Source organism: Dyadobacter sp. AC419 (genome assembly GCF_979253085.1).
Window position 1 is genome coordinate 115343 of sequence record NZ_CEEDCD010000025.1, and the last position, 57671, is coordinate 173013.

Here is a 57671-nt window from a genome sequence, read left to right on the forward strand (position 1 = left end):
GGAAAGCGTGAAAAAACTCATTATTAATGCCGGTGGAAAACTCGTCAGTAACATTCCGCTGATGGACCGGACGTCTAATCTGATCAGTGCATTCACGATTTTACATTGGATGTTAACCGGCCGGAAAGACAAGAAATGGGGATTTTTTCCGTTACCAGGAGTCAGTCAGCAAGACATTAACAGCGGATCGCGGTTTGGAGGAATTGTAAAGTCCGCCTGGGAAAAAAACAACTATTCAGGCCTCCAAAGTGAGATTCTTGCGACCGGATTGATTAAAATCCCGACAGACATTTTGTTTATTGAACAACGTGCAAAAAAGCTTTTCAGGATTTGGGCCAATTTGATCAAGACAAAAGGAACCACGCCGGCGAAGCGAAAAAGGTTGGTAACTTTATTTAAATATTATCTGCTGATCGCGCTTTTCATGGTGGCGCCGGTCATACTGTTCGTATATAATTTGCTGATCGTGCCGTTTACCGGAAATACGATTGAGAAGAAAAAACAATACTTTTGTGGTGTCGAAACCAAATAATAATGTCAGAAGCATATATTACCAGAATTGCCAAGTTCTTGCCCAATGAGCCCGTTCCTAATGAAGATATGGAAGCGTATTTAGGCTACATCAACGGAAAACCTTCCAAATCAAAAGCAATCGTTTTACGGAATAACGGAATAAAAAGCAGATATTATGCGCTGAAAAAGGACGGGACAGCCACACACACGAATGCCGAAATGGCATCGCTGGCAGTAACCAATCTTTTCAAAAATAACGCGTCAGAAATCAAGGAAGTGGACTTATCAAGCTGTGCCACTTCAAGTCCGGATCAGCTTATGCCGTCGCACGGTTCAATGGTTCACGGTTATCTGAAAAACACCGCCTCGATTGAAGTTGTATCTCCTTCGGGCGTATGCTGCGCGGGAATGCATGCATTCAAGTATGCGTATATGTCTGTAAAGTTGGGTGAAAAGGAAAAGGCTGTTGCCTGCGCTTCGGAGCGGCTTTCGCCGGTTTTGCGGGCAAATCAGTTTGAGGATGAGGTGCAGCAGTTGTTGAAATTGGAGCGCAATCCATATCTGGCATTTGAAAAGGACTTTTTAAGATGGATGTTGTCAGACGGCGCAGGCGCATTTCTGGTCGAATCCGAACCGAACAAAACAGGAATTTCTTTAAAGATAGATTGGGTTGAAGGCTGTTCCTATGCCAATGAGCAGGAAGCGTGCATGTACATGGGCGCCGACAAGCTGGAAGACGGCTCCCTGAAAAGCTATAAAGACTATACTAATGAAGAAGTTCAGGAGCATTCAGTTTTCAGTATTAAGCAGGATGTGAAGCTTTTAGGAGAAAAAATTGTTAAATTAGGTTTTGCCAAACTCAAAGACATTCTCATCAAAAAAGGCATGAGCATGGACGAGGTAACTTACTTCCTGCCGCATTTGTCCAGTTACTTTTTTGAAAACAAAATAGAAGATTTTTGCATCGAAAATGGCATGCCGATTTCCAAAGAAAAGTGGTATACCAATCTGGTAACCAAGGGAAACGTGGGTTCCGCTTCGATTTACATGATGCTTGAAGAGGTGTTTTACAGCGGCGTTTTGAAGAAAGGCGAGAAAATACTTTTAGCCGTTCCGGAAAGCTCCCGTTTCTCATATATGTTCTGTTTATTGACCGTTTGCTGATTCAAAAGCATTTGATCCAATGAAAAAAGAAGACTTACCACAAGATCCCGGCGCCCTGGACCAGTTCACCAGGGAAGTATGTTACGTCAAAAATGCGGACGGGAAATATGAAACGGCATTAAGCCGTGGCTGGGAAGTCAAAAAGCAAGCATTGGACAGTGCCTGGGACGATGTAAATGAACGTATAGCGGATGCACGGAAGGCGGTTTTGACCGGAGAAAAAAGTCCTATTCATTATTATATGGAGCTGCGGCTGATGGATTTGCCAGTGCTTTCGGGTTACACCGGATTTTTTCCGTTTTTTATCAAAAGACATTTAAAACCTGCTGTTTTCAAAGGTTTAAGTGACCGCAAGCTTCAAAAATATGCTGCCGCGTTTGACATTACGCTGAACGAATTAAAAAATTTTAAAGGTTGATCCAGTGAATATTGATAGCCATACGGATGAATTCCGACATGTTCAGACGGCGCATTGTGAGAATGGGGTTACGACCGCTTTATTACGTTATCACGGTCTGGACTTTATGACTGAGCCGCTTGCTTTTGGCATGGGTTCCGGACTTTTTTACATACAAATTCCATTTCTTACGGTTAACAATGGTCCCGCCATTTCATTCAGGACCATGCCGGGCGCCATTTTCAAGCGCACCTGCAGGTCTTTGGGCGTTGACGTTACACGCAAGAAATTCTCGAATCCCGCCGCTGCGGAGGCTTTTTTGGATCAAAAAGTGAAGCAGGGCGTTCCGGTTGGTTGCCAGGTCGGTGTTTTTCACCTGACTTATTTCCCGAAAGAATATCGCTTCCATTTCAATGCGCATAATCTCATCGTTTTTGGGCAGGAAAATGATAATTATCTGATCAGCGATCCGGTGATGGAAGATGTTACCAGCTTAACTAAGCCAGAATTGAGCCGCGTTCGCTTTGCGCAAGGGCCGCTCGCCCCGAAAGGTCACATTTATTTTCCTGAAAAAGTGAGGCCCATCACGGACGATGTCATCCGGCAGGGGATTGCAAGCGGGATTCGCCGCAATGTGCGAGATATGATCAAGATCCCTGGGAATTTTGCAGGCGTAAATGGAATCAGGCACACGGCCGGGCATATCCGGAAATGGCGTGACAAACTGGGTCTGAAAAAAGCAAGTCTTTATCTGGGCCAGATCGTGCGGATGCAGGAAGAGATCGGCACAGGCGGAGGTGGATTTCGATTTTTATACGGGGCTTTTTTGGAAGAAGCATCGGGTTACATGCAGGATGACCGCCTTTCGGTTATTTCTGAGGATTTTACCAAAGCCGGTGATATGTGGCGCGCGAGTGCTATAAAAATGGCAGGTGTTTACAAAGGCCGCCTGACTGAGCAAAAAGATTTTGAAGAAATAGCTGATATGCTGGTTGAGATTCGTGCTGTGGAAAAAGAAGCATTTGAAAAGCTTTCCAGACTTAGGCTTGGCAAATGACTGCAATATGATGACCGGACCGGCTTGCATTGAGATCCGAAACGTTTTTAAAAAATATAAGACAGCGCAGGAAAACAGTCTTTCGGATGTTTCGCTTACCATTGAAACGTCTGATGTTTTTGGTTTGCTTGGCCCTAACGGAGCAGGCAAAACCACGCTTATCTCCATTCTTTGCGGCATTATCCCGCCTTCGTCCGGAATCGTTAACTTTTATAACAACGGTCAGATCAGTTCAGAACAGGAGCGGAAAAGCCGCATTGGGTTTGTTCCGCAAGAATATGCTTTTTACCAGGAACTGACGCCGAGACAAAATCTGGATTACTTTGGCGCAATGTATAATCTTGGAAAAAAAGATTTGGAAACGCGCCGTGAACATTTACTCGACATTCTCGGACTGGCTAAATTCGCTGACAAGAAAGTAAGCACTTTTTCAGGTGGCATGAAGCGCAGGGTAAATTTGGCGATCGGCATTATTCATGAGCCTGACATTTTGTTTTTGGACGAGCCCACCGTCGGCGTCGATGTGCAAAGCAGAAATGCCATTATTCGTTATCTGCGACAGATTAATGAGACGGGAACGACCATTATCTACACTTCCCACCACATGAGCGAGGCCGAAGAATTCTGCAAACACATTGCGCTCATCGATCATGGCAGGGTTATTGCGAACGGAGCTTTGGACGATTTGAAAGTAAAGCACAATGTTTCCAGCCTGCAATCTCTATTTATCAATTTGACAGGAGAGGCGTACAGGGATTGATATGTTCAAGATTTTTTCATCATTACGCAAAGAATATTTGCTCCTCATCAATGATAAGGTCGGACTGGCGCTCATGTTTCTGATGCCGCTTTTGCTGGTTTTTATCATTACGATCATCCAGGACAGCGCTTATAAAATGGTGAATGAAAATCAGATCCCGCTGCTGGTTGTGAATCATGATGCTGGTAAAGAAGGGGATAAACTGGTTTCATTGCTGTCAAAATCAGGACTTTTCAAGATTGATTCGCAGAATGCGGTGCCGCAAAAATCGCTCAAAGCGGAGCTGCTTTCCAGAGGCAAGCTCATCGCCTTATATATTCCAAAAACGTTTTCTGCTGGCCTTGAAAGTAATGCAAGAGATGTCAGCAACATATTAATGGATGATCTGGGGCTGGATCGGGACACGGCTGCTTTGGAAAAAGTCTCAATGCCCACATTATCGTTTTACAATGATCCGGTTTTGCAGGAAAATTACAGCTATTCGGTCATGGGCATCATTCAGTCTTACATGAGCGTGATCGAAAATTCGCTGATGATCGACAGAATGTACGCCACCATGGACTTGGGCGGCGAATCGCAAAAGTTGAAGGATAAAATGATCACTAACCGCGTCAAAATTGACCAGATCGTCGCGAGCAGCAATAATTCGACTGCAATCCCTAATTCCACGCAGCATAATGTGCCTGCCTGGACCATTTTCGCCATGTTTTTTATGGTCGTATCATTGGGAAGCAACATTGTTAAGGAGCGTATCAATGGCAGTTTCTTGCGCTTAAAGACAATGCCGACCACATTCATGCTCGTCATGTTCAGCAAGATGGCGGTTTACGTGGTTGTTGCAGTTGTACAAGTTGCCGTCACATTTTCAATGGGCATCTGGATCCTGCCGGAACTGGGGTTGCCTAAGCTGACGATCCCTTCCAATTTATTCGCATTCGCAGCCGTTGTGCTCATCAGCAGCGTGGCGGCCGTGAGTTATGCCTTAATGATTGGCGCATATGCACGCACAGAGCAGCAGGCTAATGGTTTTGGAGCGATCTCTATTATTATTTTCGGAGCGATCGGCGGAATCCTGGTCCCGACATTTGTGATGCCGGGCTTCATGCTGTTTGCGAGTAATTTTTCACCTTTACATTGGTGTTTGGAAGGTTTTTACGTGCTTTTTTTGAAAGGAGGAAGCTGGGATGAACTCAAAAACGTGTTTGCCTTCCTCGGCATATTTATTCTGTTTTGTCAACTTGGCACTTATTTTAAGCTAAGGATGGAAAGAATTATTTAGTTTTGAATAACAAATCATCCGGCCGGATTAAAAAGGCGACCAAAAGAAAATCATGGATATAGAAAGTTTAAAACCCGTCATCAAAGGTCAGATCGTACAATATTTGAATTTATTGGATATAAATCCACAAGACATTAAGGACGACGAACCGCTTTTTGGTGGTGATCTGGGACTTGATTCCATCGATTCGCTTGAATTGGTTGTGCTACTTGAAAGAGAATACGGCATTAAGATCACTAATCCGGCAGAAGGAAGAAAAATCCTTGTTGATGTAAACCACATGGCTGCATATATTCTGGCCAATACAAAGACAGTTTGAGCATGAAAAGGGTGTTGGTGACTGGAATGGGCATTATTTCTGCCATTGGAGAGAATCTGTCGGAAAATCACAACAGCCTTCGCAATGCGAAGACGGGGATTTCGCAAGCTGCACATTTTGAGTCACGATATGCCTCAGAACTGCCTTTTGGAGAAGCGGCCGCGAGCAATGAAGCATTAAAGGAAATGCTCGGTTTGCGGGATAGCAAGGGTTACACGCGCACCAGTCTGCTCGCTAGCAAGGCATTTGCCGAAGCCATTGCGGATGCCAGCCTTACACCACAGCAACTTTCGGCATTTGACACTGCATTTATTTCAGCCAGCACAGTAGGCGGCATGTGTCTTACGGATCAGCTTTATGAAGATGCCAATTTAAAAACCCGCGGCTCCGAATATCTCGAAGCCTACAATTGTGCAGCGCATACAATCCAATTATCAGAAAAATACGGCCTGAGAGGTTTTTCGGACACCATTAACACGGCTTGTTCATCATCCGCAAATGCCATTATGCTAGGCGCAAGGCTGATCAGGTCGGGGAGGGCGAAGCGGGCCATTGTTGGCGGCGTGGATAGTCTGGCCAAATACACGGTTAATGGCTTCAATTCCCTCAAAATCCTTTCCAGCTTGCCTTGCAGGCCTTTCGATGAAAATCGGGATGGCTTGAATCTGGGTGAAGGCGCGGCCTATCTGGTGCTGGAAGAGGCGGATTTGGTTGGTGATAAAAGAATTTACGCCGAGGTTGCGGGCTATGGAAATGCAAATGACGCGCACCATCCATCGGCAATGTCTGAGGAAGCCACCGGCGCGATCCGTTCCATGCGCGAGGCAGTGGAAGTTGCTGGAATCGGTTATGACAAGATTGACTACATCAATGCGCACGGCACAGGAACTGCCAACAATGACGAAGTGGAACTGACCGGCATGGCTGCATTATTCGGGCAAATTCCTCTTTTCAACTCAACTAAATCTTACACCGGACATACATTAGGAGCCGCCGGGGCGGTGGAAGCGATTTTCAGTATTCTGAGCATTGTCCATTCAGAAGCGTATGCGAGTCTGCACGTTAAAACGCCCATGAATTCAGACAAAGGAAGGCCCGTAAGCGCATTTATGCCCAAAACGGACGTTCATTATGCGCTTTCGAACTCTTTTGGTTTTGGTGGGAACTGCACTTCACTCGTTTTTGGCCGGGTTGATTAAAATTAGGTCAAGACTGCATTAAATCCTTCAATATTTTCTGCGCAGCAACGGAAATGATTGTTCCGGGTCCGAAAATGCCTTTCACCCCTTTTTCATACAGAAACGCGTAATCCTGCGCTGGAATCACTCCGCCCGCAATAACCATAATGTCTTCACGACCAATGTCTTTAAGCGCTCCGATCAATTCAGGAATCAATGTTTTGTGGCCCGCAGCTAGGCTGGAAGCGCCAATGACGTGAACATCGTTTTCCGCAGCCTGCTTGGCAACTTCCTGTGGCGTTTGAAAAAGCGGACCAATGTCAACATCAAAACCGAGGTCAGCGAAGCTCGTAGCAATGACTTTCGCGCCGCGGTCATGGCCGTCCTGGCCCATTTTGGCTACTAATATTCTGGCTCGCCGTCCTTCCATTTCTGCAAACTGGTTGGACAATTCCAGCGCAATGCGGAAGTTCTCGTCATCCGAAGCCTCCGCCTGATATACGCCCGAAACGGAGCGGATCGTGGATTTGTAACGGCCAAATTCTTTTTCCATCGCATCTGAAATTTCACCTAATGTAGCCCTTTTGCGCGCCGCGTCAATCGCCAGTGCCAGCAAGTTTTGAGACATTTCTTTGCCACCTTTTTCTCTGCAAGCGATTGTGATTGCTTCCAATGCATTGGCAACTTCCACAGGATTTCTATCCCGTTTTATTTGTTGTAACGAAGCAATTTGTGCGTCCCGAACACTTTGGTTATCAATTTCAAGAATATCAAATGTGTCTTTCTCCTCGGTTTTAAAGCGGTTAACACCGACAATTACATCTTTTCCGGAATCAATGCGCGCTTGTTTTTTAGCAGCCGCTTCTTCAATCCGCATCTTGGGAAGGCCGGTTTCAATCGCCTTGGTCATGCCACCCAGATTTTCGACTTCCTCAATCAGCTGCCATGCTTTTTCAACCAGTTCTTTTGTCAAATATTCAACATAATAAGAGCCGCCCCAGGGGTCAATTGCTTTGCAGAGATCAGTTTCATATTGGATGAACAGCTGCGTATTCCTGGCAATGCGTGCGGAGAAATCAGTTGGTAACGCCATGGCCTCGTCGAGAGAATTGGTATGCAGGGATTGCGTGTGACCCATAACAGCAGCCATAGCCTCGATCGTTGTCCGGGCAACATTGTTATAAGGGTCCTGTTCCGTCAGACTGTAACCGCTTGTTTGACAATGTGTGCGCAATGCAAGCGATTTTTCGCTCTTCAGCCCAAATTGATTGACAATTTTTGCCCAGAGCAATCTTCCCGCGCGCATTTTTGCAATCTCCATAAAGTGGTTCATGCCAATTCCCCAGAAAAACGAAAGTCTCGGCGCAAAGTCATCAATGGCTATCCCCGCTGCCAAGCCCGTTCGAATGTATTCGAGTCCGTCTGCGAGTGTGTAAGCGAGCTCAATGTGTGCTGGCGCGCCCGCTTCGTGCATATGATAACCGCTGATGCTGATGGAATTGAACTTCGGCATAAAATGGGACGTGTAAGCGAAAATATCGCCTACAATCCGCATGGATGGAGCAGGTGGATAAATGTATGTGTTGCGCACCATGAATTCCTTCAAAATATCATTTTGAATGGTGCCTGAAAGCAGACCTGGCTGAATGCCCTGTTCGTCCGCAGCCACAATAAAGAATGCCATGATCGGAATAACGGCTCCGTTCATGGTCATGGAAACGGACATTTGATCGAGCGGAATCTGGCTGAAAAGCATCTTCATATCTTCAACCGTATCAATGGCGACGCCCGCTTTTCCTACATCTCCCGTAACCCTCGGATGGTCGGAGTCATATCCGCGGTGTGTCGCCAAATCGAAAGCGACGGAAAGTCCCTTTTGGCCCGCTGCCAAATTTCTTTTGTAAAAAGCATTCGAATCAGCAGCAGTTGAAAATCCCGCATATTGCCTGATTGTCCATGGCCGCTCTAAATACATGCTCGCATAAGGGCCGCGCAGAAATGGCGCAATGCCCGCCCCGAAGTTTAAATGTTCAGCGCCCTTAAGATCTTCCTTGGTTAATGTTGGTTTCAGCCTGATGCCTTCGGAAGTCTGCACGGGTTTAACAGGCTTAACTTCCGGCTGACCATTAGCGGTTTTCTGGTGTTCAATATTGCGAAAATCTGGCCTCATATCGTTTCAGTGATTATGCTGGAATGCTGATACAAGTTTGCCAAATTCAAATCCGAAAAGTTAAAAATATTTGTGTTAAGCGAATTCCGGCTCGTCAACGCGGGTTTTTCCTTTGCCTCGGTAAATTTATTTACGCCAACAATTATTCTATCAGTGTTAAGAGACAACAACTTTTTGTTGAGAGAAACTTTCATTGCTCTATCAATAAAACCGGTTTCAATACACTTCATAAGCCCTCCTTTATCTTCAATTTCGAGAAATAATGCCCAGGCTTGATCGGCAATTTGCAATGATATTTTCTCTAATAAATAAGATCCGCCGGCGGGATCTGCAACATGCCCCAATCCACTTTCATGGAATAACACAGATGATACATTTCGCGCAATTCGATCAGAAAATGCATTCGTTTCATTAAAAAGTTGATCGTAAGACAGCACTGTCAATGCATTGCATCCACCAATTACAGCGCTCATGGCTTCCGACGCTGAGCGGATCATGTTGGTGTGTGGTGCGGTGTCAGCGTCATGAAATGAGGAAGTCTGCGCGTGGATAAACGGCGTGCAAAGTTCGAAGGGCAGCTGATAACTGTCGGAAATCTTCTTCAGCAAAAAGCGCAATGCTCTGAGTTTTGCAATTTCAGTGAGAAACTCGGTTCCTATGGAAACTGAAAAAAGGATTCGGTTAAATGCGGTCAAAGGCGTGACTCCTGAATTAGTAAGCATATCCATGCATTCAACGGCCGCACCGAGCATATATGCCAGTTCCTGGACCACATCTGCACCATTGTTGTGATACAAATGTCCCTCAATCATATAGGGCCGAAACTCGCGCATATTTTTCGTCTGCGCCAGCACCGATCCGATTGCTGCAATATTTGGTGCCACCGGCTGTCCACTTCGCATCCATTGCGCAATGGGGTCAAGCGCTATGCCGCCTTTGAGATAGTATTTTGCGTTTTTGGATATTTCCTGGAAGAGATTTTCCACGTTTTCCGCTGACCTGAAATAAATTGCAGTGTCACTAAGTTTAATTCCGTTCAGTAATTTCGGAAATTCACAATGCTTAATGTCTGTGTCACCGAGCTCTAAAATGACGCCATCAGCACCATTATTTAGCACATGTTTTAGAGTCGCGTTGGTTGTGCGCGGATCTTGAAAAGTGACTTTTGGAACATTAAGCCAGCCGGGTGTTTTTTTCTGGCAAGCCTGCATTTGTAACATGCGCTCCGAATCCACATCGTCTTGCGTTGCATAAGGTTCGATGTGCAAGTTTTCGCCAATCGTCCAGTCCGACAGCGCTTTAAGCTTGCCTTTCAATTCTTTTTCAGCCTGTTGTTCCCAGTCGTCTTTGCCGGCAGCGCTGAAATCGGAGAATAAATGGGCGGACATCTCGAACGGATTATGTGAGTTACAGCGTAATTTGCTCGTTAACAAAGCTACAAATTTGAGCCCAATTTATCAGTAACTGCGTTGCATCAGCCGCTTGGCAATCTTTGCATTTTGCTGAATTCTTTTTGTTTACGCGTTTGCAGATCGTCCGCATTGATATTAAATTGAACCCTGGTTTTAACAAGCAGAGATCAGGTATTTTTATATCTTTGCCGTCCTTTTAAATTCTGACATCCTGAATTCCGTAAATTATACATTGGAAAGAGTTAGCACACATAGAGAAGTAGACCAGATCTGGAATGCCTGCCTGAGAGTTATTCAGCAGCACATTCCCGATGAAAGTTTCAAGACGTGGTTCGAACCGATCCGACCTTTGAAACTTTACGGTAAAGTGCTTACGATCCAGGTTCCGAGCCAGTTTTTCTACGAATGGCTGGAAGATAATTACGTGAATTTGCTTAGAAAAGCATTGGATTACGCGATCGGTCGCGACGGACTTTTGGAATATTCCATTATCGTGGACACGGGAAATGATAAGCATCAGCCGCTTACAATGAACGTTTCCACACCCAAATCACCCAATTATTCCAAGCCCGACAACTTTGTCACCGATCCGCGGCTTGGGTCCAATCACCGCGATAAGGACCACGATTCGATGAATCTGGACACTTACCTGAATCCGAATTACTCATTTGACAATTTTATTGAAGGCGATTGTAACCGCCTTGCGCGTTCTGCCGGGTTTGCAGTGGCCCAGCGCCCGGGATTGACGTCTTTCAACCCGTTAATGATGTACGGCGGGGTAGGACTGGGCAAAACGCACCTGGTGCAGGCCATTGGAAATTACATTATGAACCACTTTGAAAACAAGCTGGTGCTGTATGTCTCTTCCGAAAAGTTTACCAATCAATTTATCAATTCCATTAAAAATAACACGCTGCAGGATTTCACCGACTTTTATATGAAGGTGGACGTGCTGGCGATTGATGACGTTCAGTTCTTGTCTTGGAAAAAGAGAAAACGCAGGACACATTCTTTCATATTTTTAATCATCTGCACCAGCTTGGGAAGCAGATCATTATGACGAGTGACCGCCCGCCGCGTGAGCTGCAAGGCTTACAGGACAGGTTGTTATCTCGCTTTAAATGGGGTTTAACGGCTGATTTGCAAACTCCTGACTTCGAAACGCGGATCGCCATTATTCAGAAAAAGATCCAGTCAGAAGGGATTTCGATTGATTATGATGTGATTGAATACATTGCGCACAGCGTCAATTCAAATGTAAGGGAATTGGAAGGTGTGATCGTTTCGCTGATGGCGCAGGCATCTCTTACCCGTCGGGAAATTGATGTGGAGCTGGCCAAAAACACATTGCGGAACATCGTAATGAATGAGGATAAGGAAGTTACCATCGACACGATTCAGGAGACCATAGCGGATTATTTTCAGGTTACCATTGCAGATTTAAAAAGTAAAAGCCGGAAGAAAGAAGTCGTTTATCCAAGACAACTGGCGATGTTTCTGGCAAAAGAATACACGGATCTGCCGTTGAAATCGATTGGTTATCATTTTGGAGGCCGTGATCACAGCACTGTAATCCACTCGATTCAAAGCATTAACCTGCTGATGGGCGAAACGCCCGACGTGGAAGAAACTTTACAAAAGCTGCGCAGTTACTTTAAATAAAATTCGGCGTCTAATGGTTTGATCATCTTTCAAACCAAATCCCATGACTCCACTCCTGATCGAACGCGCACAAATCCGTGACGCAAATTGGAACGAACACATTAGAAAATCCCTTCAATGTGTCATTTACGCACAAACTTATTATCTGGACATTGTTTGCGAAAGTTGGAAAGCGCTTGTCTGGCCAGATTTAGAAAATGCTCAAATTGTGATGCCGCTGCCAATTCGGCGGAAAATGGGTTTCTCCATCATCTACCAACCGTTTTTTTGTCAATATCTTGGCATATTCTCAATCCGGCCGATATCAGATTTGCAACTGAGATCATTCATCGAATTCCTTTCAGGAAGCTTTTCCTACATCTCAGCTTATCACTTCAATCCCGAAAATTCAGTCCGGATTTCTCAATTCACCAACGTTTTTTCAGACCTGACATTTGTAAAACACCAAACGTATTGGTTGCAAGTGAATGGCGATTATCCCGCGTTGAAGGCACATTATTCGAAAGACAAGAAAGCGAATTTGAAGCGAAGCATCACATTGCAATGGCAAGTGCAGAAAAGTGCTGATCCTGAGTTCCTCATCAGATTATTCAAAGAAAACCAAACGGAACGTATCCCGGGAGGCGTGGATCCTAATGCCTATGAGCGATTAAAAGCAATCGTTGCAGCATCGCACGCCCGCGATCAGGCGGAGATTCTTTACGCTTCTTGCGATGGGCAAATCCATGCAGGAATTCTTTTGATCAAATTTTCAGGAAGGACAATTTATCTTTTCAATGCGGCTGATCGAAAGGGAAGAATTGGTAACGCCCGGACATTCTTGCTGGACAATTATTTCCGGAGGATTGACAGTGGAAATGCAGTCATTTTTGACTTCGAAAGTCCGCAGGTTGAATCAATTGCTCATTACTATAACGGTTTTGGAAGCAACCCAACCGCTTTTTACACCATTAGCAAGAACGAACTCTGGTTTCCGTTCAGGCAGATTCAAAACTGGCGGAAGCGTTTTTTCAAAACCAGACCAAATCCTTTTTGAGTCCCTTGTAAGATTTCAGATCCATTTCCAAAGAGCCGATCTTTAACTCAACTTCTGCTTTTACAGGAATTTTATTAGCGTCATCAGAAACCCATAAACGCATCGCACCTTCGCCTTTGAAAAATTTGTTGTCTGGAATTAATGGGTTGATCCTTAGAACCTTTGTCTTTCCGTATTTGGTTTTAATCACATCTTTTCCAACATAACGAACACGTAGTTTGTAAACCTCGCCATCAAAAAATGTCGGCACTTCTATGACTTCCCCTTCTGCGACTTTCTCAAAATTAATTGTCCGCAAGTAAAAATAGCCGCTGATGATGTCGTGAATGTTATTCGGGACATTGAATGTCTTCGTTTCATCTTTCACGCTCGAAACAGCCTGATCGCGGTTGTGGTTGAACATGACGCGCTCTTCCTTGCGATATTTGTTCTCTTGTATCTGACGCTCAAACATATGCGGCAGAATCGCGGTCGTGTCAATGTAAGAACGCCACGTATCGCGAACGCGGGAAATCAGGTCAAAAGCACCGACCGTGCGGCCAGATACGTTGACCCGGTAACAAGGCCTGTTGTTGATCATGGAAACCGACTTGCCAACTTCAACTTTGGCCTCAGCCGCATTTATAAAGCCATAATGCACCCGATATTCCACCCGCTCGCCCGGGCCGAAGCTTTTATTTGGAATGACCCTGTTTTGAGCAAGCTGTTCATATTGCCGAAACGAGAGTAAAATGCTGAAAATGAGTAAGCCTGCAATAACGATGTACGATCTCTTCATGCTAAAACTGTAATTATAGAGAGGGATATTTTTCTTTCAGCCAAGCCAGATATTTCTTAATATTTCCTCCAAATTTTTGCTCAAACTCGATTTTAAATGTGTCTTGCTTAGATCTGTAAGTCTCATAACTAATGAAATATGCGTTATTCGGCATCTTTCCATCCGGCCAGCGACTCGCCGTCTGCCGATTTTTGTTTGTTAACGTACGCTTTCCCGAAAGCAGTGTGTCCGCGTCATCAAGTATGTTCGTAATCAATGTGTTCTTCAACGAATCCCGGTGTGCATTAGCAACTGGGCTTGGCCCAAATGTCCCGTAAAGGCTGTCCAACCGCGCAATGCCCCGGAGCATGTGCCCCGAATAGGCGTCGTTGTACTTTTTTGAATATTCGTATGTACGTAATTCCGGTGAGTCCAGACCATACTTGTATTTCAAAAACCGGATTGCGCCCTGGTCGCCTATAAAACTCGCGAGGTTTTCATTCAGTTCGAGATTGCTTTTCACAAAAAGTGTTCCATGCGTCAGTTCGTGCAGGATCAGGTTGGCAAGGCTGCCCACCTTTCTTTTGAGCATGCTGGACAGGATCGGGTCTTTCAGGTAACCCAATGTTGACCACGCCGACACTTCGCCAATGTCCGTGTCCAGACCTTGTTTGATCAATGCCTGTTCTTCGCGAACGGCGCGCGTAGAATCAAAAAAGCCTTTGTAAGGGAAGCTGCCGATTATAGGAAAATGCCATTTGTAAGGCGCAATTTTATATCGGTCGGATGCTGTTATAAGCCAAATAAGCGGCTTTCCGTGCTGATTATAGAATGTTGTGTAGTTTTTGGAAGGTGTTAAGCCCAACGAATCGACGCCGAATTTTTTGATTTCCTCGATCAACGCGATCCTCGCCTTCAATGAATCCGGGAATGTCAGGTCTTTCATCACATCTTCCACGTCCTCCACATTCATCAGGATTTTGACTTGTCCGGATGCCTGCATCCAACCGTAACTCAGCAAATCGCGATATATAACGCCAAGAATGACACAAAGGACTAAAATGGCAAGCAGAATTTTTCTTAGCACAAAACAATGTAATTAGCGAGCATGCAACCAATCTGTAAAACAGATCTTTGCTGCAAAAATATGCAAATTGAACGGTATTTATTTACCGTTCGTCAATGCAAGCAACCGATAGTTAACTCACATGTGACGGTGAATAATCCGATCACGGAATTTGTAAAATCCTCTTGATATTATCTGCATTTATTAAGTTTGAAATTATATTTTTATAAGAAAAAGCCGTTGGAATTTTGAGTGAAATTCGGTATTTTTACACAACTAAAAAGACCAATTTTCAAGCGGTTTTTGTGAAGCAAAGGCCGCTTTTTTATGAACAAACTAAATAATTGTAACCTGTTTTATGGCACAACCAACCACAGATAAAGACAACAAACTAAAAGCTTTACAAACTACCCTGGAAAAGCTGGACAAGACCTACGGTAAGGGCACAGTAATGCGCTTGAGCGACAGCAAGGTTTTGGACATTCCTGTTATTTCTACGGGTTCTCTTGGGCTTGACCTGGCGCTTGGCGTAGGCGGCGTGCCGCGTGGTCGTGTTGTAGAAATCTACGGACCGGAATCTTCCGGTAAGACCACACTATCAATGCATTGCATTGCCGAGGCACAGAAAAAAGGCGGACTTGCGGCGTTCATTGACGCTGAGCATGCTTTCGACAGATCATATGCTGAGAAATTAGGCATTGATACAAGTAATTTGCTGATTTCGCAGCCGGACAGCGGTGAGCAGGCATTGGAAATTGCCGAGCATTTGATCAGCAGCGGTGCTGTTGATATCATTGTAATTGACTCCGTTGCAGCACTTGTTCCCCGCGCTGAACTAGAAGGCGAAATGGGAGACAGCAAAATGGGTTTACAGGCTCGTTTGATGTCGCAGGCATTGCGGAAATTGACAGGTGTAATTAACAAAACCGGATGCTGCTGTATATTCATCAACCAGCTGCGTGAAAAAATCGGTGTTATGTTCGGTAACCCTGAGACAACAACGGGTGGTAACGCTTTGAAATACTATGCTTCGGTGCGTTTGGACATTCGCCGCGTGGGTCAGATCAAAGAAAGCGCTGACCAGATTTTGGGTAACCGCACTCGTGTGAAGGTTGTTAAGAACAAAGTTGCACCGCCTTTCAAGGTTGTGGAATTTGATATCATGTACGGTGAAGGAATTTCCAAAGTAGGAGAGATCATCGACCTTGCCGTTGAATTGGAGATCGTTAAGAAGGCCGGTTCCTGGTTTAGCTATGATGGCAACCGTCTTGGACAAGGCCGTGACGCTGTGAAAGCGCTTATTAAGGATAATCCGGAATTAATGGATGAACTGGAATCGAAAGTTCGTGCCAAAGTGAACAATGAGCCAGATGCGCTGATCGACACTAGTGAGCCGAATGTTGTAGATGAAGGCGCTCCGCTTTAATCGCAAATTATATTCATAAAAAATGCCCGGTGTTTGCCGGGCATTTTTTGTTTTATATCAAAATGGTTTTCGATCATCATCTTCATCGAAGTCATAGTCGTCTTCTCCTGGTCCGGAAAACATGCTGCTCACCAGATCCTGGAACTTCATTCCCTGATCCAATGACATTTTCCCGATTAATGAGAATTCAGCCATGCCGTGTAATGCGAATTCCATCATGAAAAGCTTCTCCTCCGCGCTTGAATAAGCACTCAGCATATCCACGAAATCATCCAGTCCGTCGATGGTTTTAAGACGCGCCATGTATTCACGGTCGGTCATATCGCCCGGCATTTCCATTTCATTGCCTGAGCCAAACCATTCAATCACTTTCGCATATGGATTGATCTTGCTTTTTTTGCTCTTTTCCGGATCCGGAAAGAAGTTAAGGAATTGTGTACGAATGGCTTTTCCAATCAAATTTTGCGCAACGATAACGGGTCCTTCAACCTCGCCTTCATAAACGAGCTCCACTTTGCCGCAAATGGCCGAAACAACACCATACAAGTCAGAAATGCGGACGTAAGTGCTTTCCTCGCCGTTGATAAGTGCTCTTCTTTCGGCAGTGCTTAACAAACTTTCGTAAGCAGAAATCGTCAAACGTGCCGAAACACCGCTTTTGCTATCCACATATTCGCTTTCACGTGCTTCAAATGCAATTTGCTCAATGAGCGTTTTCGCAAGCTCATTTACCCTGATCAGGCCAACTTGCTCTGTCTTAACAACTGCTTCTTGCTCAGTGATTTTCTTGCCGGTTTCTATTGTTTTCGGATAATGCGTCACAATCTGACTTTCTATCCGGTCTTTCAATGGTGTTACAATGCTTCCGCGGTTTGTGTAATCCTCCGGGTTGGCAGTGAAAACAAACTGAATGTCAAGCGGCAAAACGCAGCTTGAACCCACGGATCTGAATGTCGCCTTCTTGCAAAATATTAAATAATGCAACCTGAATCCTCGCCTGTAAATCGGGAAGCTCGTTGATCACGAAAATCCCGCGGTGCGAACGTGGAATAAGGCCGAAATGGATTACCCGCTCATCGGAATAAGGCAATTTCAGTGTAGCCGCTTTGATAGGATCCACGTCGCCGATAAGGTCAGCAACGGAAACGTCAGGCGTAGCCAGTTTCTCTGTATAGCGCTCATCGCGATGCAACCAAGCAATTTCAGTTTGGTCACCATATTCTTCAACCGCATCTTTCGAGAAACGTGACAATGGCGCCAAAGGATCATCGTGCAACTCCGAATCCTTGATGTAAGGAATATATTCATCCAGCAATCCGATCATCATTCTGGCAATACGCGTTTTTGCTTGCCCGCGCAGCCCCAGAAAGTTAATGTTGTGCATGGAAAGTATCGCACGCTCCACATCAGGAATTACCGTCTCCTCATAACCCCAGATGCCGGGGAAGATGTTTTCTTTGTTTTTTATCTTAACGATCAGATTATCACGTAGTTCCTGTTTAATAGAACGTGACTGGTAACCTGCATTTTTCAGTTCACCGAGCGTCTGGATATCCAGCAGCTCTGAACTCGTGAGAAGTGAGTAATTCATGTATTTTAAACTGATTAACGCGCATACGCCACAGAACGCATTTCACGGATTACGGTAATTTTTATTTGTCCCGGATATTGCATTTCCTTTTCGATTTTCTGAGAAATGTCAAAAGAAAGCATTCCTGCTTTTTCATCCGAAACATTGTCTGCGTCAATGATCACGCGCAACTCGCGGCCAGCCTGGATCGCGTAGCATTTTTCAACACCGTCGAATGATAATGCCATGTTTTCAAGATCACGAAGTCTTTGAATGTAAGACTCCATCATTTCGCGGCGGGCACCTGGGCGTGAGCCTGATATCGCGTCGCAAACCTGGATAATCGGAGAAAGAATGCTCGTCATTTCGATCTCGTCATGGTGAGCACCGATGGCGTTGCAAACTTCCGGGTTCTCCTTGTATTTCTTAGCAAGTTCCATTCCTAATATTGCGTGCGGAAGGTCTGATTCCTCAGGCCAAACTTTACCAATATCATGCAGCAGACCTGCTCTTTTTGCCAATTTCGTATTCAATCCCAACTCCGATGCCATAGTCGCACAAAGCTTAGCAACCTCGCGTGAATGCTGCCAGCAGGTTTTGACCGTAAGATGAACGGAAACGCATGCGACCGATCATTTTCACCAGTTCCGGATGAAGTCCGTGAATGCCCATGTCAATCACAGTTCGTTCACCAATTTCCACGATTTCATCGTCAATGTTCTTGCGTGTTTTGGCAACAACTTCTTCAATTCTCGCTGGGTGGATCCTTCCGTCCTGAACCAGACGGTGCAGAGAAAGTCTTGCGATTTCACGTCTTACCGGATCAAATCCAGAGATTACAATGGCTTCCGGGGTGTCATCAACAATAATCTCTACGCCTGTTGCAGCTTCCAATGCACGAATGTTCCGTCCTTCGCGGCCGATGATTTTTCCTTTAATATCATCGTTTTCAATGTTGAAAACAGAAACACAGTTCTCAATCGCATGTTCCGCAGCGGTGCGTTGAATGGTTTCGATAACGATTTTCTTAGCTTCTTTTGTGGCGGTAAGGCGGGCTTCTTCCATCGCACTTTTCACATAAGAGCCGGCTCTTGTATCAGCCTCTGCTTTCAATGCGTCAACCAGTTGCTCACGAGCCTGGTCTGCGGTGAGGTTAGCAATTTTTTCAAGCTGGGTCACTTGCTGCTGCAATGATTTTTCAGCTTCCTCGCGGCGTTTTGCAGCGATTTCAAGTTGCTGATTCAAGTTGGTTTTCAGTGCTTCCAACTCATTTTCGCGGCGCTTGTTGTTCTCAATCGTTTGATTCAGGCTCTGCTCGCGTTGTTTTAATTTCTGCTCGTTGGTCTGAAGAATGACGCGTTTTTTGTTGGCATCTTCTTCAAATTCAGTTTTAAGCCTCAAATATTTTTCTTTGGCTTCGAGAATACGGTCTTTCTTTATGTTTTCAGCGGCACTTTCAGCATTTCGGAGAATTTCGGCTGCGCGTTCCTGCGCTTCTTTTTCTTTCTGATCAAAAGATCGCTGAAAGATGTACTTTCCTGCGAAAATCCCCACACCTACGGCGATGATGTCCGACAGGAGGACAATGAAAACTAATGAGTTTGACATTTCAGTAATGGTTATATATAGTTGGTTTTACCTACTACACCAGCGTGAAAATGCCGAAATTGGAAGGATTGAAAGATTATAAAGAGGAATCCGTATAAAATAAAGGTTATGTGGTGTTGCGCTTTTAGCCTTCTATAGCACTGGTAATTGTTTCATCAAGCTTTTCAACTCTGCTTTTTAAATGACGCTACCAGATTATCCATTTGCTCCTGATTCCTTTGCAATGCAACAAGGCATTCGATGGAGGTGAGGGCAATTGCTTCAATGTCACCGTATACTTTTCCCTTTAATTTATGCTGCTGCACGCGTTGCAAGAACACCTCATACCCATCCCTGTAGAATTTCTCCTGATCTGCTGGAACACTCAGTTTGAAACCCCTGTCCAGCAGTTTTATAAAGACAGAAACGTCCGGATTGGGTATGCTATTTTTTTTTCATAAGGTATCTTCAAGCAATTCAATGCACTTATCGATCTCTTGTATATATCGTTCAACTGAGTCTTTCAGTTCGGCTATTCCGCTTGTTGGTGTCAGTTTACTAGTGACAATTTTAGCGAAACTTTTAGACTTATTAAAGTCTTTTTCCAAACTAGTGTATTTTTTCTTCTATTTCTTTTGCTTCTTCCTTGAGTTGGATATTCGATGCGCGCAGCTCAGCATTTTCACGCTGCAGCTCTGATATTGACCAGCTTAGTTTCTCTTTTGTGTTGATCAGAAACTTTGAGTTTTCTCAGGTCAGACAACTTGTGTTCAATAATGCGCTCGATGCTCCTTTCCATTTCCAGACCTTAATATTCAGTCAAAGCAAAATTCATTTATTTCATTTTCTGATCACGGCTTCAAATTCTCTTTCATACGCACCTGATCAGGCGCTGCATTGTTTTATCAATGACTTTGTCTGTCAGCGTTTGCTGGTCATCCTGCAAAATAAAGCTTACCGAATAAGATTTTTTGCCTTCCAGATTCGCTCCTTCGTAAACGTCGAAGACATTAACCGAACGCAGCAATTGTCTTTCTGTTTTATATGCAGTCTGCCGAAGTTCTTCAAATGTAATTTTCTTGTTTACAACAAGCGACAAATCCCTGCGCACTTCTGGAAATTTGGACACTTCTTTATATTGGACAAATGCATCGTATTGTTTCAAAATGTAATCCCAGTCGAAATCAGCATATAAAACGGCTGCTTTAATGTCCAGCTTTTTGGTAATTGCTGTTGTCAATTGGCCAAATGAAACGACCGGCTTGCGATTAAGCGTCAGCGTTGTGCCGTATTTGAAAATGACCGGATCGGCATCTTGTTTTTCCAGATCCTTGATTTTTACAGACGTTAAAACCTGCATTACGAAGCCCGCCATATCATGGAAAACGGCTTCTCTTGATTTCTCAAACCAGCTTTCCTGCTGAATGTTGCCTGTTACAAAAACTGAAAGACGTTCTTTCTCAACATATTTTCCGTTGACCTCATTATAAGTTTTGCCAAATTCAAACAGTTTCAAATCCTTCTGACGGCGATTGCTATTGTAAGAAACCACTTCCAATCCCGAGAAAATCAATGTTTGGCGCATTACTGACAAGTCTTCACTCAAATAGTTGAGGATTTTCACAGGATTGCCTCCAACGCTGCTTTCCAAAGACACGTGATATTCCGGTTTGGTAAGCGAATTGTTGATCATCTCGTTGAAGCCATTTGCAACCAGCAGCTCTGCAACGCGCAATGTCAGTTTCTCAGGATCATTTACAGGGAAATCAGAAATGAAGTCCGAGCTCAAATGATCCGAAAGCTCCACTTGCCCGAAACCGTAAATTCTCAAAATCTCTTCGATCACATCTGCCTCCCGCTGCACATCCACGCGGTAAGGTGGGACGATGGCTGTAAAGCCCGTTTCCGTTTCGTTCTTAATTTGAATGTCAAGTCCGTTTCAGAATGTTGCGGATCTGCGTTTTTTCAAGGGATTTCCCAATCAGCCTATCAATGTTGCTGTAACGCATAGTCACCTCAAAATCAGCGATTGGTGCTTCGTAAATGTCTGTAATGTCAGACGAAATGCTTCCTCCTGCAATTTCTTTGATCAATAATGCAGCCCTTTTGAGTGCATACAAAGGCATATTAGGATCCGTCCCACGTTCAAAGCGGAAAGAAGAATCGGTTTTTAATGCGAAACGCTGCGCTGTTTTCCGAACCCAGATTGGGGAGAAATAAGCGGATTCCAGGAAGATTGAAGTTGTGTCGTTGGTAACACCCGACGTGAGACCACCAAAAACGCCCGCAATGCACATGGGTTCCGGACTGCCGTTCGCTCCTTCGTTACAGATCATCAGATCAGAATCCGAAAGCTTTCTTTCAACGCCATCCAATGTTACAAATGTTGTCCCGGCTGTGACCGTTGTCACAATAACCTTATCGCCAATGATTTTATCAGCATCAAAAGCATGCATCGGCTGGCCCAACTCGTGACATATATAATTGGTAATGTCCACAATGTTGTTAATCGACCGGATTCCGATCGTCGCAAGTCGCTGCTTGATCCAATCCGGAGATTCGCCGACCTGAATGCCTGAAATGGTAAGTCCTGTATATCTGGGGCAAGCTTCGGTGTTGCGAACTTCAACCTGAACCGGCAGATTTTGGTTGTCAATTTTGAAATTTTCAACCGAAGGCAAGTGAATAGGGCGGTTGAAAAATGCCTTTAAATCACGCGCAACGCCATAATGCGAAGCTGCATCAGCGCGGTTAGGCGTAAGCCCGATTTCTATCAAATAATCTGATGTAATGCCGAAATATTCGCTTGCGGGTGATCCGTTTGGCAAATCGGTTTCCAAAACCAGGATTCCGTCGTGTGAAGTTCCTATGCCAAGTTCGTCTTCCGCACAGATCATTCCTTCTGAAAGCGCACCACGAATTTTTGATTTTTTTAAAACCAATGGCTGCTCACTTCCGGTCGGGTATAATGTTGTGCCGACTGTCGGGCAACGAGCACTTTTTGGCCAGCGGCAACATTAGGCGCACCGCAAACTATGGATAGAGGATTTTCAGCGCCAACGTCGACTGTTGTGAGTTTCAAACGATCAGCTTCCGGGTGTTTTTCACAAGTAAGCACTTCACCAATCACCACACCCTGCAATCCGCCTTTTATAGATTCAATCTCTTCAATGCTTTCGACCTCCAATCCCGTGCCTGTCAATATCTTGCCGGTCTGGTCGGGAGATTCTGTTATTTCTACTAATTCTTTAAGCCACTTATAAGAGATCTTCATGCGAATGCTTTAAAATATGTAAAAGGCTCCTCGAAGCCTGAACTACAAAATTAAGGATTTAAGTCGAACGACGCCGAGAAGGTTGCGATACTAATCGCTTTTTTACAAAAAAATAAAATGTTACTGCCAGCTTATCAATGTACGGCAGATTCGAGCTGCTCACCAGCCGGAATGGCGACGGATAATGTATTTTCGGCAGGCGGAACAGGGCAGGCATACGACTCCTGATAAACGCAATAGGGATTATAAGCCTTATTAAAATCAAGAACGATCACATTGTTTTTGATCTCAGACACGGGATAATCCAGGTAACGGCCGCCACCATAGGTTTGTTTTCCGCTCGTCGCATCTTTGAACAAAACAGAAATCACGCTTTCGTTTTTGAGTAAAAGCAGTTTTTCTTCCTGGTCGCCGATCTTGAAATGTGCGTAACCATATTTCTCATATTTTTCGGAAGTGCCGTCTGTATATTTCACAATCACCTCTTTATCATCATTGGTGTAAGGCGTAATGTTGGCTGTGATCCGGTAAGTGAGATCAGGCTGAAAGTAATGCAGACCGTGAAATGCTTCCTTGTCCGCAATGGGCGAGTCTTCCGTTGTTTTGAACTGCTCATCTTTGGCTTCGCGCTCTGCCAAAATCGTCGTTTTATACTTTTCCGGATTGTTCGCAAACTGATCATCAGCATTGCCATTTAACCCTGAACCAGAAAAATTTTCTATTATAAAATAGGCTAAAATCGCGATAACCATCGCAATTGTGCTATATCGCATTACTTTATTTTTGAACATATCGGATCGTAAATTTTATTCGGACCACAAACTTACACCCGAAACTGTGCTTTGAAAAGTATAGGATGTTTATTTACTTTTTATGATAATTTTGAATCTTCGCACCGAGCCGGGTTGCGACTTTCGGGTGAAATATCCCTAAATTGACCTGGCAAATTATTCACACAACACCTGACCCATCGTATGTCATACACAAAGCGCGTACTCATTGCCGAAGACAGCTCAGTTATTCAAAACCTGGCAAGGAAGATTTTGGAATTCCAACATTACGAGATCACTTCCGTTAAGAATGGAGAACAAGTTTTGCAACTTTTGGAAAAAGAAGATTTCGACATTATCCTGCTCGATATCAATATGCCAGTGATGGACGGAATGGAATGTGCCAGAAGCATCCGCAAATTGCCAAACGAGAAAAAGGCGAAAACGCCGATCGTAGCGATTACAGGCAATGCTAAAAATTATTCAGAAGAAGACTTTAAACAAGCAGGATTTGATGATGCGCTGATGAAACCGTTGAATTTTGACCGTTTGGTTGAGGTGGTTGCGCATTTGACAGAATAAACCTGATGAGGATTACATTTTTAGGGACCGGCACATCACAGGGAATACCGGTTATTGCCTGTGAATGTGCCGTTTGCCAATCTGACGACCCACGTGATAAGCGTTTAAGGACTTCCGTTTGGATCCAGACCCAAGGAAAATCTTTTGTAATAGACACCGGTCCTGATTTCCGTCAGCAAATGCTTCGCGCCAATGTGAAGGATTTGGACGCAGCTATTTTTACACACCAGCATAAGGACCACACCGCCGGATTAGACGATATCCGTGCATTTAACCACCGCCAGCAACGCGACATTCCGCTTTATGGAAGAGCGTCTGTTTTGCAACAAATTCAGAACGAATTTGCCTATGCATTTTCAGAGAACAGATATCCTGGTGTCCCGCATTTTGAACTTCATGACATTGAAAATGAGCCTTTTGATGTGCAGGGTGTGCAATTTACACCCATTGAAGTGATGCATCACAAATTGCCGGTTTACGGTTACCGGATAGGCGATTTTACCTACATTACCGATGCCAATTTCATTTCTGAAAAAGAGCAGCAGAAAATAAAAGGCTCCAAAGTGCTTGTTCTGGACACGCTTCAGAAAGAGCCGCATCTTTCGCATTTTACTTTGTCTCAGGCGCTGGATTTAATTAAAAAGCTCGATGTGCCGCAAGCTTGTCTCGTCCATATGAGCCACAAGCTTGGGAAACATGCGGACATTGAAAAAGAGCTTCCCTCCAATGTGCATCTGGCTTACGACGGGTTGGTTCTGGATTTATAAATGATCAGCTGTAACGGTCATTTCTCCAAGGATAAGCTGTATTTGAATAACCTCTCAATTCCCAAAAACCGAGTTTGTTGTAAGATAAAAACTCAATCCTGCTGATCCATTTACTTCCTTTCCAAGCGTAAAGCTGAGGTGTGATCATACGCACCGGACCCCCGTGATCCCGTTCTACGGGCCTCATTATCGGCCGTGTGCAGAAGCAGGACATCCTCTTTTAATGCTTCTGTCAAAGAAATGTTGGTCGTGTATTTGTCATAACCATGGCAAAGAATGTGCGTGGCGTTTGATTCTCGGGCATGACCAATGCTGCCAGATCCGCCAGCTTCACGCCAACCCACGGCACATCCATCCGCGACCAGGTCGTCACGCAATGAAAATCGCTGACGTCTTCGGTCTGAGGCAAAGCCATGAAATCGTCCCAGGTTAATGTTACAGGCGATTCGACTTCGCCGTCAATGACCAGTTTCCATTTCTGGTGAGAAATATCAGGTTTAAAACCCAGATCCAGCACGGGCCATTTTACAGTTTTGATCTGCCCGACAGGCAACTTGGGCATGCCATGCCGGTTTATTTCGCCCGAACCCATTGGACGTGTGTCTGAAACAGACGGCGTCTTAGCCATTTGATCCTCAAAGCGTGCTTTCAGTTTCATGCGGGCTTCGACGATTTTATCAAGTTTGCTTTCGTTTTCCATTTTAAGAGTCTGATTTCGTTAACCTTCGCTAACCCATTGCATCATCAGCGCGGTGAGGTAACCGCCGTAGGTGCCGATTGCGTATCCTAATATAGCAAAGTAAAACGCCCACTGTGGCCAAAGAAGGATGAAAAGCTGCGGCTACAACCGAAGCCTGAGGCCGAACCGCCAAACATCGGCCTGACTCCCGACTGCCAGAAAAAAGAACGGAATTTTGAGCCATTTGCATACAATGATCAGAATCACGGCGTGCGTCAGAATCCAGATTAACCCTATCGCAAACAGTCCGGGATTGTCAGCCACAGCGCCTAAGTCCATTTGCATGCCGATCGTGGCTACCAAAACATACAAAAACACTGAACCCAATTTGGAAGCACCGACGTGTTCCAGCCTCCTGATTGGCGTCATGGACAATGCAATGCCAATAAATGTGGCGATCGTCACCACCCAAAAGAATGTTGAGGTCAGGCTGTATTTTTCGAGAGAAGGATAATTTTTGGCAAGATAAGGTGTGATCATGTCCGCCAGAAAATGTGCAAGCCCGGTGGCACCAAAGCCCGCGCCAGCCAGAAAAATGTAATCGCGCACGTGAGGCACTTTTACATTGGCTTCATGCTGCGCATCGAGCTGAACTTTAATTTCCTCAATCGGCCTGTTATCAGCACCCAAAAAATGGTCAAGGCGCGAAGCAATTCCTGCTCCATAAATCAAAAAAGCCATCCAAAGCTCTGCAATCAACACATCCACGGCCACCATTTGCGAAAACAAAGCATCGCTAGGCTTGAAAACTTCTCTCAAAGCAGTCTGGTTAGCGCCGCCGCCAATCCAGCTTCCGGCAATGGTTGCCAATCCCCGCCAAACGGCATCCGCACCTTCCCCACGAACAGTTTCAGGACTGATAGAACCTACAACCCACAATGCAAATGGTCCGCCGATCATAATGCCGAGCGTTCCTACAAGCATGGCAATGAGCGCTTTGGGTCCTAACCGGCTCAGCGAGCGCCAGTCCATGCCGATGGTGAAAAAGACAAGACAGGCGGGGAGGAAATATTTGGAAACAACCGGATAAAGTTGGGACGTGCTTCCATTTACAATGCCAAATGAATTGAGTAAACCGGGGATAAAATAGCAAAGCAGCAGCGGGGGAACGACTGCGTAAAAGCGTTTCCAGCTGTCGATGGAGGCCGTGTAAAAAATCAAAGCTAAAATCAGCATTAATATGCCCAGTACAACAGCGTCGTTTGTAATCATTGGTTACTAAATAGGTAGGATTGGGTAAAAATAGCGCTGTTTTTTCACTATGCATAACCAGCGGCTCCATTCATCAAGTGTAATGAACGCTTCGCGAAATATTAATTGGGGAAAATGGCGAATTTCGTAATTTACATTGTGATTTTGAGGACAGACAATAATAACGTATAAATATGGCACTCTATAATTTATTACTGAACGGAAAAAAAGTGAAGGTCGACGTGGAGCCGGACATGCCTTTGCTATGGGTCGTAAGAGACTTTGCGGGCTTAAAAGGGACAAAGTTCGGCTGCGGATTGGCCTTATGCGGTGCCTGCACGGTGCATTTGAATGGCGAACCAACGCGTTCGTGCCAGTTGCCGATTTCAGCAGTTGGCAAAAATGATAAGATCACAACCATTGAAGGCGTTGGTGACGGAAAGTTGAGCATCATTCAAAAAGCCTGGATAGAAGAGCAGGTTCCGCAATGCGGCTATTGTCAATCGGGGCAGATCATGAGCGCTACTGCATTGCTTAAAAGTAACCCTAACCCGAGTGATGCCGAAATTGACTCGGCTATGAGCGGGAATTTGTGCCGTTGCGGGACTTATGACCGCATTCGCAAAGCGATCCACCGCGCGGCAGACGAAATGAAAAGTTTCTGCGACTGGCATTGGAAAGCGTTAATGATAATCTCGGTCAAACCTTAGCTTCAAACACATTGAAAAATATACAAACCTCTCGCCGCGACTTTCTGAAAGTTTCCGGCATAACGACATTCGGGCTCGCGCTGGGCATTTCCGGATTTACGCGGGACGCTTCTTTGAAGAAAATCACACCGGCCGTGCTTCGATTGGAAATCAATCCTTTCATCATTATCGACACCAATGGCAACATTACATTGGTTAACCCACGACCCGATATGGGCCAGGGATCAACGCAGGCAGTGCCTTCACTTTTGGCGGAAGAGCTGGAAGTAAGCCTCGAAAAAGTGCTGATCATTCAAAGTGACGGCATGGGTAAATATGGAAGCCAGAACGTCTGGAGGAAGCAGTTCTGTTCGCGAATTATGGTTACCAATCCGTAAAGCCGGCGCCGCAGCCCGTGAAATGCTGACGGCGACTGCTGCAAAAAGATGGAATGTGCCTGTTTCCGAATGTCATGCGGAAGATGCTAAAATCATTCATAAGGCAAGTGGCAAAAGCCTTACTTACGGCGAGCTGGCCGATGAAGCGTCTAAGCTGGAAATTCCGAAAGACCCGAAGCTGAAAGATGCCAAGGATTTTAAGCTCATTGGTAAATACAACAAAAGGCTGGACGTTCCGGAGCGTGTGAATGGAAAGGCGGTTTACGGCATTGACGTCGATGTGCCTGGAATGGTATATGCCAGCATTTTACATTCGCCTATGTTGCATGGCAAAATCGTTTCTATTGAAGATTCGGAAGCTAAAAAGGTCAAAGGCGTGCTGCAAGTGATCAAAACCGAAAGGCCGATGCCGCACCGGACTTCCGAAGCTGTGGCGGTTGTCGCAACCAATTATTGGGCGGCTTTAAAAGGCAAAAAAGCTTTGATCGTTAAATGGGACAATGGCGATCTGGAACAAAAAGTGAATACAGCCAATTACTTCGCCGCCACTTATGATGCTGCTAAAAAAGACGGCATTAATGCGGAGGAAAAAGGTGATTTTTCAGTAAAATATGCAGCTGCCAAAGAAAAGATAGAATCGAACTACGAAACGCCATTTTTGGCGCATGCGCCCATTGAACCCGAAAATGCGGTTGCGCACGTGAAGGAAGATGGAACGGTCGAAGTTTGGGCACCGGTGCAAGGGCCAGACTGGGCGATGCGGGACATTTGCGGTTATTTAAAACTCAAACCCGAGCAGGTCAAAATCAATGTTACATTGCTGGGAGGCGCATTTGGAAGAAAAGCTTATCACGATTTTGTGCTGGAAGCATGCCACATTTCCAAGGCGATCAAAAAGCCCGTTAAGGTGGTCTGGACGCGTGAAGACGACATTTCACAAGGACCTTACCGGCCCGGAATGTTGAGTCATATGCAGGGTTTTGTAGAAAACGGAAAGATCACCGGTTTCCATCATCACGCGATCGGTGAATCCATTGCTGGTCAGGTTTTTGGTCAATTAAAAGACACGGAAGCAGACTCCTGGTTAAGCGGCGAACTTGCGACGGAAAATAACAAATATCGTTTTGACGGCGCTTCCAAAGTGAGCTGGACGAATGTAAAAACGGACATTCCGGTGGTTTGGTGGCGTTCTGTTTATGCTTCTAACTTTGGCTGGGGACAAGAATGTTTCGTTGACGAGCTGGCGCATCTTGCCAAAAAAGATCCGCTGAAAGCCAGAATGGAAATCTTAACGGATGACCGCTTTAAAACAGTGCTGGAAACACTGGCCGAGAAAGCCAATTGGGAAGAGAAACTGCCCGAAGGATCTGGAAAAGGACTTGCTATTTTTAGCTCATTTAACAGCATATCAGCTTGTTGTATTACAGTTTCCAAAAAAGATCAAGGCGTTAAAATTGATAAAGTTGTGTCGGTGATTGATTGCGGACATTACGTGAATCCTGATAATGTGAAGGCGCAGACGGAGGGCAACATTGTGATGGGACTTACTGCCGCAATCAAAGATGGCATTACATTCACCAACGGCGTGAGCGACCAGACGAATTTTCATCAATACAACATCATGCGACTCAATGAAACGCCTGCAATGGAAATTCACATCATTGACAGCGGTGCCGCACCGGGCGGAGTAGGAGAGCCGGGACTGCCGCCGATTGCCCCCGCACTAGGCAATGCAGTTTTCGCAGCGACGGGCAAGCGGCTTAGGAAATTGCCTTTTGACATTACAAACCTGGCTTAAAAAGCAAAAGCCCCGTACAAATGATTTGCACGGGGCTTTTGCTTTTAATTTAAAACCTTAGTTAGCGCCATCGGCTTTTGCTCTTGCCACTGCGGTTTCACCAACTTTGTGGCCCGATTCCAAACCTGCCTCACAGTCGAAGCGATAATGTATCAACCCATAAATGCGGGAAACGGAGGCTTCCTGCGCCATTTCATCAATCTTTTGTTTTTCCTCAGGGAAAATGTAGGCCAGCAATTCCGCTGCTGCACCGGAGAATGTTGAGTGACCAGACGTGTAGGAAGGGAAATTAGGCAACCCAACCGACGTTTTGATCTTCTTATTCATCTGATTCGGGCGTGGATAGTAATAATAGTATTTCGCATCCCAGCAGCAAATGCCAGCATCCTGCAATGTTGTTCCCAAAAGTGCCAGCGTCCGCGCTGTCCGCACTTCACTGAAAGCATTTTTGTGACAAAGGTCAGCAGCCCGTCTGTGCCAGTGGCCTGGAGGCGTGTAACTGCCCACTCCGTCAGACCAGAAGCTCGCGATGCGTGCCTGATCGCGCGTTTGCTTTTTTGCAACCTCCAATAACTCATTGATGTTTTCGAGATATTCCGGGCTGCCAATGGCTGGTGGAGGGCCCGGGCGCATGGTCGGAACCATTGCTTTATCAAAATTCCATGGCGTTACAAATCCGTATGTCGGCAACATCGGTGGGCGTGCCGGAACTTCCTGACTTACCCAAACCTCGCTTGTGCCGATTGCTTTGGCATTAGCAATCATTTCGGCCGTTTTTGCCTGATTATTTGCCGTTCCCATGCCGTCTGTTTTCGCACGGGCCATCACTTTCGCTCCAACCGCTTTGCCAAGTTCTGCACCGGCAGCAATGTCACTTTCCACATTCATTCCAGCCCATAGGCGGCTGTTTTTATGCTCTGCTAATTTTTGTTCCAAAAAAGGCACTTCTCCCGGAAACATTGCTTTCAAAACTAGAAATGAAGCTTCTGCCACAACCGCATCTTCTGACGGATAGGATGGAAGGTCTGTAACCGGAAGCGCCGTTTGGATAGATTCGTCTGTTTTAGAAGGTGCTTTGCGGTTGAATTTGAACTTATAATTCCATGCACTTACAAGCGCATCATATTGTGCAACGCTCAAATAAGCCAGCGCACGTGCCGTATAAGGCGGATTTGCGAACGGGAACTTCGGATCTGCGAGTGGATTTGCAGGATCGGGCACCGGATATTTTCCGTCTTGGTTGGAAGCCGGCGGTGTATTGTAACGCGCGGCTAATTCGCGACCGATTTCATTCCACCGAAATGCAGCGCCTGCGCCCCAGTAATTGACCAGTTCTTTTTGCTGGGGTGTCACTTTTGAAACAGTTTCCTTCAATTTGGCGATTTCAGCCTTATATTCTGCTGAACTGGCCGCAGTGGGCTCCGCAACTGCAACTTCACTGGAAGACGACAGGACAAATGGTTTCCAGTTGCCTGCTCCCGCATCAAGGCTGGAAGGTGTGTTGATAGCAGCGGTTGGCTCATCCACTGTCTTGCTGCAAGAAGCAGCGAGCATTGTAACAAATAATGTATAAGCAATCAGCTGACTGCGTTTTTTTAAGTATTTCATGACTATTGATGCATATTTGGGTTTTTGTCCGCTTTAATGTATCTGAATTGATACAATACGCCGACTGAAAAAGAAGTGCTTTGTCCTACATTGGTGCCGTCGAGCACGTAAGCTGCACGGGCATTCACTCCTAGGTTTTTAGGCTGAAATTTTGCGTAAACACCAGCGAGCGTGGTCTTCATATTGTTTGTAGGAAATGGCATATCATTACGGCGAATGTTGTCTCCGCCATCACAAGCGCCATATTCAGCGAAAACTTCCGCCTGAATTGCCCGTTTCAGGTAACCCAGTCTTGCAGATGCGTCATAAGCGTTGGGAACCATCACTTTATTGGTGCTGTGCAAAGCGCCGTCTGACAAATAAGAATCACGATCGATCTTAATGTTGCTTCTGAAAATGTAGCTTCCGGATGCGCTCAGGTAAATGCCGCTTGTGTGGCGATATCTGGCCAAAAGACGCGCAGTCGCTGTTTTACATTGAATTCCGATTGACATAGGAAGGAAATCCGGAATGTAGTTGCCCATTGGAATGGAGGCGCCGCCGATTGCATGCAGCGAAAAACCATTTGTATTGACAAATCGATATTTAAGCCATAGGGAAGCGTCTTGAAATCCGTTTTGCCATTTTAGATTTCCAGCGCTCGTTTGTGTCCATACGTAAGGAACGCCAACGATTACATTCAAATTTTTGGTAACACCAACGGCAAGCATAGCCATTGCACTTTGCGTTGTATGGGTTCCAATGTTGAGATTTTCACGTTTGAGTGAGTTTTCCCAATATTTGTCCCATGAACTGTGGCCATACGACAGCGCTAGGCAAGCCGTATTTTTAGACATATAAATTGCGTCATTTGGCATTTGCGCGAAAGCAGACTGGCCTGCGCAAGCAATGATCAGCAAAAGCAAGGCAAAAGCCCGCTTCACTTTTTGTAAAGATTTCAGCATTTGTTTCTTGAGGAATAACAATGTTAGCCTGCTCCTGTCGAGATGAGGCCGTTTCTATTCTGATTTTGAAAAATTTGATTTAATCGCTTACTATATAGCAGGATAAGCGAAGGTCAGCAGCGTTCCGGGGAGGATTTGGAAGCTGCATGAAGATGGCCGAATAGATATTTTGGAAGGGAACGCTTGTTAAGCGCTCGTTTTCTTCAATAAAAGAACTTGTTGGAAAGGTTATGCCGTCAGAAATCGGAACGTAATTTTTAAGCAGACCACTTAGGAGCTTAATGGCCTTACCATAAGGGTTTTGGGAGCTTTCGGCGTCAGGCGAACTGAGCACCTCCATTGCATTTGCTAATTCAAAAAAGTGATCTCGTGCAGCCTGATTCTCTTCCAAAGTCACATAAAGCGTGTCATTTTCATGGAGGACCTCGGTGGGATTATAGAAGTTATTGTCTTGACGGATAAGGCCTTGCGGGGTTTGTGTAATTTCCAGATCGCCTCCATAAGGCAAAGAAGGCAAGTGCATTTTGACCAATTTTGATTTGGAATCAACATTGGTTCCCGACAAAGTCTGATAATCGCTCTCGAAGAAAAGCACGGCAAATGTCAGCCCAAACGTGTTGTAGAGCAGCAGTGCCAATAGACCTATCGGTAGAAGTCTTTTCAATTCAAAGAGGATTTATATCCAAATGTAATCAAGTTGGATCCATTTAAGCAAGTGTTGCATAAAAAACTGTCTTTCAACCCTTACTATAATGCGTACAGCGATTTTTTTTAACTTACGGACCAGCTTAAATGTTGCCAAACCAACACGGGCTTTTATCAAATAAAAACAAATCTGACTTAGCCATCCGCATGAAAAGATCTGCAATCAATCCGATGCCTCCGTTTTTTGACCGTTACATTAATCTCGTCGAAGACATTGACATTTTCGAAGCTTTTGAAAAATATGCTCCTGAAAATATTTATTCTGAAACTGAAAAAGCTCGTTGCACTACAGGACCGCGCTTATGCCGCAGGGAAATGGAGCGTAAAGGATATTTTGCAGCACGTGATCGATAATGAGCGCATCATGTCTTACCGTGCAATGCGTTTTTCGAGAAACGACAGAACTTCATTGCCCGGATATGACCAGGAGCTTTTGGCGGCAAACACCAATGCAAATGACCGCACGATTGTGGATTTGATGGAAGAATTTAACCAAGTCCGGCAATCGACAATTCTCCTTTTCAACCATATGAATGAGGCAATGATGTTGCGTTCCGGAATTGCTTATCAAACAGAAATTTCTGCGCTTGCATTGGGTTTTGTTATTCTTGGACATCCCATTCATCATATGCGCGTCATTTCAGAACAATATTACCCTTTGCTCTAAATCCCCATCGCCAGCTGGTTGAGCGCATCTTCAACTTGCGTTACGGGCAGCTGGCACGTTTTGTCATAGCAAATGTAAATGGCGGTTTGCCCGTTAATATCCGTCCTGCCGAGCAGTAAAGGCAGTTCCGAACGATCAATAGTGCCCATAACCAGCTTGTTGGGGACAAAAAAACGGTCGAAGTCCTCGCGCATCTCATCAGCATCCGCGCCTACAATGATGATTTCGGCTGTGGGCGTAACACGCATGCAATACAATGCAGCCCAGTTGGTTACCCATTGCACATCGGCGAGTAAGATCTTGTTCATCTTCGCAAGCATCAGATTCGAGATCTTGCTATATTCTTCATAATCAAGCATCATTCCCAAAATGTACAAGTTATGCGCCATGATGGAATTTGACGAGGGGACAACATTGTCAAAAAGCTCTTTTTTGCGGGCGATTAAGGTTTCGCCATGCAGGTCGGTGAAGTGAAAAAGTCCTTCTTTCTGATCATAGAAGTTTTGAATGGTGTAATCCGTAAGGTTTTTTGCAAGATTAATCCACGCTTCGTCAAATGTAATTTGATAAAGTGCAAGATAAGCTTCAATGACCGCAGCATAATCTTCCAGAAATCCGGTAACACTTGCGTGACCGTTTTTATAGCTGTGCATCAGTTGGTTGCCACTGCTCATTTTGTCCTTGATAAATGTTCCGGCTGCAACGGCCATTTCTCTGATATACTCTTTTCCGAGCGCGCGGTAACAATCCACTAACCCTTTAATCACCAGTCCATTCCACGAAGAAAGCGTTTTGTCATCCAATCCCGGCCGCACTTTTTCAGCACGCTTTTCTGCCAGTTTTTTCAGCGCTTCTTTGTATTTTATTTCAAGGTCCGGAATGTCAATTTGCAGGTTTCTTGCCGTTTGTTCAACAGTTTGCACCAAATGCAGGTGATTATGACCTTCTTCCCAGTTGCCCTGTTCTGAAATGTTGTAAAGTTTTGCAAACCATTGGAAATCGTCGCCTAATATCGATTCAAGTTCCGATTTAGTCCAGATGTAAAATTTGCCTTCAACGCCTTCGCTATCTGCATCCAGCGCAGCATAAAAGCCACCTTCCGGATTAAGCATTTCCTTTTTGAGCCAATCAATGGTCTGGATGATGCGATCAGCGTATAACGGATTTTTAGTCAGCGAATAAGCTTCCGCATAAATGCTGAGCAACTGGCCGTTATCATAAAGCATTTTTTCAAAATGGGGAATAAACCATTCATCATCAACAGAATATCTTGCCCAGCCTCCGCCTACGTGGTCATAAATCCCGCCTAATGCAATGCGGTTAAGCGATAATTCCAATTGAACCAATGCCTCAGGATTTTGTGTGGCATCATAATAACGCAGCAGAAACTTGTAAATAGAAGGCATAGGAAACTTTGGCGCCCGGTCCATGCCGCCCTTGTGCGTATCAAAATTCCTTTGCAGGTGTTCAAGCATGGTGTGCAGCTCCGCAATGTTGTAATCGCCTGCACCATTTGTTAATCCGTATTTCTCCGTGTCGGAGACGATCATATTTTGTAAAAATCCTTCTGCCGAGCCGACCAGTTCATCATAATGTTTGGTAAATGCATTGTCAATGCTTTTCAGAAGCTGAACCCAATTATGAGGCGGTAAATAGGTTACGCCATAAAACGGCCGCGCATCCGGAAGTAAAAACACATTTAAAGGCCAGCCACCGCGCACGCCCATGGCCTGCACCGCATCCATGTAAACGGCATCTACATCAGGGCGTTCTTCGCGGTCCACTTTTATGCAGATGAAATGTTCGTTCATCACCGCTGCAATCGGCTCTTTTTCAAAGCATTCACGCTCCATTACGTGGCACCAGTGACAAGCTGAATAGCCAATGCTGACCAGAATCGGCTTGTTTTCTGCCTTTGCTTTGCTTAAAGCCTCCTCGCCCCAGGGAAACCAGTCAACTGGATTGTGTGCATGTTGTAATAAATATGGGCTGGTCTGTTGGCTGAGGCGATTCATAGTAATGAAATAAGGCTATTGATTGATGACCACTTTTTTAGTGATCGTTTTTTTCTCGCTGGCAAAGCGGGCAAAATACATGCCAGCAGCAAGTCGGGAAGGGAAATGATTTCTTTCGTTTGGCCCGCAATGGCTTTCAAACGCTTTTGCAAAACGACCTGACCTTTGGTATTTAGTAATGAAAAATCCACATCAGTTACTCCATTGGCACCATTCAAAGCAACTTTCAATTCGAAATCGGCTGGATTGGCATAAACATAAGCGTCAGAAAGTTGCGGCTCCGTCGAATTGACCGTATCGTTAAGATCAAATTTGCAGAGAAAAACTTCCCGACCTTTTAATTTTATGCTTCTCGACCATTTCTGATGCGACACAAAAACGTCGGTTTCAGCATTTTCGTCAGCATACGGATTTTGAGCGGCAATCAGAATTTCACTTCCTTTTACAATGCCGCGCCACACAGGGCTTTGCAGTTCCATATTATCGCGAGCAGATTGCGGAATTACCAGATCATAATCCCCGTCAAACATATCTCTAAACATTGATAGGCGATAAAGTCCGTAAATAAAGCGCTCATAAGGAGCATAGTTTTCCTGGCGGTTACCCGGAAACGGATTTTCCCAGAGCCAAAGGCCTTTTGCTCCGGAAAAGAAGGGAAAAATCGCGGTGGCTTCGGCTACGAAAGGCGCAATGAGGGGCGTATTGGGATCATAACTGTCATGAATGCGCATCCACACAAATGGAATAATCGGTTTGTCACTCCAAGCGCGGTTGGCTTCGATGTTGAAAAGCAAATAAGAAAGATAATCCTTGCCAATCGGGTTGTCATATCCGTAATAAAAGTATGGGGAAGGCGTAAGGAAATCCTGCGCATTATAGAAGCTGCCACCCACTTGTCCATCATTTCCCTGCATTAAGTAATGTGTTCTTTCGGGGTTAGTTGACCAATCCTGCCAGCTATTGGCGGTAATGTTAAGCCAGCTGTTGCGCACGGGGACATCGCTGTAACTGGACATAGGCACCGTAATGCCTTTCATTCGGAGTCGGTTAATTGCTTCAGTATACCACCATCTCATGTCTCTTTTGTAAGTGGAAACAAATTCTGCATCCGGCAGGCTTCGGTAATTTTGGGCAATTTTTGTGTTTGATTTCAGGGCTAAAATATCCCGGTCCTCGCGTTGCATCCGCTCAATGTCCAGGCACACAATGTCATAGCCTCTTGCTGTTTCAGCGTAATTGTCCCAATAATTGCGGTAAGCAACCGTATCATTTCCCCACGGGCTGCGGAGTGTGTTATCCGCCCAAGGCTGATTTTCAACTGCGGTTGCGACGCCATACCATATCAGCGCTCTTTGCGATTTATTGAGTGATCCCGGTTCACGCCCGCTGAAAGAAGCGAGGTGGCTAAAACCATGCTTCAAAGGCTGCGATTGCGTGTCTCCAAAGCGCGTTGCATTATATACAATGGTAAATGGCAGCGAAAATTCAGGAAATTTGCTCCATTCAATCGTGTTGTTTGCAGTAACCGGATTTAGAATATAACCTGGCTGACAATCCTGCCCGAAAACAGGCGTGCAAACGGCCAGTAGATAAATGATAATGCTGGAAAGGCTCTTGATCGGCGTATTGGTAAAGTGGACCATAAGAATTGACCGGACAAATTCGTTACTTTTGCAATGTTGGATAATTTGACTTTTCCGGGAATCGGAAGATTTACCTTATCAATGACAAAGTAAGAAACAAAATTCCCTGGAACATAACATATAAACACATATGAGACGAATACTGCTTTTTGCACCCATTTTGTTTGCCATGCTGCTCATGAGCTGCGATAAGGAGAAAAAGAGACGCCGACACCGGAACCTTCGGAAAAAGATAAAATTCTGATCAATTATCCGTGGCGCATGTCAACAGTTACCGACCTGACCGGCAAAGTGATTCCGCTTAACCAGCTCAATACACAAACGCAGGGCATCAAAGAAGTGATGGACATTCAGTTTCTTCAAAATAATGTGACCAAAGCAATTGATCAACGCACCAAGCAAGTCATTAACGGCGGGACATGGTATTTGATCAATGAAAATAAAACGCTTGACATTAAGATTTCAGGTTTCTCAGGAGAATTCGGGGTCGAAGAGCTTACGAACAGCAAGCTTCGGTTGAAGAGTAAAATGCCGGTTTCAGGCGTGGAGCAAGAGACGATCATGGTTTTTGAGCCGGTGATCAAATAGGTATAATATGCATATTGTTTTGGAAAGCGGCGGATATAATCTGCCGCTTTTCTTATTTTGTGCCAAATTCAATTTGAATGAAGAAAAACAATCCTTCTATTATCAATGCTTGGTGTATGTACGATTGGGCCAATTCTGTCCACGCCCTTGTCATCGTATCGAGCATTTTCCCCGTTTATTTCAGTGCAACTGCCCATAGCGTTTCCGGAACCGCAGAAACTAATTTTCTGGGTTATCAGATCAAAAGTTCGGTGCTTTTTTCTTACACAGTGTCCGCCTCGTTTTTAGTTACTGCACTGCTTATTCCGTTGTGCACGGCCATTGCAGATTTCACCGGAAAGAAAAAGCGCTTTATGCAATTCTTCTGTTATCTGGGTTCTATAAGCTGCATGCTGCTGTATTTTTTTACAAAAGACACACTTGTAGCCTCCGTCTTTTTATTCGGACTAAGCCTGGTGGGGTGGAGTGGAAGCATCGTTTTTTACGATTCCTATCTCCCCGACATTGCCACCGAAGATAAATTTGACACTTATAGTGCAAGAGGATTTTCCTTGGGTTATCTGGGAAGCGTTCTTTTGCTGCTGTTTAATTTAAGTATGATCCTGGCTCCCGGATTTTATGGAATTACTGATAAGGCACTTCCTGCGAGGATTTCGTTTTTTACCGTCGGTGTGTGGTGGATCTTGTTTGCGCAAATCCCATTTCGGTATTTGCCTGTGACAAAAGTTTACAGGGAAAGGACAGGCAATTGGATCTTCAATGGCTTTGCAGAGCTGAAAAAAGTGTTCTTTAATCTCAGACAACAGCCCTTTTTAGCCAAATTCCTGAGTGCTTTTTTCATTTACACGATGGGCTTGCGGACTGTCATGTATGTCGCGACAATTTTTGGTGCAACGGAATTGAGGCTTCCCTCACAAAGTCTGATCGTTACGGTGCTGCTGATCCAGATTGTCGGCATTATCGGATCATTCACATTTGCATGGTTATCCGGCAAGATTGGAAACATTTTTGCATTAATGGTTGGCGTTGCGATCTGGATTGGAATTTGCACGGCGGCTTATTACACAACCGAGGCGATGGAATTCTATTTTGTGGCTTGCGCTGTGGGGATGGTGATGGGCGGCATTCAGTCACTTTCGCGTTCCACGTATTCAAAACTTATTCCTGAAAATATTCCGGATACGGCTTCCTATTTTAGTTTCTATGATGTTACAGAAAAGCTGGCCATTGTGCTGGGAACATTTATTTACGGAACGGTTGAAAATCTAACCGGAAGCATGCGTAACAGCATTCTCGCGCTGCTGGTCATATTTGTTGTCGGCTTGATTTTGCTTTATCGCATTCCATCTAAAAAAGCTTATCATTATCAAACTCAGGATTCTGAGGGTTGACATTAGTTTGTCAAACAAAATGCATAAAAAGCCCGCTTCAAACATTTGAAGCGGGCTTTTTAGTAACCTATATGCTTAAAGTGTTCGTTTCACCTCGCGAAGCTCGAAGCTTTCGATGATGTCACCCACTTCAATGTCGTTAAAGTTTTTAATGCTCAAACCACATTCATACCCGTTCTTAACTTCCTGAACGTCGTCTTTGTAACGTTTCAGCGAGTCGATTTCTCCGGTCAGTAATACGATACCATCACGGATCACACGAATCTTGTTATTACGTTTCACATAACCGTCTGTCACATAGCAACCTGCAATTGTTCCAATCCGGCTAATTTTGAACACCTCACGAATCTCGATATTACCAGTAATGATTTCCTCGATTGAAGGTGCAAGCATTCCAGTCATCGCATCCTTAATCTCGTCAATGGCCTGATAAATGACCGAGTAATGACGGATTTCAATTTGATCCTGTTCTGCCATTTTCTTAGCATTCGAAGAAGGACGAACCTGGAATCCTATTACAATCGCATCCGATGCAATCGCAAGGTTAACGTCCGATTCAGAGATCTGACCCACTGCTTTGTGGATAATGTTAACCTGAACTTCTGATGTTGAAAGTTGCAATAATGAATCCGAAAGTGCTTCAACCGATCCATCCACGTCACCTTTAACAATCAGGTTCAACTCGCGGAAGCTTCCGATCGCCTTACGACGTCCAATCTCTTCAAGCGTAATATGCTTACGAGTCCGGATAGATTGTTCACGCTGAATCTGCTCACGTTTGGTTGCAATGTCACGGGCGTCACGCTCGTTTTCGAATACATTGAAGCGATCACCCGCTTGCGGAGCCCCATTGATACCAAGCAACTGAACTGGCATAGATGGTCCCGCAGTTTTGAGCTTTTTACCCAAATAGTCGGTCATTGCTTTTACCTTACCGTAGTGTGAGCCAGCAAGAATAACGTCTCCTACTTTCAATGTTCCGGTTTGTACGAGGATTGTTGTTACATATCCGCGTCCTTTATCAAGTGACGCTTCTACAACTGCTCCTGCTGCACGACGATTTGGATTCGCTTTCAATTCTAGCAATTCAGCTTCAAGCAATACTTTTTCAAGCAGCTCATCGATACCCAAACCAGACTTGGAAGAGATTTCCTGAGTTTGATATTTACCACCCCATTCTTCAACCAAAAGGTTCATGTTAGCAAGCTCTTCGCGAATTTTCTCCGTGTTGGCACCTGCTTTATCAACTTTACTGAATGCAAATACGATTGGCGCACCAGCCACTTGTGCGTGGTTGATTGCTTCACGCGTTTGAGGCATTACACTATCATCCGCTGCAATCACGATGATAACAACGTCGGTAACATTAGCACCACGGGCACGCATCGCTGTAAATGCTTCGTGACCCGGTGTATCCAGGAATGTTACTTGTTTTCCTGTTTTGGTTTTTACGCTATATGCTCCAATGTGCTGGGTAATTCCACCCGCTTCACCGCTGGCGACATTTTCCTGACGGATATAATCCAGAAGCGAAGTTTTACCATGGTCAACGTGACCCATGATTGTAACAATCGGCGCTCTTTCAATAAGAGATCCTTCTTCGTCAACTTCCTCCTGCACATCATTCTGTACTTCTCTGGCAGAAATGAATGCAACTTCAAAGCCAAATTCATCGGCAATAAAAGTGATCGCTTCTGCGTCCAGGCGCTGGTTGATCGAAACGAACATGCCCATGCTCATACAAACTGAAATTACTTCCTGAACTGTAACGTCCATTAGTGAAGCCAAATCGTTTGCAGAAACGAACTCCGTTACGCGCAATACTTTTGTTTCGTCTGAATCCAGACCATTTGGATCGTTTTGATCTCCACGATCTCTGCGACGTGTTCCTTTTCCTCCACGACCAACATTTCGGGTGTTACCACCGCCCATACGTGCCATTGTGGCCTTAATATTGTCAGAAACTTCCTTATCGGAAACTTCCTCGCGCTTAACTCCGCGGCGATTGTTATTGCTGTTTGTGTTCGGACGGTTAGGACCGCCTGCGCGGTTAGCCGTATTTCCAGGTGCTGTTCCGGTTGTGCCAGGAGCTGATGGTGTTCCCGGTGTGTTTGGACGATTTCCTGTCCGGTTTCCAGCAGGAGGCACATTCGCTTCCTTAGGTCTTGGTGCATTCGGATCAGATGGAGCTGCCGCCGGACGATTTTCACCTGCAACAACTACGCCGTCACGAATTCTCTTCCGTTTTCTGCGGCGCTTTTTGTCAGCAGCCGTATCGCTTGAAGACGCAACTGGATCTTTTTTCTTGGCTTTATCAGATGGAAGCTCAATTTTTCCAATTACACGCAATCCGCGTAATTGTTCTCCTTTTGCTTCAATCAAATTAGATTCGCCAGCTTCTTCCGCTGCCGGGGCTGCCGGTTCAGCTTCTTGTTTTGCAGCTGGCGTTGCAGTTTCAGCAGGTGTTTCCACAGCTGGTGCAGCAGCAACTGGTGCTGGTGTTTCAGGTTTTTGCTCAGCTATTGGTTCAGCAGCAGGTTTTGGTGCTTCGGCAGCTTTTACTTCCTGAGGCTGTTCAACTTTTGGCTGTTCAGCAACAACAGGTTGTTCCTTTTTCTCAGCGACTGGCTCAGGTTGTGGCTGGGCAGGTGCTTTGGTTTCCGAAACGGGCTCTGGTGTTTGCTGCGGTTTTGCTTCCACAGGTGGAGCAGCCACTTCTTTATTTTCAGCAACTGCTTCTTTCGGCTTTTCCGGTTGCGGCTTTTCAGCAACAGGAGCCGGTGCAGGAGCAGTTCTTTTTGCGTCTAAATCTGATTTTCACCGACCACCTTAATCCCAGGCAGACGGTTTTCAAAAGCAGGCTGAGGGGCCGGAGCTTCTTCCACAACAGTTTTCTCTTCGGTTTTCGAAGGATTATTTCTGAAGTAAAGGATTCCGTCTACATCACTTTTTACTTTTTCTTCCTTGATTTCTACCGGCGCTTCGCTTTGAACAGGTTTAAAGGAAAGGGATGATCTCAGATCATCAGATTTGAAGTCTTTTGAAAGAAAATCAATCTGATCAGAATTAATTTTTGTATTCGGGTTACTCTCCACCTTATACCCTTTGGCAGACAGATGATCCACGATCGTAGTAATTCCTACGTTCAGGATCCGTGCCACTTGGCTAAGGCGCATCATTTTATCTTCTGCCATATTAGCAATTTGTAGAAAAAAGTTTTGCATTTGGCAGATCTAACCCCTGGATTAAACCTGCCGGTTATTGTAAATTATTCAAACTCTTTGCGAAGAATGTCAAGAACTTCTTCAACCGTTGCTTCTTCAAGGTCGGTTCTTCTTACAAGTTCTTCTTTATTAAGTGCGAGCACGCTTTTGGCTGTATCTAAACCGATTTTGTGCAACTCACTGATAATCCATTCGTCAATTTCATCAGAGAATTCAGTCAAATCAACGTCTTCGTCATTTTGCTCTTCAATGTCTCTGAACACATCTATTTCCATTCCAACCAGTTTGCCGGCCAGCTTGATGTTCTGACCGCCTTTACCAATTGCAAGTGAAACCTGATCTGGTTTTAGGAAAACAGAAACGCGTTTGGCATCGCGGTCAATTTGCATTGAGCTCACTTTTGCCGGACTAAGCGCCCTGCTAATCAACAATTCAAGGTTATCTGTATAATTGATAACATCGATGTTTTCATTTCCAAGTTCACGAACGATAGAATGAATCCTTGAACCCTTCATACCCACACAAGCTCCAACCGGATCAATGCGGTCGTCGTAAGACTCAACGGCAACTTTTGCACGTTCCCCTGGTTCACGAACAACACGTCTTACTGAAATAATTCCATCATATATCTCCGGAATCTCAACTTCAAACAATCTTTCAAGAAAAACAGGTGAAGTTCTTGAAAGCGTAATCTTTGGAGACCCATTGTTCATCTCTACTTTGTGGATCACCGACTTAACCGATTCACCTTTGCGGAAACGATCTTTTGAGATTTGCTCGGTTCTTGGCAAGGAAAGTTCGTTGCCTTCACCATCTACAATGATAACCTCGTGTCTTAATGTCTGATAAACCTCGCCGGTGATCATTTCACCCACCTGATCCTTGTATTTCTCGAACATGATTTCTTTTTCCATGTCCTTGATCTTTTGGATCAATGTCTGGCGAGCGGTCTGAACAAGTCTGCGTCCGAATTCTACGAGCTTAACTTCTTCTGCAACCTCTTCACCAACTTCAAAGTCACTCTGGATTTTGCGGGCTTCTGCCAGCGGAATCTTGTTATAATCCCAAATGTCCTCGGAGTTGTCGTCCACGATTTCGCGTGTCCGCCACATTTCAAGGTCACCACTTTCGGGGTTAATAATTACATCAAAATTATCGTCGGTGCCGTATTTTTTGCGAATCATAGTACGAAACACTTCCTCCAAAACACTGATCATCGTTGGACGATCGATGTTTTTCGAGCTTGCGAACTCCGCGAATGACTCAATTAATATTCCGCTATCCATTGCTTATGTTATAGATAATTGCTGATACTAAGTTATACATATTATATAATTGATTACAAATCAGAAATATGAATCTGACTGTAACTTTATTTAAATGAAATTTCTATTAAAGCCTTTGATATGTCTTCAAACGGAATGTCGCGGATCAGTTCAGACTCGTCGACAGGTGTTTTCGTTTTCTTCTTAGGTGCAGGCAACTTCAATTTTACAATTTCTTCACTTGCCTCGAGCAGCGTTCCTGAAATTACCTCTCCTGTTTTCAAAGTGACCTTTAAATTTCTGCCCAGGTTTTTGAGATATTGCCTGTGCAAAAGCAAAGGTTGGTCCAAACCAGGCGACGAAACTTCAAGTGTGTAGGCGTCAGCAAATACTTCCAGCTCTTCCAGCTGCTTAGCCAATCTCCTGCTGATGGAAGTACATTGTTGGATTGTAATCCCTTCGTCACTGTCAACAAGAATTGATATTTTTTGACTTACCTTGGAAGGTTTAATGATTATGTCTACAAGGAAACAGTTGCTATCCTGTAAAAAGGGTTCCAGCAAAGCTTCCAACTGTTCTTTTATCGTCATGTACGGCTTACTGCAAATAAAAAAGGGGATTTAAGACCCCCTCAATCAATCGATCAAAATAGAATTATTTGCAAAGGTAAAAATATTTTATCATTTGTACAAGTTATGGAGACGTCTTCTAAATTGATATCCTTCTGCTATTTTTGTTAAAAAATGCGATATTTAGCTTCATGAAAGGGTTAGAAAAGTTATTGTGGTTCCTGTATAAGTGTTTTACTTTTTATACCCTGCTGATTTACATACTCATACTCTGGATTCCGCTGAAAGGGTGGGTCGCCGGATTCATGATGATGTCTTTCCCTGTTGTGCTGGTTATCCATCTTATCAGCATTCCGATCTGGCTTATTGTTGACAAAAAAAAGTCGTTGCTCCCGCTCGCAATGGTTTTATTTGCAGGGGCTTTCTTATCCAGAACATACGCTTTCGGCAATGAGCCCACCGATCTCAAAACGGAACGGACCTTTTCCGTGCTAAATTACAATGTGCACAGCTTTCAGCGCTATGAAAACTGGTGGACCAAGGAAGGTCGGCAAAGCATTGCGGATATGAAAAGCTGGTTTAAGGAATCTGATCCCGATATCATGTGCCTTTCTGAATATTACAGTGCCCACGAAGATCCGTTCAACTTCAATGGTGCATTTACGCAGGATGGTTACAAATTCCAGAAGTTTTACAGTCGCCCGAAAAAGGAGCGGCATGGTAATTCCTGGGGCGTTGCTATCCTTTCCAAATATCCGATTGTCTCGACGCAAGACACTATTTTTGAAGCTCAAAACGGCCTTGTCCGTGCAGATATCAACATTAAAGGTGACACAGTGCGTGTCATTGCCGTGCATTTGTATTCAATGACATTGAAGCTCGGTGCCCTCGTTAGCCAGAAGAAAATGGATGGGGTGAAAAGAGAAGGGAAAATGACTTTCGCACGCATGCGGAATGGATTCGAGCGCCGGTCACATGAGATGGATGCGCTTGGCGCGTGGATTAAGGCTTCACCTTATCCGGTCATTGTGTGCGGGGACTTTAACGAAATTCCTTATGGCTATGTTTATGCAAAAATGCGCGCGCTGCTGACAAATGGTTTTGAAGAGAAAGGAGAGGGATTTGGATTCACCTTTAATCACTTGCCCTATTTTATCAGGATTGATCATCAGTTTTTCAGCGCCGACAGGATCCGTATCGATGACTTTAAAACGTTCAATACAGTTAAATATTCAGATCATTATCCCGTAATGGGCACTTATCAATTCCGCACGGATAAGAAGCCAACCAAATAATGTTTGCGCTAATATTTAACGCCCAAGCTATCCAGTTCGCTGGTAGAAACAGAAGGAGGGAAGATTCCATTCTCTAATTTCTGCTGCACAAGCTCACCCGTCTTTATTGCCGATTGCTCATCTTGGAAGCCATTATTTCCGGCAATTCCCGGCACATTAAGCTGCTCGATAATAGGTGTACCATTCTCCGAAATGCGATATCCCCAGCCTGAACCAGCCTTAACGGATTCCACCTTAAAACGGCGAAGGCCTTTGCCATCTGCGCCCATATCCCTTTTAGAAAGAAAGATAAAGGCGGCAGCAGCAAAGGCCAGTATGCCGATTATTATAGTGAGTTTCTTTTTGTTACTCACGAATTATTGGTTGTCGTCAGCATTCACAACCGCAGTAGGATCGAATGCCCAGAAGTCGTCTAGGATAGTTGAACCAGATCCGGTTCCAGTTCCAAGATATCCTACATTGCCAATTGAAAATCCAACCGCATAACTTCTTGAACCAGGTTCGAAGCTAGTAACTTCTGTCCAAGTGTTGCTTGACGGAGTGTACTCCCAAGTATCTGACTTGTTAAGACCACCAACTACATATGCTTTTTCATTAATAACCAATGGCACGGCAAAAAACACGACCACCGAATTTATCATCCGTGTTGGACTCCATTCTGGTCCATGCACCTGTACCGCTATTTCCGGCAGGATCAAAGCTGTAAAGGTCTTTCACCTCAACATTGGAGTTGTTTTGACCAAAACCAACATAGGATTTGCCTCCTACTGTAAATGACAATGCACCTCTGCGTTTTCCACCTGTAAAGGTTGCAATCTCCGTCCATTTGTCAGTTGTAGGATTGTACTCATAAAAATCCTGGTAATAACCACTGCCGTTCCATCCAAGACCAACATAAGCACGGTTGTCAGCTACGAATGAAGTTGCATATTGACGAGTTCCGCCTGCGAAGTCTGCCTTTTTAGTCCACTTGTTGGTAGCAGGATCATATTGATAAAAATCCTTTTTATATCCGCCATCTACTGAGGTTACACCGTCAAAACCAGTGCCTACATACGCTTTTCCGTTTACAACAAAAGCAACAGCATCATTTCTTCCTGTTCCTTCAAATGGCGCAACCTGTGACCATATCTTGGTTGTCGCGTCAAATGACCAGAAATCTTTAACCCTTTGAACAGTCTCGTTTGTAAGACCTGTTCCGATATATCCTTTATTTCCGATTACAAAACTTACTGCGCGTGCCCTGGCAGATCCACCGAAACTTGGAATGCCTGTTCTATACCAGTTTCCGAGTTTATCCGCTTCGGTATCATCATCATTGCAACTAAACTGAACGAGCGCGGTTGAGGCAAGCAGAAGGGCTAACGAAGTCTTTTTTAAGATATTAAACATGTAAAAAATATGGTTTGACTAATTGATACGAGAGAAAAATGATAAAATGATTTTGGTAATAATGAGCTAGCGCAATCTGAAAATTTTTGCAAACATAACATCTTGATATTGCTAAGTAAAATTATATGTAATTTTTTGTCTAAAACTTTGCCCCATCCACTTGCTTTTCAACGCTGATAATATGGGGATTGTTGTTGAAGCTGCGGCTCATCCTTGTTAAAATACATCGTCTGCTTTTTACGTTAATTTATAATGTTTGCCACTTTTTGACGGCGAACGGCGTAAGTAAGTTCAAAGGTTGGCTGACTGTAACCGCCGTTATCTTAAAGCCATTTTTAACCCTTACGTTCGGCTCAGCCGTTTTGTTGCAACACGCAGATCTCGGTTTAAATTTGTTCCATTTGTCTGATTCGTGTTGTAATTAAGATTACATATGATAATTTTGCACTTTTTACTGTTCTTGCACTAAATGAAATTCAACTGGTATTTTCTTAAAAGATCGGCAACGGTTTTTAGATTACTTATATTATTTGGCATAACTGCTTCCATTTTTGGCTGTGACCCATCCGGAGATCAAATTGAGGCGATCGTCCAGCCTAATGTTGACGATTTTGGCGTTGTTTTTACGGATACGAATACAGTTTCCCTATCAACTGTTGGAACCGATTCGGTAATGACCGGTGGCCCGGCCCGACTTCTAGTAGGACGATACATTGATCCTATCTTTGGCAAGTTTCAGTCGTCAGCTTACTTTCAACCCACAATTAGCAGCGCGATTGTTATCCCTGAACTGGCTGTCTATGATTCGTTAACGCTTTCGTTGCGTTATGATGACTACACGCATAATGACACGACGGTAGCGATGAACATTTCTGTTCACCGTTCGCTAGCTGATCTGACAATTAAAAGCTCTTACTATAACACTTACACGGTTCCATATGAAGCCAATCCGCTTGGGAAAGTGAAGTTTGTGCCTACGCCAAGAACCAGCAAGATGCTTAAAATCAAGCTTTCGGATAATCTTGGAAAGCAGATATTTGAAAAGGCTAAAATCAATCAGCTGTCAAATAACACGGAGTGGATTGATCTGGTGAAGGGTTTTGCATTGGTGCCTGGCGCTAGTGATAACGGGCCTTTGGTTGGATTCAAATTACTTGACGAAAACACTTCTGTCCAGCTGCATTACCACCTTTTAGAAAATGATGGACTCAGAAAGGACTCAACTGTTATAAATAGCAACCTCGCTTATAACAGGATCATTACAGATTACACCGGCACGCAGTTGGCAAAGATTCCGGCTAACAAGAGAATCTCGCTTCCTTCTTCCCAGACAGCGAATATGTCTTTCATACAGGCGGGCCCTGGCGTAATGACAAGAATTGATTTTCCAACAGTTAATGACATTCGTGCAAACCCATACACGGTTGTAAACAGGGCCTTTCTGACGATCTCACCAATCAAGAGCACCGTTACGAAATATCTTCCTGCTCCTCCGGTGCTATACGCCTATTTAGTTGACAAAAACAATCAATACTATCTTGGCCAAAACGGTTTTCCGCTTCAACTTTCAAACATTGATGGCACTGCTGTGCGTCCGGCTGAATATTTCGTCGATTTGGTCAATAACACATCATATTATCGTTTTGACGTCACTGGGTTCATTTCAACGCTTCTAAACATAAACCCGGACAATGCGCCTGGGATTATTCTAAGAACCTCACCATTCAACACGTCAAGTGAGCAGTTTGTTACGCAACCCGGTGTTGACACAGAATTCACCAAAAGTGCTTCTCGTTTGGTGATCGGAAATCAAAGGAACAGCGATCCTGGTGTGAAGTTGGATCTGTATTATACATCTGCTCAAAACAGATAAAATCTAACATTAAGTCATAAGAAAGGCTCCTGTTTCACTTCGAAGCAGGAGCCTTTTTGCATTTACGCGTCATTTGATAATGTAAAAATATCCTGTAACCAATGCCGAAGCGCAGATATCTGGAATAAACCTTGGGGTTTGCGCCATCCATCATGCGTTGATAATTAATGAGGCCATGGAAGTAATCAGCGGTTAAAGACAGCCGTTTGTGCGAAACAGCCACGCCAGCCGTCGGACCGAAATCCATTTTCGTATTAACTCTCGTGAAGTCCGATCTTCGAGCAAATACATCGTTTTGATTATCGAAAGTCACGTAACTGCTGCTTTTAAGGATATAGGCCAAATTCAGTCCTGCATTCAGGTCGACATGCACGGTCCCAGCATTTATACGATATCCAAAATATGGATTTACCCTTGCTGAGTTGGTGCTAAGCCTTGCCTTGCCATTATCGATTTTTGTGACAACCAGATTACCACCCATCGCTGTGTAATTGTCTATTTTCGTAGTCGCAGTAAGCCTGTCATATCCGAGCCTGAACTCCCACAAGAAACGTTTCTTCGTAACGTGTTGTGCCTGCAAACCCAAACCATAGGACAATCCGCTTTTTTTGCCAAAGGGTGAATTCACATTATAGTGCGGCTCTATATCACTTATAAATAAATAAGAGTTGCTCACGGCAGACTCACCGCCATATTTGAAAAGCCCTGAACTGAGTTGAACGGCATATTCTGTCTGCTGTGCATGAACATTGCGGACTGAAATCAGGATGAAGATAAGCGTAAAGGCATGTTTCATGTGGCAGCGTTTTGGTTTACAAATGGTAACAAATGACTGACACAAGTTTGTGAACAAACGTTGCGAATATAATTATTGAAACTCTGTAATTTTATTTCGCTACCAGCCCATATCATGCGATCCGAACTATTTGAAACCCACATTGAAGTCACTGATCAGGTGCTTGATGCAGTAAAATACTTCTACTGTGTTCAGGCACCGGCGGATTTTGAACCAAAAATTCAGCATTTGTCACCCAATCTGGAAATGATGCTGATCTTTAATTTTGGACCGCCCATACGGGCTTCCTTTGCGGATGAGGATTTTAACGGCTTGCGAATGGAACGCGTTTCCGCGATTGGTCCGCTGAGGAGAATGCTCAATTACGAGGTGTTGCCGGGAACGGATATGATCGTTGCCGTCTTTAACCCCAATGGATTTTACCGGCTAATGCAGGTTCCAATGGATGAAATAGGTGAGGAGCGACTTATTGACCCGGATCTGCTGCTCAACATTACGGGGTTTGAAACATTGTGGCAGTCGCTCAAAGATCTAACGAATCTTAATGATCGCATTAGCCTGATGAAATCGCATGCTTTGGCCTTTATTCATGACGCCGATGAGGCAACTTCGCCATTAATGGCCGGCATTCCTTATTTTGAGAATCCGCTCGTACAACCAGTGAAGGCCATTGCTCACGATGCCGATTTGTCCGAACGGACAGTGCAGCTTCGTTTCAAAAAATATATGGGTTACTCACCCAAGGAATTGCTCCGGTTTTTGCGCTTCAAACAAGTAATCGAAAGCATTCAGCAGCTTGAAGGCAATCAGGTGGATTGGCTTACTTTGGTCGAAAAGTTTGGTTATCATGATCAGAGCCATTTGACCAAAGATTTTAAACATTATCTGGGCCTGTCACCTCAAAAATTTGTCAAGAACATTCTCAGAAAAGAGTTCTGCGTCAGCCTTCCGGGTAAACTTAACAGCAAAAAGGCCATCCCGAATCCGGAATGGCCTTTTATTAATTAATCATTATTATTACGCCAGATCAAAACGATCCAGGTTCATTACTTTATCCCATGCGGCAACGAAATCTTTCACAAATTTTTCTTGCGCATCTGAGCTTGCATAGACTTCGGCAAGCGCTCTTAATTCAGCATTTGAGCCAAATACTAAGTCTGCGCGCGTTGCCGTCCACTTTGGCTGACCAGTTCCGCGGTCGCTTCCCAAATACAACTCTTTGTCTTCCGACATCGCTTTCCACGCAGTGTTCATATCCAGCAGATTTACAAAGAATTCATTGGTCAATTTGCCAGGAGACTGCGTAAATACGCCGTGCTTCGAACCGTCGAAGTTCGCATTCAAAACGCGCAAACCACCAACCAGAACGGTCAATTCAGGTCCGGTAAGCGTTAGCAATTGTGCTTTGTCTATTAACAATGCTTCCGTAGAAACCGATGGTTTAACATTGCGGTAATTCCGGGAAACCGTCAGCAATCGGTTCCAAATATCCAACAGATTCGATGTCCGTTTCTTCCTGAGAAGCGTCCATACGGCCAGGGGTGAAAGGAACGGCGATGAAATGTCCTGCATCTTTCGCAGCTTTTTCCACACCAGCGCAACCTGCCAAGACGATCAAATCGGCTAGCGACACTTTCTTGCCTGTCGATTGTGAGCCATTAAACGTTTCCTGAATGCCTTCCAGAACATTTAAAACCTTATTCAACTGAACAGGATTGTTAACCTGCCAATCTTTTTGAGGAGCCAGGCGAACGCGGGCACCATTCGCACCACCGCGCTTATCCGAACCACGGAATGTGCTGGCAGAAGCCCAGGCAGTAGAAACAAGCTCAGAAACGCTAAGCCCTAATCCCAATATATTTGCTTTCAGGGAAGCAATATCACTTTCGTCGATCAATGCATGGTCAACAGCCGGGATAGGATCTTGCCAGATCAACACTTCCTCAGGAACATCCGGTCCCAGATAGCGGGCGCGCGGGCCCATATCACGGTGTGTCAGCTTAAACCAGGCGCGAGCAAAAGCATCTGCAAATGCATCCGGGTTTTCCAGGAAATGACGCGAAATTTTTTCGTAAGCCGGGTCAGATCTCAGTGCTAAATCCGTTGTAAGCATGGTAGGAGCATGCTTTTTCGAATCGTCATAAGCATCAGGAATAATGCTTCCAGCGTTCGTAGCAACCCATTGGTGCGCACCGCCCGGACTTTTGGTCAATTCCCATTCAAAGCCAAGCAGGTTTTCAAAAAAGTTGTTGCTCCATTGTGTCGGCGTCGTGGTCCAGGTTACTTCAAGTCCGCTCGTAATGGTGTCCGCACCTTTTCCAGAACCATAACTGTTGCTCCATCCAAAACCCTGTGATTCGAGATCAGCAGCTTCCGGTTCTTTGCCAACGTGCTCAGAAGGAGCTGCGCCGTGCGTTTTTCCAAAGCTGTGTCCGCCCGCGATCAATGCAACGGTTTCTTCGTCGTTCATCGCCATGCGGCCAAATGTATCTCGAATGTCCCTGGCAGCAGCAATAGGGTCAGGATTACCGTCTGGTCCTTCCGGATTTACATAAATAAGGCCCATATGCGCCGCAGCAAGCGGTTTCTCCAAATTGCGCGACTGGTGCATATGGCCATTCGGATTTTCATCTGAAACCAGAACACCATTATCAGCAACGCCGGGCGTGCCGTCCGCATAACGGTGGTCATTGCCTAACCAGGTTGTTTCCGAACCCCAGTAAACGTCTTCATCCGGCTCCCACACATCGGCGCGTCCGCCTGCAAATCCAAAGGTTTTGAAGCCCATCGATCTCAAAGCCACATTTCCGGTCAGGATCATTAAATCAGCCCAAGAAATGTTACGGCCGTATTTTTGTTTGATTGGCCAAAGCAATCTGCGCGCCTTATCAAGGCTCACATTGTCCGGCCAGCTGTTTAACGGAGCAAAACGCTGCTGCCCCGATCCGCCACCTCCGCGGCCGTCAAACACGCGGTAAGTGCCCGCGCTATGCCAGGCCATGCGGATAAATAAAGGACCATAATGGCCGAAATCCGCTGGCCACCAGTCTTGTGAATCTGTCATCAGTGCGTGAAGATCTTGCTTCACGGCTTCCAGGTCAAGGCTTTTGCAAAGCTTCGGCATAATCAAAATCTTCGCCCAATGGGTTTGATTTCGATGAATGCTGACGCAAAATGCTCAGCTTCAATTGATTTGGCCACCAGTCACGATTTCTGGTGCCATCGCCAGCAACACTTTGTTTCAAAGTTCCATTGTGAAATGGACACTTGCTGATGTCATTTGATCCGTCTTCCATATGTATAAGTTTATATTAAATTCGATACGAGTCTGCAACGACTAACTATGCAGGAAGGCGAAGTTATGTGATTGAAATGTATAATCACAATCGATTAATTCTATGATTCAATAGTCAGCATCTATTATAATTTAAGCCGATTGCAGTGGTTTGACCAGACTGAATGATTTCTGTGCGCCCGTGGACAAGTAAATGGCAAAAAATATAAATTGCCGGTCGGTTATGTTTAACCGGCTGCTCACAACCTTTTACCACAACTCATCCATGAGATCACTCCTGTTCATTTGCTTTGTTTTATTCATCTTCGGGTGCAAATCGGCCAAGATTGCCGACAAAAGTTTAACCTCCGATGGCCTCATTTTGAAAAAGGTCAAAGACAACGTTTACCAGCATACGACTTTTTTGCAAACACAAGATTACGGTAAGGTTGATTGCAATGGAATGATCGTTTTTGATAAAAACGAAGCCATTATTTTCGACACACCGGCCGACGATTCATCATCCGCGGCATTGCTGAATTGGGTCCGGGACAGTTTGCAATGTAAGGTGATCGCCATTGTGCCCACACACTTTCACGCCGATTGTCTGGGTGGTTTGCAAGAGTTTCACCGCCGCGGAATTCCTTCCTACGCCTGAAAACCGGACGATTGCTGCGGCTAAGGCAAAAAACTATCAGGTTCCGCAAAACGGATTTGATAACAAGCTGGATTTGAAAGTAGGCGACAAGCCGGTTGACGTAGAATTCTTTGGTGAAGGCCACACAAGAGACAATGTTGTGGGATATTTTCCAGCGGATAAAGTGCTTTTCGGCGGCTGTCTGATTAAGTCAGTTGACGCCTCAAAAGGTAATTTGGAAGATGCCAATGTGAAGGATTGGTCGGCGACGGTGACCAAGTTGAAAGTGAAACATCCGGATATGCAGTTCGTTATTCCGGGGCATGGCAAATCCGGGGATACGGCGTTACTGGATTATACGATCAAACTTTTTACGCAAAAGTGACGGTTGAGATTCTGAGTATCTCCCGGTTGAAACCGGGGGGAAGTTCCTTTGTTTCTATTTTATTTTTAGGTTGAAGTCTAGGTTTACGTCGTCGCTTCCGGGTGTCGGCGTGCCATTTTTCGCTCCTGGCTGATGGCGAAGCTGCACTTTCAACTTTCCAATTCCCGCAGCGCCTGCTTTGGCAGTTCCAGTCAATCCGATCGGGAAATTGTTGACATCCTTATCACCATAAGTGTAAGTAAGCAGTGAAGCAGGCGTTGGTGTGTAAATGAGCAAATGTTCATCCGATTCTTCCGCAACCTCGTCCGTAATGTCTTCGGTCGGCGTTTTGCTCTCATCCAAAAGCGCGATCGACATGGTGTATTCCGTGTTGGCTTTCAGCGAAACCGTATCAAATTGCGTAGCCGCATTGCCCCCGTCGCCGTCCGCGTCCTTAAAGCTGAATGAAGTGGTCGTGCCCGTGCCTGCTTCTTTAAAAGTAAGCGTCACCGAAGTGATCAGCTCATTTTCATCATCAGGCTCCAAGTCGTCGCCGGAGTCTTTGCATTGAACAAACAAAACGGTCATTCCACACAAGAGACCAAATGCCAGGTGTTTTTTTAATTTCATAGGTTTTGATTTAATAACATTAAGCTTCTGCAACTTGGTTGCAAATGTATGCGGTTTGCAACTAAGTTGCAATAGTTGATTGTGGGTTGATGTGGATATTAGTTACTTATACAAGACACGGCAGGACAGTTGTGCCAGTGCGTTATGCTTATTTACATTCTCATTACAAGAAAATTTTGCATAATGTGAAGTGAGTTTTTCCTGAATAATTGGAAGTTTTGTCCCGGATTTGTGTGAAACAAGCAGCCTACATAAATGATCCTTATTTGACTGAACGCTGGTTGCAGATCTGTGCCGGCGATATGGCTGCCTTTGGTGAGCTCGTGGATCTCAATTTTAATCCCCTCTATCATTACGGAACACGCTTCGCCACGGATAAGGATCTGATCAAAGATTGTATCCAGGATCTATTCCTCGAAATCTGGGAAAAGCGTGGAAAACTGAGCCACATTATTTCTATTAAGGCTTATCTTTTTCAGTCTCTCCGAAACAATTTAATTGCTCGGCTCAAACGGCAAGCCCGTTTTTCGAACTTGCCGACCGGCGACGAATTTGCTTCCTATGACGGCTCGCCTGAACTCACCTGGATCGCCGATGAAACCGACGCCCTTACCAGCAGCCGGCTCGAAACCGGCATTGAAATGTTGCCCAAAAGGCAGCGGGAAGCCCTTTATCTGAAATATTATGAAAATCTGAGCAATGAGGAAATTGCCGGGATCATGGGATTACAGAAGCAGGCAGTCGCCAATTATCTGCATTACGGGCTTCTCAAATTGCGGGAATATTGGAAGTATAAGACGATTCTGCTCGCCATGTTTATCGACTACATTAGCTGAGAAATCTTTCCGTTAAAATTTTTTTCAAATTTCTCAATAGTCCATGGGTATGGAACAATAGCGGCTCACTCATCGTAGCAGAAGTCCACTATTTAACAATTCCATGAATAATTATAAGAACTTCGAGGTGAAAGACTGGCTCGACGATCCGGATTTTCGCAAATGGGTTTACAAGGGCGAGCGTGAGGCATTTTGGCTTTCCGTGCTTGAAAACACGCCTGCCCAGGCCGAAAACATGGAGCAAGCCAGAGAAATACTGCTCACGGTGCGCGGCGATGTCGACGACATTTCTGACGCTGAACTTGCTTCCCGGAAGGCTAACCTGCTGGGATACATTGGTCAGGAAAGCCAAAAAAATATTTGGTGGCGAAGAAGCTGGTTGCAGGCGGCGGCAGTGTTGCTGTTAATGCTGGGATTTGGCGGATATTATTTGAAGCGGCATTCCGAAACGCCTTACAATGCCGTGCTTATGCAGTCTGATCGTTCCAAAATAATCGAAGTGATCAATCAGGATGAAGCGGTTAAGCTGGTGACTTTGCCGGATGGAAGCGCTGTGATATTAAAGAAAGCGGCCAAAATAAGTTATCCAGCCACTTTTGCAATGGATAAGCGTGAGGTGGTCATGGTTGGGGAAGCTTTTTTTGAAGTTCAGAAAAATCCCGATCAGCCCTTTTTCATTTACGCCGGCGAAATGCTGACCAGAGTCACCGGAACAAGTTTCAGCATCAAGGCTAATGCGGCAGAAAAACAGGTGCAGCTGGTGGTTAAGACGGGTGTGGTCGAAATTGCCATGCTGAATAAAGCCGAGTCGAGGCATATCACGTTGAATCCCAACCAACTGGCAACACTAGACCCGGAGAAATCTGAACTTTCACAAAAGGATGTTGCAACGCCTGTTTTGATTGGCCTGCCTATTGAATCTCAATATTTTACATTCAAAAAGACACCTGTGAAAGATGTTTTCCTCGCTTTGGAGCAGGCGTATGGCGTGCATATCAATTTCGACAGGCAAGTCACTTCCAACTGCAACATTACAGCCAAACTTGGCGACGAGCCCATCCGTGAAAAGCTGCAAATGATCTGCGAAGTAATTGACGCTAAGTTCGAAATGCATCAGGGTGCGATTTCGATTTTTTCCGACGGCTGCGATACAACTCACTAATTCCAAAACATAAAACCTGATTAACTTATGCAAAAACGTCGACAAACCGTCTTGACCTTGTCCCGCCTGGCGAGGAATTTAACCAGGCAAATGACGCTAATCCTCATTTTAGCCGGAACCGTGCTTGCTAAGGCCCCGGACAAGCAAAATATTTTAAACGAACGTATATCAATTACCGTTAAAGAAATCAGCCTCGATCAGGTGCTGGAAAGGATCGAAAAACAGGTTAATGTGAAGTTCGTTTACAGTCACCAGATCATCAATGCAGACCGTAAAGTCTCATTTCAATATGACAAATCGCGGCTAGAATCTGTCTTGAATGAAATGTTGGAGCCGCTTGGGATTACTTACAAATTGTCCAGCCGAAACACGATCCTGCTGAAACGGAATCCGGCCAAGAACTCACTTTTGAAACCTTTGGAAAAACCAGTTCAAAACACGTCGAGAGCATTGCCAGACAGTAGTTTTATGGTAAAAGGGCAGGTGTTCGACAGTAAAGAACCACCCGTTTCCTTGCCCGGCGTGACGGTGCAAGTCAAGAATACAGACCGCGGTGTGACCAGCGATGTAAATGGAAACTTCGAGATTTTGGTACGAAATGGCGAAGTGCTCGTTTTTACATTCATCGGGCTGGATGCCAAAGAAGTGGTTGTTTGGGCACAAAAAACCTGGTTGTTTCGCTTGCAGAGCAGAATACCGCGCTTAATGAGGTTGTAGTCACCGGTTATTCTGAACAGAAGGCGCGTAACCTGGCCAATTCCATTGGGAAACTCGACGTAAAAGCAGCCGTTGCCAACAAGCCGATCACGCAATTGTCGCAAGCACTGCAAGGCGGCGTCACCGGGCTTACGGTTATGCAGGGAAGTGGGATGGCAGGAGAGGACCGCTCCAACATTCTGATCCGCGGAATTTCAACGATCGGCGGCACATCTCCACTCGTTTTGGTGGACGGCGTTCCCTTTGACATTAATTCTGTTGATCCAACGACTGTGGAAAGCATTACAGTATTAAAGGATGCAGCCGCAGCATCGATTTATGGTGCCCGGGCTGCGAACGGCGTCATCCTGGTTACGACTAAAAGAGGAATTCCAGGCAAGTTGGCGGTCACTTACGACGGTTATGGAGGCGTTCAAAATGCGACTTACCTGCCCAAATTTGTGGATGCACCCAAATATATGACAATGGTTAATGAAGCTTATGCCAACATTGGCAGTCTGGAACCATACAGCGAA

General features: G+C 44.9%; 45 protein-coding genes and 8 pseudogenes (2 of these 53 running past the window's edge). 27 read left to right on the top strand and 26 right to left on the bottom strand.

Annotated elements, in window-relative coordinates; all coding sequences use genetic code 11:
- The 8 genes in view from AC0IYG_RS24365 to AC0IYG_RS24400 are tightly spaced (at most 52 nt apart) and all read left to right on the top strand, a layout consistent with a single transcriptional unit that may run on beyond the window.
- Positions 1 to 532 carry the 3' portion of a hypothetical protein gene (locus AC0IYG_RS24365; protein WP_471713672.1) on the top strand. 377 nt of this gene lie to the left of the window's left edge, so only the last 532 of its 909 coding nucleotides appear in the window; the start codon falls outside the window, past its left edge; the stop codon is at positions 530 to 532.
- Between the two features lie 2 nt (positions 533 to 534).
- Positions 535 to 1677, top strand: a complete 1143-nt coding sequence (gene darB / locus AC0IYG_RS24370) for a dialkylresorcinol biosynthesis protein DarB (protein ID WP_471713673.1) — start codon at positions 535 to 537, stop codon at positions 1675 to 1677.
- 19 nt (positions 1678 to 1696) lie between these two features.
- A complete protein-coding gene (gene DarG, locus AC0IYG_RS24375; protein WP_471713675.1) occupies positions 1697 to 2095 on the top strand; it encodes a flexirubin biosynthesis protein DarG in 399 nt (132 codons plus the stop codon).
- A gap of 4 nt (positions 2096 to 2099) precedes the next feature.
- Positions 2100 to 3131, top strand: a complete 1032-nt coding sequence (darH, locus tag AC0IYG_RS24380) for a BtrH-related acyltransferase DarH (protein ID WP_471713676.1) — start codon at positions 2100 to 2102, stop codon at positions 3129 to 3131.
- A gap of 7 nt (positions 3132 to 3138) precedes the next feature.
- Positions 3139 to 3891 (top strand): ABC transporter ATP-binding protein, encoded by a 753-nt coding sequence (locus AC0IYG_RS24385; RefSeq protein WP_471713677.1) that lies wholly within the window; start codon positions 3139 to 3141, stop codon positions 3889 to 3891.
- 1 nt (position 3892) lies between these two features.
- Positions 3893 to 5170 (top strand): ABC transporter permease, encoded by a 1278-nt coding sequence (locus AC0IYG_RS24390; protein ID WP_471713678.1) that lies wholly within the window; start codon positions 3893 to 3895, stop codon positions 5168 to 5170.
- Between the two features lie 52 nt (positions 5171 to 5222).
- On the top strand, positions 5223 to 5489 hold the full coding sequence (locus AC0IYG_RS24395) for a phosphopantetheine-binding protein (RefSeq protein ID WP_471713679.1): 267 nt from the start codon (positions 5223 to 5225) through the stop codon (positions 5487 to 5489).
- A 2-nt stretch (positions 5490 to 5491) separates the two neighbouring features.
- On the top strand, positions 5492 to 6688 hold the full coding sequence (locus AC0IYG_RS24400) for a beta-ketoacyl-[acyl-carrier-protein] synthase family protein (RefSeq protein ID WP_471713680.1): 1197 nt from the start codon (positions 5492 to 5494) through the stop codon (positions 6686 to 6688).
- 7 nt (positions 6689 to 6695) lie between these two features.
- Here the strand turns inward: AC0IYG_RS24400 and scpA are convergent, their stop codons facing one another.
- Positions 6696 to 8837 carry a methylmalonyl-CoA mutase gene (gene scpA / locus AC0IYG_RS24405; RefSeq protein ID WP_471713681.1) on the bottom strand — a complete coding sequence of 714 codons (2142 nt, stop codon included), beginning with the start codon at positions 8835 to 8837 and terminating at the stop codon, positions 6696 to 6698.
- Positions 8834 to 10225 (bottom strand): methylmalonyl-CoA mutase family protein, encoded by a 1392-nt coding sequence (locus tag AC0IYG_RS24410; protein ID WP_471713682.1) that lies wholly within the window; start codon positions 10223 to 10225, stop codon positions 8834 to 8836. The genes scpA and AC0IYG_RS24410 overlap by 4 nt, the downstream gene beginning before the upstream one ends.
- Before the next feature lie 256 nt (positions 10226 to 10481).
- On the opposite strand from AC0IYG_RS24410, the pseudogene dnaA reads away from it, so the two are divergent.
- Together dnaA and AC0IYG_RS24420 are read left to right on the top strand one after the other, a co-directional pair.
- A pseudogene (gene dnaA / locus AC0IYG_RS24415) lies at positions 10482 to 11911 on the top strand (chromosomal replication initiator protein DnaA).
- 43 nt (positions 11912 to 11954) lie between these two features.
- Entirely contained in the window at positions 11955 to 12947 is a 993-nt protein-coding gene (locus tag AC0IYG_RS24420; RefSeq protein WP_471713683.1) for a GNAT family N-acetyltransferase, read from the top strand.
- Here AC0IYG_RS24420 and AC0IYG_RS24425 read toward each other — a convergent pair.
- Together AC0IYG_RS24425 and AC0IYG_RS24430 are read right to left on the bottom strand one after the other, a co-directional pair.
- Positions 12922 to 13725: a DUF3108 domain-containing protein gene (locus tag AC0IYG_RS24425; protein WP_471713684.1), complete on the bottom strand. Its 804-nt coding sequence runs from the start codon at positions 13723 to 13725 to the stop codon at positions 12922 to 12924. The two genes, AC0IYG_RS24420 and AC0IYG_RS24425, sit on opposite strands and share 26 nt — an antisense overlap.
- Before the next feature lie 13 nt (positions 13726 to 13738).
- Complete coding sequence (locus AC0IYG_RS24430) at positions 13739 to 14791, bottom strand: aminopeptidase (RefSeq protein WP_471713685.1); 1053 nt, start codon at positions 14789 to 14791, stop codon at positions 13739 to 13741.
- Positions 14792 to 15128: 337 nt separating this feature from the next.
- Between AC0IYG_RS24430 and recA the strand changes: the two genes are divergently transcribed.
- Positions 15129 to 16196 carry a recombinase RecA gene (recA, locus tag AC0IYG_RS24435; RefSeq protein WP_471713686.1) on the top strand — a complete coding sequence of 356 codons (1068 nt, stop codon included), beginning with the start codon at positions 15129 to 15131 and terminating at the stop codon, positions 16194 to 16196.
- Between the two features lie 57 nt (positions 16197 to 16253).
- Here recA and AC0IYG_RS24440 read toward each other — a convergent pair.
- The 5 genes and pseudogenes from AC0IYG_RS24440 to AC0IYG_RS24460 all read right to left on the bottom strand — a co-directional run bounded on the left by AC0IYG_RS24440 (position 16254) and on the right by AC0IYG_RS24460 (position 23400).
- Positions 16254 to 17787: pseudogene (locus tag AC0IYG_RS24440) on the bottom strand (P-loop NTPase family protein).
- 14 nt (positions 17788 to 17801) lie between these two features.
- A pseudogene (gene rny / locus AC0IYG_RS24445) lies at positions 17802 to 19374 on the bottom strand (ribonuclease Y).
- Positions 19375 to 19538: 164 nt separating this feature from the next.
- Complete coding sequence (gene zapA / locus AC0IYG_RS24450; protein ID WP_471713734.1) at positions 19539 to 19796, bottom strand: cell division protein ZapA; 258 nt, start codon at positions 19794 to 19796, stop codon at positions 19539 to 19541.
- 397 nt (positions 19797 to 20193) lie between these two features.
- A pseudogene (gene pheT, locus AC0IYG_RS24455) lies at positions 20194 to 22627 on the bottom strand (phenylalanine--tRNA ligase subunit beta).
- A gap of 134 nt (positions 22628 to 22761) precedes the next feature.
- Positions 22762 to 23400: a DUF1684 domain-containing protein gene (locus AC0IYG_RS24460; RefSeq protein WP_471713687.1), complete on the bottom strand. Its 639-nt coding sequence runs from the start codon at positions 23398 to 23400 to the stop codon at positions 22762 to 22764.
- Positions 23401 to 23601: 201 nt separating this feature from the next.
- On the opposite strand from AC0IYG_RS24460, the gene AC0IYG_RS24465 reads away from it, so the two are divergent.
- Together AC0IYG_RS24465 and AC0IYG_RS24470 are read left to right on the top strand one after the other, a co-directional pair.
- Positions 23602 to 23979, top strand: a complete 378-nt coding sequence (locus AC0IYG_RS24465) for a response regulator (protein ID WP_082215385.1) — start codon at positions 23602 to 23604, stop codon at positions 23977 to 23979.
- Positions 23980 to 23984: 5 nt separating this feature from the next.
- On the top strand, positions 23985 to 24746 hold the full coding sequence (locus AC0IYG_RS24470) for an MBL fold metallo-hydrolase (protein ID WP_471713688.1): 762 nt from the start codon (positions 23985 to 23987) through the stop codon (positions 24744 to 24746).
- 4 nt (positions 24747 to 24750) lie between these two features.
- On the opposite strand, the pseudogene AC0IYG_RS24475 reads toward AC0IYG_RS24470, so the two are convergent.
- A pseudogene (locus AC0IYG_RS24475) lies at positions 24751 to 25446 on the bottom strand (molybdopterin-dependent oxidoreductase).
- An 18-nt stretch (positions 25447 to 25464) separates the two neighbouring features.
- Positions 25465 to 26697: pseudogene (locus AC0IYG_RS24480) on the bottom strand (DUF819 family protein).
- Positions 26698 to 26870: 173 nt separating this feature from the next.
- Between AC0IYG_RS24480 and AC0IYG_RS24485 the strand changes: the two are divergent.
- The 3 genes from AC0IYG_RS24485 to AC0IYG_RS24495 are packed head-to-tail and all read left to right on the top strand — an operon-like array spanning position 26871 to position 29561.
- Positions 26871 to 27386, top strand: coding sequence for a (2Fe-2S)-binding protein (locus tag AC0IYG_RS24485; RefSeq protein WP_471713689.1), 516 nt, complete (start codon positions 26871 to 26873; stop codon positions 27384 to 27386).
- Positions 27387 to 27397: 11 nt separating this feature from the next.
- A complete protein-coding gene (locus AC0IYG_RS24490; protein ID WP_471713690.1) occupies positions 27398 to 27763 on the top strand; it encodes a twin-arginine translocation signal domain-containing protein in 366 nt (121 codons plus the stop codon).
- Positions 27702 to 29561, top strand: coding sequence for a xanthine dehydrogenase family protein molybdopterin-binding subunit (locus AC0IYG_RS24495; protein ID WP_471713691.1), 1860 nt, complete (start codon positions 27702 to 27704; stop codon positions 29559 to 29561). The genes AC0IYG_RS24490 and AC0IYG_RS24495 overlap by 62 nt, the downstream gene beginning before the upstream one ends.
- A gap of 57 nt (positions 29562 to 29618) precedes the next feature.
- Here the strand turns inward: AC0IYG_RS24495 and AC0IYG_RS24500 are convergent, their stop codons facing one another.
- The 3 genes from AC0IYG_RS24500 to AC0IYG_RS24510 all read right to left on the bottom strand — a co-directional run bounded on the left by AC0IYG_RS24500 (position 29619) and on the right by AC0IYG_RS24510 (position 32777).
- A complete protein-coding gene (locus AC0IYG_RS24500; protein WP_471713692.1) occupies positions 29619 to 31169 on the bottom strand; it encodes a phosphatase PAP2 family protein in 1551 nt (516 codons plus the stop codon).
- A 2-nt stretch (positions 31170 to 31171) separates the two neighbouring features.
- On the bottom strand, positions 31172 to 32113 hold the full coding sequence (locus AC0IYG_RS24505; protein ID WP_471713694.1) for a hypothetical protein: 942 nt from the start codon (positions 32111 to 32113) through the stop codon (positions 31172 to 31174).
- A 79-nt stretch (positions 32114 to 32192) separates the two neighbouring features.
- Positions 32193 to 32777, bottom strand: a complete 585-nt coding sequence (locus AC0IYG_RS24510; RefSeq protein ID WP_471713695.1) for a hypothetical protein — start codon at positions 32775 to 32777, stop codon at positions 32193 to 32195.
- A gap of 225 nt (positions 32778 to 33002) precedes the next feature.
- Between AC0IYG_RS24510 and AC0IYG_RS24515 the strand changes: the two genes are divergently transcribed.
- Complete coding sequence (locus tag AC0IYG_RS24515; protein ID WP_471713696.1) at positions 33003 to 33485, top strand: DinB family protein; 483 nt, start codon at positions 33003 to 33005, stop codon at positions 33483 to 33485.
- Here AC0IYG_RS24515 and AC0IYG_RS24520 read toward each other — a convergent pair.
- A complete protein-coding gene (locus AC0IYG_RS24520; protein WP_471713697.1) occupies positions 33482 to 35500 on the bottom strand; it encodes a thioredoxin domain-containing protein in 2019 nt (672 codons plus the stop codon). The two genes, AC0IYG_RS24515 and AC0IYG_RS24520, sit on opposite strands and share 4 nt — an antisense overlap.
- On the bottom strand, positions 35497 to 37143 hold the full coding sequence (locus AC0IYG_RS24525; RefSeq protein WP_471713698.1) for a T9SS type A sorting domain-containing protein: 1647 nt from the start codon (positions 37141 to 37143) through the stop codon (positions 35497 to 35499). Before AC0IYG_RS24525 ends, AC0IYG_RS24520 begins: the two co-directional genes overlap by 4 nt.
- Positions 37144 to 37404: 261 nt before the next feature.
- Here AC0IYG_RS24525 and AC0IYG_RS24530 point away from each other — a divergent pair, with 261 nt between their 5' ends.
- Complete coding sequence (locus AC0IYG_RS24530; protein ID WP_471713699.1) at positions 37405 to 37731, top strand: hypothetical protein; 327 nt, start codon at positions 37405 to 37407, stop codon at positions 37729 to 37731.
- 77 nt (positions 37732 to 37808) lie between these two features.
- Positions 37809 to 39122 (top strand): MFS transporter, encoded by a 1314-nt coding sequence (locus AC0IYG_RS24535; protein WP_471713700.1) that lies wholly within the window; start codon positions 37809 to 37811, stop codon positions 39120 to 39122.
- Between the two features lie 75 nt (positions 39123 to 39197).
- On the opposite strand, the gene infB is transcribed toward AC0IYG_RS24535, so the two are convergent.
- The 4 genes from infB to AC0IYG_RS24555 all read right to left on the bottom strand — a co-directional run bounded on the left by infB (position 39198) and on the right by AC0IYG_RS24555 (position 44201).
- Entirely contained in the window at positions 39198 to 41837 is a 2640-nt protein-coding gene (gene infB, locus AC0IYG_RS24540) for a translation initiation factor IF-2 (RefSeq protein WP_471713701.1), read from the bottom strand.
- A gap of 89 nt (positions 41838 to 41926) precedes the next feature.
- Positions 41927 to 42316 (bottom strand): hypothetical protein, encoded by a 390-nt coding sequence (locus tag AC0IYG_RS24545; RefSeq protein ID WP_471713702.1) that lies wholly within the window; start codon positions 42314 to 42316, stop codon positions 41927 to 41929.
- A gap of 74 nt (positions 42317 to 42390) precedes the next feature.
- Positions 42391 to 43632 carry a transcription termination factor NusA gene (nusA, locus tag AC0IYG_RS24550; protein ID WP_471713703.1) on the bottom strand — a complete coding sequence of 414 codons (1242 nt, stop codon included), beginning with the start codon at positions 43630 to 43632 and terminating at the stop codon, positions 42391 to 42393.
- Between the two features lie 86 nt (positions 43633 to 43718).
- A complete protein-coding gene (locus AC0IYG_RS24555) occupies positions 43719 to 44201 on the bottom strand; it encodes a ribosome maturation factor RimP (RefSeq protein WP_471713704.1) in 483 nt (160 codons plus the stop codon).
- Between the two features lie 170 nt (positions 44202 to 44371).
- Here AC0IYG_RS24555 and AC0IYG_RS24560 point away from each other — a divergent pair, with 170 nt between their 5' ends.
- A complete protein-coding gene (locus AC0IYG_RS24560; protein WP_471713705.1) occupies positions 44372 to 45475 on the top strand; it encodes an endonuclease/exonuclease/phosphatase family protein in 1104 nt (367 codons plus the stop codon).
- An 8-nt stretch (positions 45476 to 45483) separates the two neighbouring features.
- Here AC0IYG_RS24560 and AC0IYG_RS24565 read toward each other — a convergent pair whose 3' ends face one another.
- Genes AC0IYG_RS24565 through AC0IYG_RS24575 form a run of 3 tightly spaced genes read right to left on the bottom strand, consistent with a single transcriptional unit; the run spans position 45484 to position 46867 of the window.
- Entirely contained in the window at positions 45484 to 45828 is a 345-nt protein-coding gene (locus AC0IYG_RS24565; protein WP_471713706.1) for a DUF4907 domain-containing protein, read from the bottom strand.
- Between the two features lie 3 nt (positions 45829 to 45831).
- Positions 45832 to 46116, bottom strand: a complete 285-nt coding sequence (locus tag AC0IYG_RS24570; protein ID WP_471713707.1) for a hypothetical protein — start codon at positions 46114 to 46116, stop codon at positions 45832 to 45834.
- A complete protein-coding gene (locus AC0IYG_RS24575) occupies positions 46070 to 46867 on the bottom strand; it encodes a Kelch repeat-containing protein (protein WP_471713708.1) in 798 nt (265 codons plus the stop codon). The genes AC0IYG_RS24570 and AC0IYG_RS24575 overlap by 47 nt, the downstream gene beginning before the upstream one ends.
- 469 nt (positions 46868 to 47336) lie before the next feature.
- Between AC0IYG_RS24575 and AC0IYG_RS24580 the strand changes: the two genes are divergently transcribed.
- Entirely contained in the window at positions 47337 to 48740 is a 1404-nt protein-coding gene (locus AC0IYG_RS24580) for a DUF4270 family protein (RefSeq protein WP_471713709.1), read from the top strand.
- A gap of 34 nt (positions 48741 to 48774) precedes the next feature.
- Here AC0IYG_RS24580 and AC0IYG_RS24585 read toward each other — a convergent pair whose 3' ends face one another.
- Positions 48775 to 49536, bottom strand: a complete 762-nt coding sequence (locus tag AC0IYG_RS24585; protein ID WP_471713710.1) for a hypothetical protein — start codon at positions 49534 to 49536, stop codon at positions 48775 to 48777.
- A 114-nt stretch (positions 49537 to 49650) separates the two neighbouring features.
- On the opposite strand from AC0IYG_RS24585, the gene AC0IYG_RS24590 reads away from it, so the two are divergent.
- The gene (locus AC0IYG_RS24590) at positions 49651 to 50544 is read left to right on the top strand and encodes a helix-turn-helix domain-containing protein (RefSeq protein WP_471713711.1); all 894 of its coding nucleotides are present in this window, start codon (positions 49651 to 49653) and stop codon (positions 50542 to 50544) included.
- Positions 50545 to 50553: 9 nt separating this feature from the next.
- Here the strand turns inward: AC0IYG_RS24590 and katG are convergent.
- Positions 50554 to 52832: pseudogene (gene katG / locus AC0IYG_RS24595) on the bottom strand (catalase/peroxidase HPI).
- Between the two features lie 264 nt (positions 52833 to 53096).
- On the opposite strand from katG, the pseudogene bla reads away from it, so the two are divergent.
- A pseudogene (gene bla / locus AC0IYG_RS24600) lies at positions 53097 to 53832 on the top strand (subclass B1 metallo-beta-lactamase).
- 54 nt (positions 53833 to 53886) lie between these two features.
- Here the strand turns inward: bla and AC0IYG_RS24605 are convergent.
- Positions 53887 to 54441, bottom strand: coding sequence for a hypothetical protein (locus tag AC0IYG_RS24605; RefSeq protein ID WP_471713712.1), 555 nt, complete (start codon positions 54439 to 54441; stop codon positions 53887 to 53889).
- A 266-nt stretch (positions 54442 to 54707) separates the two neighbouring features.
- On the opposite strand from AC0IYG_RS24605, the gene AC0IYG_RS24610 reads away from it, so the two are divergent.
- The 4 genes from AC0IYG_RS24610 to AC0IYG_RS24625 form a co-directional block, all read left to right on the top strand.
- Positions 54708 to 55277 carry an RNA polymerase sigma factor gene (locus AC0IYG_RS24610; RefSeq protein WP_471713713.1) on the top strand — a complete coding sequence of 190 codons (570 nt, stop codon included), beginning with the start codon at positions 54708 to 54710 and terminating at the stop codon, positions 55275 to 55277.
- A 103-nt stretch (positions 55278 to 55380) separates the two neighbouring features.
- The gene (locus AC0IYG_RS24615; protein ID WP_471713714.1) at positions 55381 to 56439 is read left to right on the top strand and encodes a FecR family protein; all 1059 of its coding nucleotides are present in this window, start codon (positions 55381 to 55383) and stop codon (positions 56437 to 56439) included.
- A 27-nt stretch (positions 56440 to 56466) separates the two neighbouring features.
- A complete protein-coding gene (locus AC0IYG_RS24620; RefSeq protein WP_471713715.1) occupies positions 56467 to 57156 on the top strand; it encodes an STN domain-containing protein in 690 nt (229 codons plus the stop codon).
- Positions 57093 to 57671: the beginning of a SusC/RagA family TonB-linked outer membrane protein gene (locus AC0IYG_RS24625; protein WP_471713716.1), read on the top strand. 2073 nt of this gene lie beyond the right edge of the window; the window shows 579 of its 2652 coding nt (coding positions 1–579); its start codon is at positions 57093 to 57095; its stop codon lies beyond the right edge, outside the window. Before AC0IYG_RS24620 ends, AC0IYG_RS24625 begins: the two co-directional genes overlap by 64 nt.

What these genes read in the sequence shown, in the direction of transcription:
- darB (WP_471713673.1), top strand. Translation starts at nt 535, where the DNA reads ATGTCAGAAGCATATATTACCAGAATTGCCAAGTTCTTGCCCAATGAG.
- DarG (WP_471713675.1), top strand. Translation starts at nt 1,697, where the DNA reads ATGAAAAAAGAAGACTTACCACAAGATCCCGGCGCCCTGGACCAGTTC.
- AC0IYG_RS24385 (WP_471713677.1), top strand. Translation starts at nt 3,139, where the DNA reads ATGATGACCGGACCGGCTTGCATTGAGATCCGAAACGTTTTTAAAAAA.
- AC0IYG_RS24390 (WP_471713678.1), top strand. Translation starts at nt 3,893, where the DNA reads ATGTTCAAGATTTTTTCATCATTACGCAAAGAATATTTGCTCCTCATC.
- AC0IYG_RS24395 (WP_471713679.1), top strand. Translation starts at nt 5,223, where the DNA reads ATGGATATAGAAAGTTTAAAACCCGTCATCAAAGGTCAGATCGTACAA.
- AC0IYG_RS24400 (WP_471713680.1), top strand. Translation starts at nt 5,492, where the DNA reads ATGAAAAGGGTGTTGGTGACTGGAATGGGCATTATTTCTGCCATTGGA.
- scpA (WP_471713681.1), bottom strand. Translation starts at nt 8,837, where the DNA reads ATGAGGCCAGATTTTCGCAATATTGAACACCAGAAAACCGCTAATGGT.
- AC0IYG_RS24410 (WP_471713682.1), bottom strand. Translation starts at nt 10,225, where the DNA reads ATGTCCGCCCATTTATTCTCCGATTTCAGCGCTGCCGGCAAAGACGAC.
- AC0IYG_RS24420 (WP_471713683.1), top strand. Translation starts at nt 11,955, where the DNA reads ATGACTCCACTCCTGATCGAACGCGCACAAATCCGTGACGCAAATTGG.
- AC0IYG_RS24425 (WP_471713684.1), bottom strand. Translation starts at nt 13,725, where the DNA reads ATGAAGAGATCGTACATCGTTATTGCAGGCTTACTCATTTTCAGCATT.
- recA (WP_471713686.1), top strand. Translation starts at nt 15,129, where the DNA reads ATGGCACAACCAACCACAGATAAAGACAACAAACTAAAAGCTTTACAA.
- AC0IYG_RS24460 (WP_471713687.1), bottom strand. Translation starts at nt 23,400, where the DNA reads ATGCGATATAGCACAATTGCGATGGTTATCGCGATTTTAGCCTATTTT.
- AC0IYG_RS24465 (WP_082215385.1), top strand. Translation starts at nt 23,602, where the DNA reads ATGTCATACACAAAGCGCGTACTCATTGCCGAAGACAGCTCAGTTATT.
- AC0IYG_RS24470 (WP_471713688.1), top strand. Translation starts at nt 23,985, where the DNA reads ATGAGGATTACATTTTTAGGGACCGGCACATCACAGGGAATACCGGTT.
- AC0IYG_RS24485 (WP_471713689.1), top strand. Translation starts at nt 26,871, where the DNA reads ATGGCACTCTATAATTTATTACTGAACGGAAAAAAAGTGAAGGTCGAC.
- AC0IYG_RS24495 (WP_471713691.1), top strand. Translation starts at nt 27,702, where the DNA reads ATGGAAGCCAGAACGTCTGGAGGAAGCAGTTCTGTTCGCGAATTATGG.
- AC0IYG_RS24500 (WP_471713692.1), bottom strand. Translation starts at nt 31,169, where the DNA reads ATGAAATACTTAAAAAAACGCAGTCAGCTGATTGCTTATACATTATTT.
- AC0IYG_RS24505 (WP_471713694.1), bottom strand. Translation starts at nt 32,113, where the DNA reads ATGCTGAAATCTTTACAAAAAGTGAAGCGGGCTTTTGCCTTGCTTTTG.
- AC0IYG_RS24520 (WP_471713697.1), bottom strand. Translation starts at nt 35,500, where the DNA reads ATGAATCGCCTCAGCCAACAGACCAGCCCATATTTATTACAACATGCA.
- AC0IYG_RS24525 (WP_471713698.1), bottom strand. Translation starts at nt 37,143, where the DNA reads ATGGTCCACTTTACCAATACGCCGATCAAGAGCCTTTCCAGCATTATC.
- AC0IYG_RS24530 (WP_471713699.1), top strand. Translation starts at nt 37,405, where the DNA reads ATGTCAACAGTTACCGACCTGACCGGCAAAGTGATTCCGCTTAACCAG.
- AC0IYG_RS24535 (WP_471713700.1), top strand. Translation starts at nt 37,809, where the DNA reads ATGAAGAAAAACAATCCTTCTATTATCAATGCTTGGTGTATGTACGAT.
- AC0IYG_RS24545 (WP_471713702.1), bottom strand. Translation starts at nt 42,316, where the DNA reads ATGGCAGAAGATAAAATGATGCGCCTTAGCCAAGTGGCACGGATCCTG.
- nusA (WP_471713703.1), bottom strand. Translation starts at nt 43,632, where the DNA reads ATGGATAGCGGAATATTAATTGAGTCATTCGCGGAGTTCGCAAGCTCG.
- AC0IYG_RS24555 (WP_471713704.1), bottom strand. Translation starts at nt 44,201, where the DNA reads ATGACGATAAAAGAACAGTTGGAAGCTTTGCTGGAACCCTTTTTACAG.
- AC0IYG_RS24560 (WP_471713705.1), top strand. Translation starts at nt 44,372, where the DNA reads ATGAAAGGGTTAGAAAAGTTATTGTGGTTCCTGTATAAGTGTTTTACT.
- AC0IYG_RS24570 (WP_471713707.1), bottom strand. Translation starts at nt 46,116, where the DNA reads ATGATAAATTCGGTGGTCGTGTTTTTTGCCGTGCCATTGGTTATTAAT.
- AC0IYG_RS24575 (WP_471713708.1), bottom strand. Translation starts at nt 46,867, where the DNA reads ATGTTTAATATCTTAAAAAAGACTTCGTTAGCCCTTCTGCTTGCCTCA.
- AC0IYG_RS24580 (WP_471713709.1), top strand. Translation starts at nt 47,337, where the DNA reads ATGAAATTCAACTGGTATTTTCTTAAAAGATCGGCAACGGTTTTTAGA.
- AC0IYG_RS24585 (WP_471713710.1), bottom strand. Translation starts at nt 49,536, where the DNA reads ATGAAACATGCCTTTACGCTTATCTTCATCCTGATTTCAGTCCGCAAT.
- AC0IYG_RS24590 (WP_471713711.1), top strand. Translation starts at nt 49,651, where the DNA reads ATGCGATCCGAACTATTTGAAACCCACATTGAAGTCACTGATCAGGTG.
- AC0IYG_RS24605 (WP_471713712.1), bottom strand. Translation starts at nt 54,441, where the DNA reads ATGAAATTAAAAAAACACCTGGCATTTGGTCTCTTGTGTGGAATGACC.
- AC0IYG_RS24615 (WP_471713714.1), top strand. Translation starts at nt 55,381, where the DNA reads ATGAATAATTATAAGAACTTCGAGGTGAAAGACTGGCTCGACGATCCG.
- AC0IYG_RS24620 (WP_471713715.1), top strand. Translation starts at nt 56,467, where the DNA reads ATGCAAAAACGTCGACAAACCGTCTTGACCTTGTCCCGCCTGGCGAGG.